Source organism: Pedobacter indicus (genome assembly GCF_003449035.1).
GTDB classification, from domain to species: domain Bacteria; phylum Bacteroidota; class Bacteroidia; order Sphingobacteriales; family Sphingobacteriaceae; genus Albibacterium; species Albibacterium indicum.
In genome coordinates this window covers 1,902,316-1,959,986 of sequence record NZ_QRGB01000001.1, presented here as the reverse complement: position 1 = coordinate 1,959,986, position 57,671 = coordinate 1,902,316, and the positions used below count along the sequence as shown (strand labels likewise).

Sequence of the window (57,671 nt, the reverse complement as noted above, 5' to 3'; positions counted from 1 at the left end):
CCAGAAGAAGATATTGATTTCCAAACCATCAATACTTACCCAAACTATTATTATGACGAGAACGGTCGCAATCGTGGAATTTCATCTTATAGCTCGTCGCAGACTTTTCGCCTATCATCGACAAACGTTGAAAAAATAAAGGAAACCTCAATCGATATCAGCTCCCTTGTACAGCAAGGGCTAGATTTCAGGGTCAACTCGCCTGAATATTACTATACAAAGATCGGTGAGATTAAAATTGAAATCCAAGCTGAGGCTGCAAAAGACGCCATGACCCGTGGTGAGCGAATTGCTGAAGCTACGGGAAGAAAATTAGGTGCTTTAAGAAGAGCGAGAATGGGTGTCATTCAGATCACACCGGAAAATTCCAATATGGTTTCCGATATGGGTATCAATGATGTGTCTTCCATCCGAAAAGAAATTACCGCGGTAGTGAATGCAGACTTCTCGATTGATTAAGCCCCAAAAAGATCATTCAGACTTTCAGCCATCGTGGGGTGTGTATAGATTTGATCTCTCAGCACTTCGTAGCGGACACCTGCATTCATCGCCAATTGGACGATATTGATAAGTTCATGGGCTTCCGCACAATGCAACATACAGCCTAGGATTTTTCCAGATTCCTTTTCCACGATCGCTTTCAAAAGCCCTTCTTTCTGTTGGAGGATCGCAGCCTTCGGAATATTAGCAGCAGGCAAACTAAAAACATCAAAATCCAGCCCCGCCTCCTTTGCCTCGCTTTCATTCATTCCCACACGAGCATAAGGCGGAGTAGTGAAGAGTGTCGTCGCAAAGTTCTTCCTCCTTTTCAAAGAATTGTAATAAGATTTATCGAGCTGGTTTTTAATGATCCTAAAATCATCAAGCGAAATGTATGTAAACTGTGGTCCGCCATTCACATCACCGATAGCCCAAATATTGTCTGCTGTGGTCCGCAATTGATTATCCACCACGATAAACCCTTTTTCATCCGTTTCAATTCCCGCCGCCTCCAGATTCAGTTTTTTCGTCACCGCTTCACGACCGGTCGCCATAAGCACCGCGTCGGCTTTCAGTGATTTTTCCTTGCCACCCTGACTGTAGGTCACCTCCACACGCTTTTTCTTGTCTACAAAGGCCTCCACCTTGGCTCCCAAAATCACTTCCAACCCCTTATCTTCCAAAACTTTTAGTACCGATTCGCGGACATCGGCATCTTCCTTTGGCAGCAAACGGTCGCCCCCATCTAGTATCACAACCTCCCGACTTCCAAATTTCAAAAACATATCAGCAAACTCCAACCCGATAAACCCGCCACCAACAATCACCAGGCGTTTCGGACGTTCAGCAACATTCATCAGGTTCGTACTCGTATAAACTCGCGGCCCGTCAACACCCTCTATCTTCGGCAACCGAGCTTTCGTTCCGGTATTAATAAAAATACGATCAGCGGAAACTGTCTTCTCCTCTCCTTTCCTAACTACTTTTAATTCATTTGCCGAAACAAAAGAAGCCACCCCGTCGATCACCGTTGCGTTCGCAGCATTAGCCAGCTTATCATAGTTTTTCTCTCGCAATGCGCCGACTAGCTTATCCTTCGTTTTCCGCGCCTTTCCAAAATTCATCCCTTTTTCAGCATTAACAATCAGCGACTTAGTTGGAATACAGGCCACATTGATACAAGTACCTCCATACATCTTCTTTGATTTTTCGATCACGGCCACTTCCTCGCCCTGACTCGCCAACCAAGATGCTAGGGTCTTCCCTCCTTTACCAAAACCAATAATTATATTTTTATAATGCTTCTTCATGTTTGATAGCTCTTTTGAGAAAATTGACTTAAAAAAATCTTCACGATCTTTAAAACCCAACAAAGATTAACTCAAAATGTTGAGCACAGCATGCCGATCAATTTTCTAGAGGCTCAAACTTCGCTGGGGTAGCCAAAAGGATAAACAGGGTAATCAGCGCAGCACTTAGCAAACCGATATAGACATAGTGAATCGCCTTATGAAAAGATTCCTGTAGGAAGGTCAGGGTTTCCGGTGCAGTTTGGGGCGACTGCAAAGCTTCAATAACACGATTCGTCTCCGGAAGAACCGTTGCCACTCCTTCTTGTGCTTTCTGAAACGCAAGCAGCAGCACCGAGTTGAACACCGCAGCAAACATAGCCGCACCTAGCGTCTGCCCGAAATATCTTGAAAACATACTGGCGCCCGTCACAACACCCCTCCGACTCCAGTCGACCGCCGACTGCACACCCACCAACAAAGGTGTCGAAATCAATCCAAAACCGGCCCCTAGCAATAACTGACTACCAACAAGCATCCATACAGGCCCAGGAAAAGGAAGGAATAAAAAGAGTGATATCCCTATGATAACCAGAAAAACACCCGTCAACGCCGTATTTCTAAAACCGATGGTCAAGTACAGTCTTCCGGAAAAACCGGAAAACAAAGGCCAGGTCAAACTCATACTCGCCAGAATAAAACCCGCGGCTATGGGACTAACGCCTGTGACGGACTGCGCGTAAACAGGCAGATACATACTCGGCGCCATCATCGTAATCCCCATTCCGACCAAGGCCAAGTTAGTACCCAGAAGAATTCTATTATTCCAGATCCACCGCGGCATAACGGGTTCCGGGTTGTTACTCTCTAGCCGAACCGTGATATAAATCAGCACAGCTGACAAGGCAAAAACAGCTAGGCTGTTCCATGAAAACCAAGGCCATGCCTGTCCACCTTGTAACAAACCATACATGAGCACCGCAGCACTGATCAGCATGAACGCGGCACCAGAGACCTTAATTCTGTGTAACACTTTCGGTTTTTGTTCATGCAAAAAGAGATAGATCAACACAATCGAAAGTGCCCCTAACGGCAAGTTGATCAAAAAAATCCAATGCCAGGAAAGATATTCTGCAAAAGCACCTCCCAAGGCGGGCCCCGCAATAGCCGATACACCCCACACGCTCGACAACCAACCCTGAATTTTCGCTCGTTCTTGCACGCTGTACAGATCTCCGGCCAATGTACTCACCGTCGCCATAATCGCCCCAGCTCCCAAAGCCTGGATACCTCGGAACAAAATCAATGTATACATATTCCAAGCCAGTGCGCACAAAGCTGAACCAGCCAAAAAGGTGCCGATCCCAAAAGTCAAAATCGGCTTACGGCCATACATATCCGCCAGCTTACCATACAGGGGAATTGTAATCGTCTGCACCAGCAGATAAACTGAAAAGACCCAACTAAACAAGGAAAAGCCACCCAGGTCGCCCACTATTTGCGGAATTGCTGTCGACACGATGGTATTATCCATCGCAGCCAGCATCATGGTAACCATCAATGCAGCCAGTATCCAACCTCGTTTAACCGGTGCTGTTTTTTGTACGGTGTCCTGATCAGGTGTTAATGTTTCTTCCAAATTCCTGCTATCACAAAGGGGTTAAATTCTTCGCAATTTAAATAAGAATCACTAGAAGACGAAGCATAGAATTTTATTCCCGCCGATAAAAGAAGTAAACCGCTTGAAATCGGGAACTCTTTAAAATCCTTTAATTCATACTCAAAAACGATGGGATCAGACCCGGCAGATTTAGGAAATCGGCCTGACGACCAGCGCTCCACCACCGTAGCGCTCTCAGAATCAACATCATAATAAATCAAAGCATAGGTCACTTCAAACTCCCTCGCTTCTTTCCATGCTCTATGTGCTGGGCCCGGTTTCTTATTCGTTGCCAAAGCGGGGATTTCCAGGTAGCATTTACCATCTGCTATCTCTGAAACCAGCTCATCCTGCATCAAAAGATGCCAATTTGATCGCTTCTCTACCGGCAGTAGATGACTGTCAGGTATCAGCGACCAATCTTCATCCTTATTTTCTGCTTGAAGAGCCTCCGGTCTCTCCATGAACAAACGAACCAGCGAACTGTATAAATCACGCGTCGTTTGATTCAATGCAAAATCTTTCATCTGCGCGTACAAGCGAGAAGCCGCTTTAGACGCTGCTGCAAAATTTGAATTCCTGGAAGTTAGCTTGAAGCCACCCTTTCGCGGACGCGGACGTGACTGTACGATTAGTTTACCGTTTACCTCCCGATAAACTACGTTGCCAACCTTCCCTATAAGTTTACCGTTTTTTAAAACCGCCATAAATATAAGATAAGTCAATCAACAACAGGCAAATATGTCCTTTAAGAACCATCTTTCCAAAAATTCTGATGGCTCTGGAAGGGATTTGCTTTACTTATTACCGTATTCTGACAGATATCAACGGGTAATCAACCCGTATATTTAATGAATTATACGGGTTCGCAACGGGAGCACTACGAGTTCACAACGGGTTGAATCAATAGAAGGTATTTCCGAGTTCTTTCTAATGTGATAACCAAAAGCATTGTTATTCATCCTGACAGTTGAGAAAAAAAGATTATATTAGAGCATGTAATCAGATGTAAATCAATCATTTCAATATGAAAAAGCTTTTCATCCTCCTGCTTTTCATTCCCTCTATCACTTTCGGCCAGCAATTTCTTTGGTCGACTGCCAAAGTCGGAAAACTGAAAAACTCCAAGCTGAATCTGGTTTCCCTCGACGCCGTTACCAGTAAAATGCTTGAGTACTATGAGTATTACAACTACTATTATGAATCTCAAAGTTTATCAGAAGATGGATTGCGAAAAATCTTAAAGATAGATTCTGAAGATGCATCAATGCTATATGATGGTTTTGATATCGTTTATGAGCCTTTCGCTGCAGCATTCAAAAGTAATTACGATAAGGGTTCTATCGTGGGTGTTTTGTTTAAGCAGCGAGGGAAAGTTGATCTAGTCATTTTTTCAAACCAAAAGAAAGCAGGTGCTATACCAACAAGGATTGCAGACATTGATAATTTTCAAAAATGGGTTTATACATTTTGGGGGTATCGAAAACCGTCTTCCCAATTTGAAGATCCTTTAGCTTCTCATTATGAAAAAGAAAGTGATAAACTAGAACAGATCCAACTAATCTTAGATGGTCGACATTTCGATGTTGCTCCGGAAATAGAAGATGACAGACAACAATCGGGTAAGGTGGCGGTTGAGATCCGCGTTAATCGTGACGGCAGAATTACATCGGCCAAAGCCGGTATTCGCGGTACAACTATTAGCAATCATGCTTTGCTAGAAGAATGTGAAGAGGCGGTATTAGCGGCTCGGTTGAACTCTTCGGATTATGCACCTTCTGTTCAAACGGGAGTGATTATTTTTAGTTTTAAGGCTGCGCCCTTATTAACTTGGAGAGAATAACATCGTAAGAAACAAAGTTTGACCCAGACATTATATAAATGCAAGGAATCTGAAAAATAATTCGCGATCTTTGCCCTATGGCGAAATCAAAAGTTGAAACCGTTTTCTTTGATATTGATGGTACTCTTCTCGGGCTAAAAAGCAAATCTGTACCCGACTCTACCATTGAAGCTTTATCGATATTGAAATCCAAAGGCACCCGCATTATTGTTTCTACGGGAAGATCTTATGAGCATGCTAAATTCTTAGCAGAACATGGATTCGACGGTTTTATCACGTTTAATGGGAGTTATTGTGTTGATTCAACTGGTGAGTCTTTTTTTCGGCATACCATTGATGTCAACGAAATTCAATCGCTGCATGATCACCTGACTGGTTTTGACAAATTTCCCGTTGGTGTGATGACCACCGAAGGATCCTTTATTAGCGATATTACAGATGATGTTTCGGCAATCTTCAAACTGCTGAAACTCGACGCTCCCCCGCCCCAGGATTTCTCACATGCGTTGAAAAGTGAGGTACTTCAACTGAACCTCTTTGTTGATGAAGATAAAGAGACACATATCCTGACCAATATTCTAAAAAACTGTGTAGCCAGTCGTTGGTGCCCGCAGTTTATCGACGTAAATGCAAAGGGTATCAGTAAGCAGATTGGTATGGAACAGTTCTTTAATCGTTACGGACTGTCTGCTGAAACCTCGATGGCTTTTGGTGATGGTGGAAACGACATCGAGATGCTAAAAACAGCGGGAATTGGTGTGGCAATGGGTAATGCCGGAGACAATGTAAAGTCTGTGGCAGATTTTGTAACCGGCACGACCGAAGAGGACGGAATCTGGAACGCATTGAAGCATTATGAATTGATTTAATCGCTTATAAAATAAGCTGACACTTCCTGCGTTTATATAAGGGAAAACGTAACTTTCTAATTCAAAAAAAATCATGAAAAAACTTTTACTTTCCCTTATTGGAGCATCCTGTATTATAGCTAGTGTAAATGCACAAGACGTTGAACCAACTTCAGCAGATACTACCTGGCAAATACATGGTGAGAACACATTTTTAATCAATCAAAGTTCATTCTCAAATTGGGCAGCAGGAGGTGAAAACTCCTTTGCAGCGAACCTCCTTTTCAATTACGACTTCAATTATAAAAAAGATAAATGGAGCTGGGATAATAAATTGATCGCCGGCTATGGACTAGCGAAATTGAAAGATCGTGACTGGCGGAAAAATGACGACCAGGTAAGTTTAAACAGTTTGCTTGGCTACCAGACTTCCGAAAAATGGATGTACACCTTTTTTGCAGATTTTAAGACTCAATTCACTGATGGGTATATTTACGACGACGCTGCCGGTACAAAGGAATTGATTTCAGGTGCTTTTGCTCCGGCTTTCTTGAGTTTCGGACCAGGTATGGCGTTTAAAGAATCCGACGATTTTCATTTCAACATATCACCGGCAGCGGCTCGTTTTATATTTGTCGGCGATGATTATCTTTCAAGCTTAGGTGCCTATGGAGTTGAGCCAGGTGAAAAATCTCGCTTTGAATTTGGTGCTTCCCTCAATGCATACTACAAAAGAGAGCTGGTTGAGAACGTAACGCTCGAGAATATATTGAAGCTTTATTCGAATTACTTAGAAGACCCTCAAAATGTGGATGTGGATTACACAGCAAACTTATTAATGAAAGTGAACGACTATATCACGGTTAATGCTGGTGTGCAATTGATTTATGACGATAACACCCTGCTACCTTTTGAAGAAGATGGTGTAAGCGGAACGCGACCAGCTTTGCAAGTTAAACAGATTTTAGGTGCTGGATTGACATACAAGTTCTAAAAGAACGAAAGAAATAAAACGGATGGGCTCTGCTAATAAAAGCAGGGCCTTTTCTGTTTCATGACAATTTTGAAACTCAAAATAGCGGTTTTCAGGGATTGTAAAAAATTACACCTTCCTATAATTTTGATAGTCCTAGTATCAGCTAAATATGGAAAATACGGAAATCAGAAATTATAACAATGCCAGTTTCGATAGATCGATCGACATTTTCCCTGAAGAAATCAGAAATAGTCAAACTGAACATCTCTTCCAACATCGTAATTCACGTGGTCGACTCCTCTATCTATTTGTGTTAGGTTTGACGTCGATTTTGCTCGCTTCTTTATTTCTGATTAAAGTTCCGACTACAGTTAAGGCAACTGACGGACGGGAGACAACGACCGAATATACACTGTTTCAATTATTGATAGGCAATCACATTGATGATTAATTGCAAACTACTCTTCAAAGCAAGGAATGGCAAAAATAAATGTTAAACAACATGATATCAGTGATTGCGGTGCTGCATGTATTACTTCGATAGCTGCACACTACAACCTTTTATTACCTATTGCCAAAATCAGACAGTATGCATCGATCGACAAAAAAGGAGCTAATATCAGTGGTTTAATTCGGGCTGCAGAAAAATTAGGATTTAATGCCAAGGGAGTGAAAGGCAATTTGAATAGTCTTGACAAAGTTCCGCTGCCGACTATCGCCCACTTGAAACTGGAGAATGGCTTACTTCATTATGTCGTAATTTATCGTGTAACAAAAATGCACGTCAAAATTATGGACCCCGCGGATGGCCATATGCATAAAGTATTGAAAACAGATTTTGAATCAACGTGGACAAAGGTCCTGTTGTTAATTATGCCGTCTGAAAGCTTCAAAAAAGGTTATCAAAAGGTCAGTATTTTACGTCGCCTTAGCTATCTGCTTAGACCTCACCGAAAAAATTTAGTGCAGGTATTATTCGGTTCACTTATTTACACGGTTTTAGGCTTATCCGTTTCTGTTTTTTTGCAGAAAGTGGTGGATGATGTAATTCCCAATGGGAATTTAAACCTACTTAACCTTATGGGCATGTTCATGGTTGCTATACTGGTCGTTCAGTACTATATCAATCATAAAAAAACCCTAATGACAATCGATATGGGTCAACAAATTGATGCGAGACTTATATTGGGTTACTATAAATATTTATTCCGCTTACCTCAATCTTTCTTCGATTCGATGCGTACCGGCGAGATTATTTCTCGTATCAACGATGCAACGAAAATACGCGTATTCATAAATGATGTCCTGATCTCCTTTGGTGTAAATGTTTTTATACTTATGGTTTCCTTCGCGCTTATGTTTACTTATTACTGGAAACTCGCTGTAATTATGCTTGTCGTTATCCCCGTCTATGTTAGCTTATATGCTATTTCGAACAAAGCTAATCGGCGAACTCAGCGACGATTAATGGAAGATGCAGCAGAATTAGAATCCCAGTTTGTAGAAAGTATAAGGTCTGCAGCAACCGTCAAGCGCTTTGGATTGGAAAAATATGTCAGCAAGAATACAGAAAGCAGGTTTATTAAGTTTCTTAACTCGATCTATAAGTCAGGCACCGTTGGTTTGTGGATCGGTAATTCTAACCAGATAATCGTGGGTTTGCAGATCGTCTCACTACTTTGGATTGGTGCTACCTTTGTTGTAAACGGGTATATTACAGTTGGTGAGCTACTTTCCTTCTACGCCATAATCGGTTATTTTTCTGGCCCTATTTCCAGTATCATTGGTATGAACAAAATTCTGCAGGATGCGATGATTGCGTCGGATAGGTTATTCGAAATCATGGACTTAGACCCCGAGGAAAGAAACAGAGAAAAGCCACAGCTGACTCCGGAAATGATAGGAAACATCAATTTTAAGAACGTTACTTTTGCTTATGGTTCTCAGCCACCAATATTTCAGAATCTGACCATCGAATTTCAAAAAGGTAAAATGACGGCGCTGGTCGGCGAAAGCGGCTCCGGGAAAACAACGATCCTGTCACTTGTCCAGCGAATCTACCCCGTTCAAGATGGTTCAATTTCCATCGGTGCTCAATCTATCGAATGTTTTTCAGTTGAAAGTCTTCGAAGAGTCATTAGTGTTGTTCCACAGCAAATCGATATTTTCGCTACATCTTTGCTGGAAAATATAAGTATAGGAGACCCTTCTCCCAATATAGATCGGGTAAAAAAGATCGGTCAACAATTGGGAATGGATAGCTTTATTGCGCGACTTGCCGATGGAATACATACCAAACTAGACGAAAATGGATTAAACCTTTCAGGGGGTCAACGGCAGCGCATCGCAATCGCCAGAGCCCTATATCGTGAGCCCTCAGTGCTCATTCTTGATGAAGCCACTTCCATGCTCGACAGTATCTCCGAACAATATATTCGCAATACATTAATTACATTTCTTGAAAAAGGTGGTACAATTATTCAAATAGCACATCGATTAAGTACGATTACACATGCAGATGAAATAATTGTTATGGACAATGGGTCCGTTATAGAGCAGGGAACCCATAGCAGCTTAAGCCAAAAGGATGGTGTCTATTATAATTTATGGCGTCGGCAAATGGATGGTTTCTTGGCACATCAATGTCCAGTTATGAACGGATAAGGTAATACAGGAGACCCTTTGTTTAAGCGCCTCTTGTATTACCTTATTAACATTAACGTGTCTGTGTTAGATAGTACAACATTTTTTCGCTTTCGTATGCTGGTCTAACTGAAAGCGTAACTGTACCATTCCCGTCGACGCTGCGCGTAGCAGTATAAAGTCCACCATCTGAGCCTTCGAAGGTCCAAGTGGTTGAAGACCCACCTAGCGTATTCGCACATTCTTCTGGAGTCAATGCTGTTAAGCCAGCTTCTGATAACATTTGATTAGTCATTTTACATAATTTAATTATTAAATACCTACTCTATAAGCTTTTCGGTTTCCGCTATTTTGTTTGATATAAAATTAGCAACTCGACCAAACTGAATCAATCCCTGAAAACCGCCATTTTACTCTTCATCATAATGATAAAGAACCACTTAAATAAAAAATCCCCAATTCAGGGGAGTTAAATTGTATTTTAAATTCCGTTATTTTGGAGGTATTAGCCGAAACCATTAGATATTTTCTTTGTACGCCGATGAACACAATAAGTATATATGTTACTGATGACCACCCGATGGTATTAGACGGGCTAAAAAACCTCCTAGAATCGGAAAAGGATTTCAGGCTTGATGGGTGCTTCCCCACAGGAAAAGACACGCTGAACGCATTGGAGAAAAAACTACCGGACGTATTGTTACTCGATATTAACCTGCCCGATTGCAACGGAGTTGATCTGAGTAGAGAAATAAAGAAAAACTACCCTAAGCTACTTATCATTATGTTGAGCATGCATAACGAACGGGCTATCATTGCCAGTGTTCTTAACAATAAAGTAAATGGCTACTTACTTAAACATTCAGCCGGCAGTGAAATTATACAAGGCATAAGATCTGTAATAAATGGTGAAACTTATCTTTGTAAGCAGTCACATCAGATATATTACGATAGTCGGCAAACTGGCCCGGATGTCATACCTTCAATAACAAAAAGGGAAAAAGATATCCTGTCGCTGATTGCGGAAGGCTATACTACCTCACAGATCGCAGATAAATTATTTATCAGTACACATACAGTGGAGTCACATCGAAAAAACCTTATGGACAAATTTTCGGCAAGTAGTATGCCCATGGTTATTAAGTTCGCAACAGGGTTTAGACTTATTTAACGATGGGCTTTGATAGTATGCTAATCTAAAAATCCTTAAAAGGCCCTCTTGGTTCAGCTTCCGCCATGCTTTTTTGCCAGTTGGCAAATTTACCTTTAACCATTTTTACGACGTCAGGTTGCGATTCTACTAGATTGTTTGTTTCGCTGATATCTTTGGAAAGATCAAAAAGATATTCACTGCTATCTCTCTTCATCCATTTCCAATGATCAACCCGGGCAGCCTGTTCACCTCGGAACTCCCAAAACATTTCGTCTCGTTCATTTTTTACTTTCCCCTTCAAAATATCAATCATATCGAAACCATCGTAAACAATTGAATCTGGCAGTGCGACACCCGCAGCGGAAAGAAGGGTCGGGAAAATTTCCATTGAGCTTAAAAAATCATTGTTAACCAACCCGGCATCGATTGTTCCAGGCCATTTTATAATGCAGGGCACTCGAATCCCTCCTTCAAAAAACTGTGCTTTTCTGCCTCGCAACGGTGAATTATCAGCAACGCCCGTTCCGCCGTTATCGGACAGAAAAATAACAATGGTGTTTTCTTCTAATCCTTTATCTTTTAAAAGTTGCAAAAGGTTTCCGATGGCGTCATCCATTTTCGATACAGCGGCCATATGTGACCGTTTCCTCTCCTCTGCCTTTGTTTTTCCCTTAGGATAAAGTGCCTGGAACTCTTCTGGTGCCTGCACCAAACCTCTCACGTCAGGATCTAAACTCGACGCGCCATGTGGCGCATTGAACGCCAGATAAAGGAAAAATGGCTTTCCACTATGTTTTTCGATGAAATCACGAGCTTTATTCTCAAAGAGATCAGTCGTATATGTTCCTTTATCTTCCGTAGTAGGTGTATTGCCATCAAGCATAGACGGGACCCCATAGCGTTCGTGTTTATAATAATCGATCCCGGTATTTGCAAAACCGTAAAACTCATCAAAGCCACGTTGTAAGGGCAAATATCTTTTTAATTGACCTAAATCCCATTTGCCAAAATACCCCGATACGTAGCCTGCTTCTTTTAAGGGTGTTGGAATATAAACCTCCCGTAAGTCAGTACCGAGAATCCGTTCAGGCGACACACTGTATTCATAATCTGTATAGTTATGACCATAATCGACCATGTTGTTCCTGAACAGTTCGAAAGTTCCATTCCGCTGAGGATATCTGCCTGTAAGCAGGCTACCCCTTGAAGGTGTGCAGCCAGATCCTGTGACATAAAAATTTGTCAAGCGAACCCCATCGTTTGCGAGTTGATCCAGATGAGGGGTTTTGATCACTTTATTACCATAGACGCCAATGTCGTTATACCCCTGATCGTCTGAAATGATGAGAATAATATTGGGCTTTGACTGGGCAAATGCACCCATAGACAAAAACAATGCGCCAAGCAAAAAATACAAATATTTCATAAGAGTTTAGGTTGGTTCGGAGTATGAATATATAGAAAAAAACAATCTATTTTCTGTAATTTAGAGAAATTATACTTTGAGATTCAAATGTTTTATTAAAAAAGATGATGATGAGAACGTCTATTTTTATCCTGTTAGTGCTGACTCTGTCCAACTTCACCAAAGCTCAAGAACGGCCTGTGCTGGATATTATGCTTTCGAATTATGAATACCCCAACGAGGTACATTTTCTCAACCTAGAGAGTCAAGGTCAAGATCTGAGGATGGCCTATATGGATGTTCATCCGCAGAAGGCTAATGGTAAAACAGTGACCTTGCTACACGGAAAAAACTTCAACGGAGCCTACTGGAAAACAACAATCGATGCATTGACGAAAGAGGGTTATCGGGTAATTGTGCCTGACCAGATTGGCTTTGGTAAATCATCAAAACCAGTGGGTTATCAATTTACTTTTCAACAGCTGGCAGAAAACACCAAAGCTGTATTAGATGAGTTGAACATTGACAATACCTTCCTGCTCGGCCATTCGATGGGCGGTATGTTGGCCACTCGTTTTGCATTAATGTATCCTGAAGTCGTAGAAAAATTGATACTGGAAAACCCAATTGGATTAGAAGACTGGAAGTTAGTAGCTCCGTATAACTCCATTGATGATAACTATCAGAAAGAGCTGGCTGCGACCTATGAATCGACACAGAAATATCAACTGGAGTTTTATTATGATAACCAATGGAAGCCAGCGTATGATGAATGGGTCTACCTACTGACAGGCTGGATTGAACACCCCGAGTATCCGACTGTGGCAATGAACAATGCGCAGACGTCTGATATGATCTTTACACAACCTGTGCTGTATGAGTTCGAGCATATCCAGGCACCCACCCTGCTGATTATCGGGACAAGAGACCGAACAGCTATCGGCAAAAATGATGTGAAAGACAAAGCAGTGAGAGACCAGATGGGTCAATATCAGATCCTCGGCAAAGAAACACAAAAGAAAATACCTGGTTCGCAGCTGGTGGAGCTTGATAACGTAGGCCACATGCCTCATATTGAAACTTTCGACAGGTTTATTGAACCTCTGAAAAAGTTCTTGAGGGAGTAGCTGGTGTCTTATTACTTTTAACCGTAGGCCATCGATGTTAATTTTCTATGAAATAATTAAAATTTTTAAGATTGGTTATTAATGTAAAGTATATTTACCAAATAAGCAGATACTTAGCCTTTAAAGTTTATTTTTTACATTCTATCATTGAAATAATAATATAATGGTAAATATTTATTCAAGAAGCAGGTTCTTAATGATCTTCAGCTTGCTGTTGTTCCTGTATGCGCCTAACGTGCTAGGAAGTGCCTTTGCTGTAGATAGCCAATCCAAGCTAGTAGGTGCTCATCCGAGTTATTTGCTAGACGTTGTTTCGACTGACACGTCCTACAGGTGCGATCAAAATGCACAGGTTGGTTTGGGCTATTCTTATCAATTAAAGTACGATGAAGCCTCAGAAACTGCCTATTATCTAACAAAGATTCAACATCTGGACCAGTCGGGAAATCTAATTAAATTACGGCTAGCTCACACGGTGAAGGAAGAAGGTGAAACCGTTAGGGAGTTCGCACAACGCACTGGAAGCAAACTCGCTTTCAACGCTTCAACACAAGCACATTTTAAAGATAATAAAATGAAAAAAGATATCCCTTCGACGGTTGCCGTAGTCGAGGGTAAGATAATCAATAATACGCCACGAATTAATCGATTTACATTAGGAATCAAAGATAATAACGAATTATTGGTGTTTGACCCAGGAACAACTGCAGAGACGATAATAGAGGCGGGTATTGAAAATGCACTTACAGGATTTGTTCCCTTAATTGTAAATTATGAACCGGTTTCAGATGAAATTCTGGAATTTGGCGAACACCTTAATGTAAAGCATCCCCGTCAGGTTATTGCTCAATTGGACAATCTGGATATTCTGTTTTTAACAACAGGAGGTAGAGGTTTTGGTGGGAAAGGGATGACTGGAAAGGAACTTATTCAGATCCTGAAAAAGTTGAATGTTAAGTTTGCGTATAACCTTGACGGCGGTGGAAGTACTTCATTAGTGGTAGACGGTGAGTTTATTAATTGGAAAATCGATAAGAATGGTACGGAAGAAAGAAAACGGCCGACCTTTCTGTATATTGAGTAGAGAGGATAGAATATCAGTGTAGTTGTCTGATAGAATATCTTTGCCGGTGTTTGTTTCAAACTCAACTAACTGTCGTCTTAGTAGTATGTCTGTGTTATCATAATAAACATATGACTTCAGCTTTATGTATGCTTGTTTTATGTCGTCTTTTTGTAAATTCCATTCGTATCTTTTGAGCTCTGTTCGGTCTTTCGTTGCATGGGTGCTAACGGTTTACGGCTTGGCGATGTGGCGGATTTTTAGCACAAAAGTTCAATAGAATTACTGCTGTTGAACTTTGCACAAATGTTTCATAGAAGCACTTCAGCCGCCATATTGCCAAACCGATGTTATGTGCCGTTTTGCTTCTTCAGAATTAATGTTCGCCTGTTAATTATTAATTTTTCTGCTCGTTTTTTCTTGTAAAATATTGTGAATATTATTGCTGTTAGAATAGTCAATCCTCTAAAAATATTTGCTTTCATATCGCCTAATGCAGAATTGTCCACCTGAAATAAATTCCAAGATAAATTCATTAAAGTATGTGTCAAAATTGGTATCCATAAGTTATAATTCCATTCAACGTATAGCCAAGCAAAAAAAATGGCTCCTGAAAAGGTAATCATAAAAATTCCAAGTAATTCACCTATGTCTTGGCTTTGATACAAATGTCCAAAAGCGAAAATTAACGCACTCAAAATTATGGATGGAATAAAGCCCAAATTAGTTCTTCGAAATAATTCTCCAAATAGAAACCCCCTAAAGTAAAGTTCTTCCACAAAGCCAGCAACAATAGTTCCTGCAATTAAATTTTCAATATCAATTTGTCGGTTAAATTTGAAAAATAATAGCCCGCCAATAAACATCGGTAAAGTGAACAATAAACTTGTCCATAATGCAGTCAAAATACCTGATGCAATTCCAAGGCTTTTAAAAATACTGGTCGTTTTGTCAATTAAAAATGTTCCAATAAAAATTGGAATTCCAATTATCAAATATGTTAGAATATAGCTAATCAATCTTTGTTTTGTTATTTTGTCAAGTGTTACCTTTATTGGCTCAAAATATAGAAATAGGATGTAGTAAGCAACAAAGCTCAGAAAAACCAGAAGAATTATTTTTAGCGTTTGATTTGATTTCATTTTTTAATTCTGTCGATTGCGGTTGTGTCATTTTAAAATGGCATATAACGGTCAAGTGTATGAGCAGTAGCGCGTTTTGTACGCTTACTGTTCAGTTTAGCACAAAGATAGCTAAAAGGCAAAAACTTTGGTTTTGGCACTTTCCCCGCTATTGCTTATACACATTGTTAGGTGCTGGCATTTTTACACGAATTTTATTGGATATTTCGTCTTTATCTGTCCTTTTGCAATCTTTTTAAGTTTGGATTCCATCAGCCTTCTGGTCAATGGTTTTAGATAGTCAAGATACAAAATTCCTTCTGTGTGGTCGTATTCGTGCTGTATCATTCTTGCGGTCGTTCCGCTAAATGTCTTTGTTTGAAAGTCAAAATCTTTGTTGTAATATTCTATACTAATCGTCCAAGGTCTTTTTACTTTTTGCGATAAATTTGGGATACTTAAACAGCCTTCTTCGTCTTCCCAAAGCTCTGCGGAACGTTCAATGATTTTTGCGTTGATAAAAGTTTCCATTATTCCTTTGTCGTCTTTGTCAAAATAGATTTCCCTGTCCGCTTCGTCAAGATTTTCAAAAGTTGTTTTACTGTCCACTACAAAAAGTCTTATCGGAAGTCCGATTTGTGGCGAAGCCAATCCGCAACCATTGGCGTTTTTCATTGTTTCCCACATATCGGCTATTAGCTTGTCCAACTCGGGATAATTCTTTTCGATGTCGTTGCACTTTTGTTTTAAAATGCTGTGTCCGTATACTAAAATAGGTCGTTTCATTCCTTTGCTTTTTATCGCAAAGTTCCAAAGAATGAACAAGGTTGGCAATGAACCTATGTTAAGTAATCTGTCTGCGAATACGGCTCAAGCCCTGTGGCGTTATTCCGATGTAGGAAGCCACGTATTTTAGCGGAATGAATTTTAAAATGTCGGGCTGTTCGCTGAACAGTCTTAAATAACGCTCTTTCGCATTGTATTTAAGCAAGGACAGTTCACGTTTGCTTTTAGCCAAAAACAATTTTTCGGAAGCGAAGCGTCCTAAATAATTCCCAACTTTGGTCTGGGCATACACTTTTTGCAAATCGTCAAAGGAAATTTGCCAAACAACGGTTTCCGTCAATGCCTGTAATTCGTATTCGGACGGTGTTTGCGTGAGAAAAGAGTCGTAAGCACAGGTAAATTCTTTGTCGAAACTGAAATTAAAAGTCAGTTCGTTTTCATCATCGGGAATGTAAAACCGAACGATGCCCGTTTCAACGAATGAAAGGTAATTTTCCGTTTCGCCCTGCCGTGTGATGATTTGGTTTTTGGCAAACACCTTTCTGTCAAAATGTGAAGCTATAAATTCCCATTCCGATTCTTGTAGCTTTACGATTCTTTCATAGTATTCTCTTATGTGTCCCATTTTTGACGGTTTTTGTCCTGCTTGCACCTAACGTCCCGCGGCTTTGCGAGGGCGGGGCTTTTCAGCACTCACTTTCTTGCGAAGAACGGACGTACAAATGTAGTAAAAACTTTCTTACGGAGCCGTTTCCCCCCGCTCTTGCAAAACCGATGTTGGCGGTTCGTTGTTATTTCTTCAGTTGTTCGTCAATATATTTTTCCAATGTTGTAGGAAGTTTTATTGTGTCGTTTGGTCGTTCGGGAATGGTTTTATTATCAATAACGGCTTGTGTCATATCGGAAAGATTGTTTGCCGTATTTTCAGTAAAGCCGACAGATATAAGCGTTTCTTTCCACTTGTCTTGCGGTATGGATTGAACAGTTACATTTTTGTTGAGCAATTTTGAAAATGTATTTGCCACATCAAGCGAGCTGTATTTTTGCCCTGTTAATTCATAAATTCTTTTCGATAACGTGTCGGTCATTATTTTGGCAATAAATTTTGCCAAGTCAATAGGCGAGTTCATTTCTATTTTCAAATCTTCGGGGAAAAAGGTTGGCAATACTCCATATTGTTCAACGGGTTCCAAATATCCTAACCAATTACTAAAATAATAGGACGGTCTGATATATACTTTTTCTATTTCCAAATCGTCTAATGTTTGCTCTAAAATTCTCGACATTAAAACATTACCTGTATTGCCGTCAATGTGTGAACCCACACAAGATAAGGCGACAACTTTTTTAATTCCTGTTGCCTGAATGGCTTTTTTGTAATTCTCAACAATTCGTTTGGTGTCTTCAATTATATCGTTTGACGTTGGGTTTTCGGGTGTCAAAACAAAAACAGTTGTTCCACCTTTAAACGCTTCTGTAAGTTGCTCCAAATTAAATAAGTCTGCGGTTCGGGTTTCAATAGCTTTGTCCGAAAGTTTGTCGGGATTTCTCACGACTGCCCTTACAGGAAAGCCGTTGTTTTTTAGTTCACTGATAAGATTTGAGCCTACTTGTCCTGTTGCTCCTACAATTATGTTCATACGTTGTATTTTTTAGTTATTGATACAGCAAAACTAAAATGGGGTTGCGACAACAGTATGTCAGGGGTAGGCAAAGAAATCAATAATACTGTTCAAAATATTCTTGTAATGTTATTTCGTGTGGTATAAACTTTTCGGTAAGCACTTCTGATTTTTTAATTCTGTCAAGGCGGAAAAATCTAAATTCATTGCGTAAACGACACCACGCCAACAACAACCAATTTTCCTGTGTGCTTAATATGGCAAATGGTTCAACGGTTCTGTTTGTTGTTTTATTGGCTTCGTTGGTGTAGGTTATTTCTGTTAAATGATAATTGGTCAATGCAAACTGCAAAGCGGATAAATGACCGCTTGTCCTTTCGTTATCTGCATTTTGTATAATTTGTACTCTTTCAGAAAGTAAATTGGCTTTGTCCTTTACGCTGTGTTTTAATACGGTTTTGATTTTGGCAATAGCTTCTGAATAGGCTTTTATAAATGAAGTGTCTTTGTTTTTCAGTATTAGTTGTTCTGCCGTAATCAACGCATTGGCTTCACTTTCTGTAAACGTAACGGGTGGAAGTCGGTAATGTTCCATTAGCGTATAGCCTTTTCCGTCTTCGGTTACAATCGGAACGCCTGCCTGTTCCAATGTTCTTATGTCCCTGTATATTGTTCTTACGCTTACTGAAAATTTGTCGGCAAGTTCCGTAGCTGTCAAAATTCGTTTGGTCTGCAACTGTGTTAGTATTGCAGTCAGTCGTGAAATTCGTTTTGTTTCGGTGTCATACATTATTCAATTTTTTCAGGTACGGTCGTCCGCTACAATGACTGCCAACAACACAATTAGCGAAATTGAATTTCGCTAAACCACCTCTATATCCGTATTGCGTGATGTGCATCTATAAAATTAGTAATATTTTTGTTAATCAGAATGATAACTGTTTTATAATTCATGGATAGCGAAATAAAAACTTAGTTTCTTCGTTATTAAAAGTATGGATAGCGAAGCAGTTATACTGGTGATGACTGAGCGTATGGCTTCGCAACGCTATTCGCCGAACACTATTAAAGCGTACAAATAATATGTTCAGGTTTTCCTACAAGCAATGTCGGATCATACCAGTTTGAAGAGAATACCAGTGTCCGAAATTGAAGAATTTATCAATCGTATGGTTAGGGACAATAAGATCAGTGTTTCCTATCAGCGCTCGTTGGTAGGAGCAATAAAGAAGCTTTACGAATTAAATCTGGGCGAAAAATTAAAATTGGATTAGCTCTATCCTAAGAGTAATTTTTCCAGCTTACCGAAGTTCTTCTCTAAGAATGAGATCAAACGTGTGTTCGACGCTACAGATAATCTCAAACATAAGGCACTGCTCATGACTGTCTATAGCTGTGTCCTAACCAAGCCCTTTAGGCGTTTTCCAAAGCTTTTATATCAAATTTTTTCATTCTACTGTAAACCTCCATTACATTTTCAGCTTTATTGGGGTCGCTTAAGAGCTTCGGTAAAATGGTTGGCACAATCTGCCAAGAAACCCCAAATTTATCTGTTAGCCAGCCACATCTACCCTCACTCCCTCCGTCGGAAGTCAATTTGCTCCAATAGTGATCAATATCCTCTTGCGTTTCGCAATCTACTACAAATGAAACGGCTTCATTAAACTTAAATTCGGGTCCTCCATTTAAGCCCATGAACTTTTTTCCGTTTAATTCGAAAGTGACAACCATTTGATTGTCTGTTATGATTTTAGAGTTTTTAAAAACTGAGCAATAGAATTGTGCTGCCTCTTGCGCCTGCCCGTCAAACCACAGACAGGGATAGATTTGATTTTCCATTTTTAATTGTTTTTTATTAATTATGAATGCTAAGACGAAAATAGAGAGTTAGCTAAGCGAAAAATAGAACAATTCCGACAAAATGATTCTTACCTGGAATATTTAAAGTTTAGGTAATCTTTTGGGGTGATGTTAGTAAACTCTTTAAACGAGCGGATAAAATGACTTTGATCCGCATATCCGTTTTTAAATGCGATATCCGACAGCTTTTCGAATTTTCGATGTTGAAGTTGTTTAAAAGCTGTGTTAAATTGACTAATCCGCCGGAATTTATCGGGTGAAATACCAACATGATTCCTGAACATCCTTTGAAATGTTCTTTCAGTCAGGTAAAGCTCATTTTGAACTTTTTGCAATGTTTCCTCCCGATAATTTCCAGAAAGTTTAGAAGTAGCAAAATTGATAAGTTTATTTTCTGCTTTTACCTTCCATAATAAACTAAAAACGTAATCGTCAAGCAAATTTATCATTTGGTCTGTTGAACTGCTGTTTAATAACTGTTCTTGCAAGCACGCTACTTTTGACGATTTTAACAAATCGAGCTCGATTGGATTGTCCGTCAATTCTTTCGGAGACAAACCAAACAATGAAGCTAGTGAATAAGGTTTAAAGTAATAAGCTATCAGAGTAAAACTCTCACTAATCGTTAATTTTTCGGGACGCACAGTCTGCCCAAACAAGGTTAAATAGTTGGACTTATCCTTAATTTTCCCTTTGCTGGTCTGAAATAAGAGCGTTGGAGATCCGTTAGGATACAACGGCAATACAAATGGTTTTGTAACCTGAAAGTTCTCAATAACAAGAATGTTCTGTACGTATTCAGAAATCTTCTTCGCTGGTATGGGGTTTATTATTCTCAAGCTCATTTTGTTTGTATATTTCTAACTTACTAATAAAACAAATAAATTATGAAAAGGATAACAAAAAAATAGGGACGACTGTTTCTTTTCTAGATTTGTCCCCACAGGTTAACCAGGAGAGGTCAAAAGGTCAAAAACAGATACGGGGTATTGAAAAAGGCTTTATAGTAAAGGATGATATCGAAATGGGATACTTGAACACAATTCCTCTCTGGCAATTCGGTTTGACTAATTGAGGTTTAAACTTACATTTGAGTAATGAACATAAAAAACAGCACCGAACAAGACATACCTAAAATATCTTTTCCTTTAAATCCCTTTGTTTTATATTATTAAATCCTGAAACAATTTCAAAATCGACTATACCTAAAACCAGTTCTTCCTCAACAGTGATGACTTCTACTTTCCAGATTCCGTTCTTAACATTGTTTTTGTAAGTATACCCTCGATAGCCGCCTGTTCTACCCCCTTTAATTTCATAAGCAATATCTTCTACAATTTCCCATTTTTCAGTAGCAGGGTTTAACCATTTCCAACGATGTGCAATAGCTTTTTCCAGATTTGTGGGAGCAAATATCGAGGTGAAAACATAAACATTTTCATTCGGACGATGAGTAAATTTCAATCGATGATCTCTCCAGAAGATATACCAGTCATCCGCTTCGTATATAACTTTATACTTATTGTTGCTAACCTCTACTTGGTGAGCAACAATACCCTCTTCTAATGCTAAGGGTACGGGAGGGATGAGTTTAAAAAAGTAAAAGAAATTAAATGTTGTATAAAGTATCAAGATCATACTGATCATTTTTCCCAAATGAATCTCTTTGCGAGTGCTCGGACTCATCAGATAGATAAAAATCAATAAGCAGATGATATAAGCTAAACTCGTAAATCCAGAGATCAGAAAGATTTCTTGATTCATCTGTCTTATAAAAACAGGGATTATAAAACTGAAGAATGTAAAGCTTAAAAAATAGAGTACACTAAATTGCAAATATTTATTTGAAATTCGTTTTTTTAATAACTCGTTTGCGAATAGTATAAAGACTAAAATTATAAAAAATGAAGCTGTTTTAGATAGAGAAACACTCCGCGAAAAATAAATGACGTAAGCGCTTGAAAGTGCTCCAAAAGAAAACTGTATGGCTAAAGGAAGATAAATTTCAAATCTTTCGATAAAAGTGTTTTTCCACTTTCCATCATCAGCCAAATTAAAGATATAGATATTAATTGTAAGAAAGATCATGTGTAAGCAAAGAATAGAAAGATCATATACTCGATCTATTCTGCCTAAGGTCATGGTGTCAAATATAAATCCCCCCATGAAGAACAGTACAGGCAAATACTTTTCATGTTTTCTAACATATTTTCGAAATGCACTGTTTCTAAATCGTACTAATGTTCTTTTCATTACTCTTTACAGCATGTTCTCGACGATAAATAAAAGAGGGTTTCACTTTTATGTAAAACCCTCTTTTTAAATGTGACCCCGGAGAGGCTCGAACTCTCGACCCACTGATTAAGAGTCATAAATATTTAAGATTATTTTACCCTATGTTTCCTTTATTTATGCTGTAAATCAGCCAAATAAGGACTTTATATCTTTATAATGCCGTATGTTTTCTTTATCTTTAAACGCACAATGTTCGTCAAATGTTCGTCGAACCAGATCGTTATCACATATGAGCACGATAAAGTTTACATTAAAGAGTGCACCCAATGCAGACGGGAAACACTCCATTGTCATTCAGCTAATCAAAGATAGGAAAAACACAACTATTTCTTTAGGCAAGTCTGTAAAACTCGATGATTGGTCATTCGATACTCAACGGGTTAAAAGCCAAAACAAGCAGCATAAAGCTTTAAATAAATTTATTACTAAATATCAAGAACTACTGGACGACTATGTTGATGACTTAGATTTACGTGGGGTTGAATATTCAGTAAGTGATATGGTTAGAATAGTAAGATCAAGCTCTAGTAAAAAATTGTCTTTGTCCTACACAGACTATCAACAAAAGATTATCGACAACAATAAGGATACCGCACAAAGCTCCACCAACGTGTTCTTCAGAGACTCATTAAGTTCGATAAAGAAATGCTTTGGAAAGGAAGATATTGATTTTCACGAGATCACCACGGCATTTTTATTTAAGTACGAGGCATTTATGAAGTCGAACGGCAACTCAGATGCCACAATAGGGATACGTATGAGAACTTTAAGATCCGTCATAAATAAAGCTATAGATAGTGGACTCATTCCTGAAAACTACTATCCGTTTAAGAAATATAAAATCAAAAGTGGTAGGGTTGGAAATCACAAAGAGATATTGACAGCCGACGAAATAGAGAAATTAAAACAGTACAAAAGTGACTTTCCTGATATTGAGTTTGCGAAGGATATATTTCTGTTCAGCTATTTTTCACGAGGAATTAATTTTATCGATCTAATCCAGTTGAAGGCAAGTAATATGTCTGGACAGTCGTTTACCTACACCCGATCGAAGACTAAAGCGGTCGTAACGTTCAAGTTGAATAAAAGATCAGCAGAAATTTTAAGAAAATACCAAAACCCGAATCCTCGTTCACCTTTCATTTTTGATCTGTTAAGAACAGCGAACCCGAAGAAGAATACAGTTGATAATTTTAAGAAAAAGAAACTTAAAGAAGTCAACCGCAATTTGAAGATCATTATGGCTGACCTCGAAATAGATAAAAATATTACCTACTACTGTGCACGTCATTCATTTGCCACTCAGCTTAAGTTTAATAACATCTCTATCGAGATCATCCGTGAGGCCTTAGGCCACAAGGATATCAAATCGACCATGTCTTATTTACAAACACTTCCGAGTAATCAACTGGATAAGATAATTGAGGATGTGATTAAGTAAGGTATAATTTCGGATTATTCAAGTGGTATAGGGTAGCCACACACGTTGTTTGTGATAGATGGAATAGTGAGGATACCATACGCTATTTCTCAAACTTCCCATCTTTAGAAATATCTAAAAGATAAAAACCATTCTACTTGAAAAAAGATGATTGTTTATATCTTAGCAAAAACAAAAAAGTATGACAACTAAAGGCCAAGCTGACATTTTAATTGAAATCGTTCAATATTTCGAAACATACATCTTTGAAAACCATATACACTCGTCTATAACAGTTAATTCTAAACTGAAGAATTACAAAATTAATCCTATCGTAGTAAAATATTTATCGAAGGTGCTGGAAAATGACTATACACCTCAAGGCGTTGCAAAGGCCCTATTTTATCCTAGGGTTCTAGGCACTTCAATTAATACTATTTTTGGTACTAGAATTCAAAATATGTTTGTAGAGCTTCAGATTGCTGAGGGTTCCCTTATCAAGGGAATGGACATCGAGTTCATAGACAAAACTGACAATAGACGGAAATGGTGTCAATTGAAATCTGGGCCGAATACTATTAACTCGGAAGATGTAAAACCACTCATTGCTAAATTTACAAAAACCATTCACTTAGCACGAACAAACAAGGCGCTTAGCAATATAAATAATAATGATTTCATTGTGGGTGTTCTTTATGGGGACGTTGATGAATTAAGTATGCATTATAAGGTCATTGATAAAACGCACCCAGTTTTTATTGGAAAAGATTTTTGGCATCGGCTGACTGGATTTCCAAATTTTTATAGCGGCCTGGTAAAAAGCTTGCACGAATTAATCGACAATCTAGATACTCAGGATTTGATCAATGAAGGGGTGGAGCAACTAACTAAGGAAATAGAAGTATCCCCTCTCTTCGATTTTAAAGCACCATAATATTTGTTCAAAAATGCAATAATAGAAAAACCCAATTCTTTTCCTAAATTAACAGGCACCGCATTCCCAATTTGCTTATATTGTTGAGTTAATGCTCCCGAAAACTTCCATTCATCTGGAAAAGTTTGTATGCGCGCATACTCACGCACAGTAAAAGGACGGGTTTCGTCTGGATGACAGCGTTCCGTTTGTTTCTGAGCAGGGCTACACGTTAACGTTAAACACGGTTCATCCCATCCAATTCTTCTAGCCATTCCTGTTTTACCTCCTCCTAAATAGAAGCTTCCTCCCATAAAATCCTTTTGGATCTGCAATGGCAGATCTCTCCAATACCCTTTTGGGGGCACTAAATCCAGAACATCAGCTTTGCTTTTAGGGTATTTAGCTCCGTCAGATTTTGGAACGTCACATTTATACAAATCTCCTTTTTTTAATGCGTCTTGGAGAGTGAATATCTTTTTATATGGTTTAGGATATTCATATTTTATGTGAATATCTTTTCGAACTCCAACCAAAATCAAACGCTCCCTTTTTTGTGGAACTTTAAAATTAACAGCTTTTAAAACTTGTACTGGCATCACGTCGTATCCTATTTCATCTAGAATCGAAATCATACCTTGTAATGTTTTACCGTTTTCATGACTTAATAACCCACGAACATTTTCTCCTATACATATTGGCGGATTAACTTCTTTAACCACTCGAGCAAACTCGTAAAATAAAGTGCCGCGAGCGTCTGCTAATCCCAGTTTTTTTCCAGCATAGCTGAAAGCTTGACACGGGAATCCCCCAGTAACTACATCAACTTGGTTTTTATATTCAGTGAACTCGAAATTTTTTATGTCGCCTTCGAGAACTTCCCAATGAGGTCTGTTTTGCCTTAGTGTCTGACATGCATGTTTATCAATTTCATTTAAAGCCGCACATTTTAGTCCCGCTTGCTCCAAGCCGATCGCTAGTCCCCCCGCTCCCGCAAAGAGCTCTAGAACCTTATATTCTTGCATAGGTTCGACGTAGTTGTCGGTATCATCTTCATCTATGTTGATAAATTCCGAAAACAATGTCTCCACTTGGTGGCGTTTGTAAACTCTATAATTGCTCATAGGCTCACGAAAAGCAACTAGTTTACCTTCTCTGTCCCAGCGACGGAGTGTTTCTTTATTTTTACCAAGCAATTCAGCTGCTTCGGACAGTGTTAAATATTTTCCCATAACCATGTTACAAAACCTTATACAATGGTTACAAACTAACAATAAATAAATTGAATTTACAAGATTTTAGTGAATAAAATGTCTGCAATGTAGACGTTCTTAAAATTCGAATTGAAAATCAGACACTTGCGGCATTTAACGAAGCCAATAAAACCAAATATAAAAATAGATTTATTAAGACAACAAATTCTCATAGTTAAAATACAAGATCTTCTTAAGCTTAACAACCATATTAAGGCTGAGTCTTTCGAATTTTCTACATGTACATGAAACTTATAATAACACTTCTTAGCGCAATTTTTATATCCATTGGTGTTGCACTTGCCGTTGTCTGACAATCCAGAGCGAGGTTTAATTTATGTCGCAATTACATGACATCAATATTAAAAAAAGAAGGGGCTGAATATAAGTCGAACTTACATGGTGAACATATCATTTTTTAAAAACATTTCCAAATCGGTCTTCTCGTTGCATTATCTTATATTCGGCAATCATTTTAATCATACGCTTGCCATGGTCATCTGCATATCGACGTGATAAATCTGCATGAGTATCGAATGCATACTTATAGACATCTTTAATTATTACTTCAACCATTTCGTATACAGGAAAAATTTCGGAAAATGTAACATCGGGTGTTTCGACAAAACCGATATCCGTGTGAGCAAATAGTTTATTCCTCAGAGTTCTAATTAATCCAATTGCTTTTTTGTTCTTCTCTAAACTATCTTGCCACAAACAAACCATTGCTGGAGAAATGTTATGCCCCCTATAGTTGTTATTCTTTATTTTGTTAATCAATTTTGATATACATAGGTCATCATTCGGCGATCCACTAACAATTTTATGGAAATCAATTATACAGATTCGCCAAAGTGATCCCGCGATGTTGCGGAGATAGATTGATCCTTTTATACAATTAAACTCTTCTTCCGTTTCTGGATTATTAAGGTACTTCGTACATTCAAAATTGTAACGTGATCTCTCAAGAGTCTCCCATATACCCCATATATTTTCTCGTAAAGTCATCACAGCTCATTTTCTTCCTGATATTCATGATCTTCATAATACTCAAGTGGCTCGTTTGATCTCTGAGGTATGATATAACGTTTTAGCTCAACGCTAATAGCTTCTATTCTTTTTTCAAAAAACTTTGTATAATCGTCATCCCAGATGCCGAAGGTTTCGAGATCATTGATCATATGTGTTTCCATCGTTTCATTTAAGAACTCATTTTGTGTCTGGAATACCTTCATATAATCAGATGGAGCCTTTGCTCTGATCTTATTTTTGTTCAAAAAGTCATCCACTATGGTGATGTTAGCAATATGATTGACCTGGGAACTTTCCCATTGGGGTTGATTCTTGCGCATATAACTCTTTGGAAAAAAATGGTGATAATTCTTAGATGTTGCAATCTTCAACCAACTATTATCGATATTCACATCTAAATGGTTGTCAAAGGATTTAGGTCTATGTTTGGCATATAAACATAGAATAGCTTTTATAAATGATCTACCTGTTGCAAAATACCCTTTTTCTTTTATGAAGTCAGACGAGTAATCAACCGACCACTCATATCTTGGATGTTCTTCATTCAAGATTTTATCAATTTTATCGATATCTTGGACTAGTTTACTTTCAACAGAAGAGGAATATCTAAATCCTATCGAAACCCGCCAGAAAAAGTCTATCAATAATTTTAATTTCTCTCCCGTTGGATTATTCGGATGGTGATGAAAAAAGTAAGCAAACGGCACTATTAATGTATTGTAAGGCAATAACTTCGAAACGGGTATACCATAGCTCCTAAAAAACTCAACTGCGCTCTTTATAGCTTTAACTGCATCATCCCATTTATCGATGAATTCCTTTTTATCTAATCGGAGAATTACTTTTCTTTTACATTCTTTTGAAATCAAAAGAGAAATAAACTGAAGCATATTAGCGGACGAAATAGTATTATATTTAGCAGGTTCTAAGGCTTCCAGTAATTCTTGAAATTTATCATATAAATCGAAATTACGGCTTGGATCGTAAGTTTTAGCTACCATTATCTCAAACAATGATAGATCTTTCCCTCCCACATTCAGTCTGGTAAACACCTCTGTAGCTATATCTATTTCCGCATCTTTCAAATCGATACCTTTAAACTGATATGCTTGTATTATCCCTTTATACCTGTCAATATTTTCATGAAATTCCTCTGGGTAATAATTGTAGATTTCTAGTGCTTTTTTGAACAGCAAGTCAGTAAGTTTGATAACTGAGTTCTCTTCTTTCCCGATTATGTCTATAATTGCAATTGATTCATCATCATTGGCGGTTAAGTCGATATATATATTCGAATAGTCTTCCTTTTTCCCGTTTTCTCTCTCGATAATTTCACCTTTCAGTGCTGCGAACAGGGATGTGATTCGTTGCTGACCGTCTAAGACATAATTGACAAACTCTCCTTCTTTTGGGTCTGGCAAATGAATATTCCCGACATTTCTTACGGATCGTAACCGTTCGTTGGTTCTCCAATATATAAAAGTACCTATGGGGTACCCTTTTAGAATACTATCTATTAATCTTGCAGAAAGACCCAAATCCCAAACAAATTGACGTTGGAATTGAGGAATCTTAATCTGACCTGTTTCAATTTCATTTAATAAAGTACTATACTTTTTATCACCATCTTCAATGGTAGCCATATTATGTTTTTTTAATCGGTTTATAAATGTTTATTGTAGGCAAAAGATAACCCTTAATTTTATCTTATAAAATATCCTTCTGTTTTAATTTCGAGGAATCGTATATCACGTATATAAATTCAATATCTTCAATACCACTCTGAATGTGAAACGCTTTTATTTTAGGGGTTTCAAATTCCCAGTTCAGGCTCTCACCTTCCATCTTGAAATCATCGCCATATTTATTTATGCGGTTAATTTTTGTATGTTCCCATAGCTTTAGATAAGAATCTTCTTTCTTAACATCAAATGGAATAAATGAATACATACCATTGGTAAATCTTCCATTTTCGAACAGATAGGAAATTTCACGATTTGAATTATTTAAGGTGATAGTTTGCGACAAGGAATTGATATTTAAATCCAAGGGACTATACCAAAAATCCTCGGATTTAGGTGTGACAAGTTCCTCGGATCTTACCACCTCCTTTTCTGCCATTCCCCATTTACTAGTCCTAAATTGACCATAGCACCACGGAAACGTCACGCATAAGATCAATGTCAACAAAGGTTTCATAGCACTGTTCGTTGTTTAAGTAGTATCTGCCAATAAAAATAACAATTATCAATAGTTTACCAAAAGGATCGTTTTGGCAAACCATAAGTTATCTTTATTTTTGATAGACATAAACAGCACTAAATAACCATGAGCCTTTGTCGTGATTTTATTCATACTGCCTTTAAAGTAAATTAATATGGCTAAAAAAGTACAATACAGCAAACCTTTAAAGTTCTATTGGAAGCAGCTCTATGGAACACAAAAGAAATTTACTCCAGAGTTTACAGATGAACAAATATATTATGTACTTAAGAAAAACCTCTTATCAAATCCATTGGGTTTTGATGAAACTTCAGCGTCTCGAAGTTTGATAATTCAGGGTTTAGATTTATGGCGAGATGATAATAAAGGTGAGCTTTTACATATTTTCTTTTTAGATAAAGAATTAAGAAACTTTCTTCAAATAACTCCATTATCGGATTTGGATGGTATTAAAAAATTCCTGCTCGCAAAGGGGCAAAATAAAGAGGTGTTTCATTTTTATTCAAATGAAAAAAAACAAACCTTAATGTTCAGATTTGCTCTACATTTGCCCTATGAAGCTGATGGATATGCATTTTCTTTAAGTATTGAAAGTGATGGCAGTCTGGAACTATACTATTCTTTAGGTGAAAATGGTGGCCGTATGTCTGATAAATTCTATGCAGATGTATTAAAAAAAGATGATGAAATTTCAAATACGCATTCCAATATGTTTCGGCTTGCGATTAATACAATTGCGTATATGAATTGTTTCCCCGATTGTGTTGCTGATGGTGTTCCTAAAGATCTATTTGAAAAAAGCGTTGGTAAGACGAATAAAAACATTACATTTCAGCTATCAGAACAAGTAAAGGATATTAACAACTCGTCAACATCTAAAATCCCGCATTTTAGAAAAGGGCATTTTAGATTACTTCAATCAGATTATTTCTCCAAGAAAAAAGGGCAGCTTGTTTTCGTAAGTGAAACAATGGTTAAAGGAAAAGCTAAAACTGTTTCGATGTCTCCGAAAACTGACGAATTTATGAATAAAGCCTATAAAGGACATTAAAGGGTTGCCCCTTATAATATCCCTTCATCGCCAAACGAAAAATAATCATGGTTATTGTAAACCGTCCTTACATCCCAAATATTTCCAGGCGAAACAGCAGAAAACAAGGAAACCGTAGTTTACAATGTGGTTTACATCTACCAAATAGTTACAGGCAAGCGTGGAAAAAACTCAAAAAATTTACAAAAAACACTTTTGACAGTAATTTAAATAAAAAAACAGTTTAAGTTTTTAAAAAATTAGACATCTGATGCGGTATAACATCCCCAAACACCTTAGAGGTCTCACAACCGAGGAATTAAAAACCTTTCGAAAAAAATTTGGTTTCAATCAAATAGACGCTATTAAAAAAAATGCGTGGTATAGGATGTTGCTCGATATTTTGAAAGAACCTATGCTGCTTTTGCTTATTGCGGTAACAGTTATTTATATAATAGTTGGCAATTATTCCGAAGCTATTTTTATGTTGGGCGCTATTATTGTCGTTTCTGGAATTTCATTCTATCAAGACAATCGCAGTAAAAAAGCACTGGAAGCGTTGAAAAAATTGAACGAACCGTTAAGTACTGTTATCAGAGATTCAATCGTGATGCAAATTCCCACAAACGAAATTGCCGTTGGCGATTTGTGCATTGTTGAAGAAGGAAAAATGATTAGTGCTGATGGCGAAATTGTGCACAGCAATGATTTTTCAGTTAATGAAGCCTCACTAACAGGTGAAAGTTTTTCAGTATTTAAAAGTCAAGAAACCGAAGATAGAAAAGTATATAGCGGAACGCTGGTAGTATCTGGTTTGGCCATCTTTAATGTAGAGAAAATTGGAGCAGAAACCAAACTAGGGAAAATCAGTCAATCAATTCAAGATATCAAAGAAGTTCATTCGCCGCTGCAAATTCAGATTACCAAATTTGTAAAGGGAATGGCGATTATTGGTGTTATCGTGTTTCTGATGGTTTGGGGATTTAGCTACTGGAAATCAGGTAATATCATAGAAAGTTTACTCGCTGGATTAACCTTGGCCATGTCTGTGCTTCCAGAAGAAATCCCTGTAGCCTTTACTACTTTTATGGCTTTAGGTGCCTGGAAATTAATGAGTGAAGGTGTGATAATTAAACGTAGTAGTGTGGTCGAAACATTGGGCAGTACTACAGTGATCTGTACGGACAAAACGGGAACTATTACTGAAAATTCCATGCGACTGAAACTTTTATTTGATTACAAATCAAACAAGGTTTTTGAGGATACGCAATTCAATACACCTGAGCTTTCAGAGCTTATTCGTTTCGCTATGTGGAGTAGTGAACCCATTCCGTTTGATCCCATGGAAAAAACACTGCATCAAATTTATGAGCAAACACAATCCAATGATGAGCGGAAGAATTTTCAAATGATACACGAATATCCATTAGAAGGGAAACCTCCAATGATGACGCATCTTTTTGAAAATAGTTTAGGTGAAAGAATTATTGCAGCCAAAGGTGCGCCCGAAGCCATTCTTGCCGTTTCTATTCTTTCTGATAGCGAGAAGGACAATTTACGACAACATATCATCAATTTCGGAGCGCAAGGGTACCGAGTACTGGGCGTGGCTAAATGTAATTTTGAAGGCAATCACTTTCCTGAAAAACAACAAGATTTTTCTTTTGACTTTTTAGGATTTACCGTTTTCTACGATCCACCGAAAGAAAACATTCAAGAGGTATTTAAAAAGATATATGCTGCAGGCATCAAGGTAAAAGTAATTACGGGAGACAATGCGGATACGACAAAGGCTATTGCGCATCAAGCAGGAATTATAAACGAAACACCAGCGGTAAACGGAACGGAAATCGTTCATCACACAGAAACAGAATTGATGGAACTATCTAAAAACACCACACTGTTTACCAGAATGTTTCCTGAGGCAAAATTGGCAATGGTAAACGCTCTTAAAAAGAACGAGGAAGTTGTTGCAATGCTGGGGGATGGTGTAAATGATGCACCTGCTTTAAAAGCAGCTCATATTGGCGTAGCGATGGGAAACAAAGGAACAGAAATTGCAAAAGCAGCGGCAGCATTGGTTATAGCAAATGATGATTTAGACAAATTGATTACTGGAATAGCGGCAGGAAGAAGAATTTATACCAATCTCAAAAAAGCCATACAGTATATTATATCCATTCATATCCCAATTATTCTAACGGTTTCATTACCCTTGTTTTTGGGTTGGGTATATCCGCATATTTTCACACCGGTACATGTTATTTTCTTGGAGCTAATCATGGGGCCAACCTGTTCTATTGTCTATGAAAATGAGCCGATGGAAAAAAATACAATGCTAGAGAAACCACGTAAAATGACCGAAACATTCTTAAGTTGGAAAGAATTAAGCATTAGTATTATTCAGGGATTGGTCATTACCGCAGGCGTTCTATCTGCATATCAGTATGCCGTACAAAACGGAAGTAACGAAGCAACTACACGCTCAATAGTTTTCACAACCTTAGTATTTGCAAATGTGTTTTTGAGTATGGTAAATCGCTCATTCATTTACAGTATGTTTGATAGTTTTAAAAATAAAAATAAATTGTTCCCCATAATCCTTGGAGCATCTTTGGTTTTACTTATCGCAATACTCTATATTCCACCATTCGCTTCTTTCTTTCAAGTAAGTAGTATAAATTTCCAGGAATTTGTAATCTCAATTTTTATTGCTGCCGTATCGGTGATGTGGGTTGAAGTGTATAAATGGATTAAACGCTTGAAAATAAATAGATAGTTTACGAAAACGCCAGCCTGTAACATGCGTTTGGCTCAATGGCGGGTGACGTGGTTAATTGAACATTCTACCACGCATCAACTTTTGTGGTATATTGACAGTTTTGTGCTCCGAAATCCGCCACTGCGCCAAGCGCCAAACCGTTTACTGCGGTAATTTCGACATTATTATATACTTGATTTCGTTATTGAAACTGGGCTCCGTTAAAGCAAGGCTTTCCTCAGACTGGGATGTGCTATTAAGTTTTTCTAATTCTTATCATACGGGAGGAAGTAAATCGTCATAGGTACACTCAAGCACCTTAGCAAGTTTAACGAGCATATTAAGGTTATATTTCGCTCGATCTTTTGAACTCTCTACGTGACCGATATAGCCAGTCGAGACATCTAAAAGATGTGCCAATTGAGCTTGGGAGATACCTTTTTCTACTCTGAGCTCTTTTACGCGCTCTATCAAATAAATATCGACATCGGATGCATGAGGCTTTTTGACCATGCACGCAATTAAGATAAGATTAAAATCAAAAACACCGCTACGTGTATCAGTAAAAATCTGTATATTAGTACATATCATAAACGTTAAAGCTGTTTACAAATGAACCGTCCCAAATGTTATCTTGCACTAAAGCCTATCATAAATCAAACATTGTTTGATCGCACAAACGTCGACGATTATTTCAAAAATGAGGAGAAACTAATATTTAGCAACCTATTCGTTGGTTGTCATGCGCAGTTTCTAGACGACCCCACTGAAGATCAACACGAGTTGCTGTTAATGACTCTTGTTGAATATTGTCAGGAAGCCGATTCTTCTGTAAGGAAAGATATTGTTGATGTAATTATGGACAACGATACAATCGTCCAAAACATCGTATTTATGTCTGCTTTGAATGGAGAGAAACATTTAGATATGAACCAATGTTTTGAGGAGTTTATTTTGGAGCTAAAAGCGTTTCTTGATGGTGGAGATCTAACTCCAAAAATGGGCCATTTCTTTCTGATGCACTTCCGAAATTTTGAAGACATAAAACCAAGCGACTATGTTAACTATGAACTAAACAAAACAGAGTATAACAAACTGATTTCCCAATACTTATCTAGGCAAACTAATTTTAAATTCACTTAACATTTCAGAACTCTCCTTCAATTGTATTTTATACATTCATATAAATATACCATTATGCATTTTTATATGAATATATAATCGTATAAATATATATTCATATAAAAATAGTTCGTTTCAATTGAAGGAAAAGGCAGACTTGTCTGTATACCTGCTTTGTACAATAGATCTCCGAGAAATAATAAAGGTGGGAAAGATTATTAGATCAATAAAAGATTCGGCTGTGGCACATTGAATATATTACAATTAACGCCTTCTTCTCCATTTACGCTTCCGCTTCCTTTCTTCCTCTTCGTCGTCTACATCAGATACGGGATAAGAATTGCTGCTAATACTGCGGCTAGAGGAACTATAACTGTCAGAAAACTGATAATGATCAGCGTTTTCATTTTTCTGTATTCCATTTGTGCTTTCACGAGCTCCTGAATAACGGGGCTCAGATCGACTTTCTGTTCCTTTTCTGGAAGCCCCTCCATCGTTTGGTGAAGAGCTACTTGATTTTTCATGGTGGCTTCTTGAAGTTTGACCAGCTCCACCATCCATTTTTTCACCTCTTTGATCTCGTTCAAGCAAACTTCTAAATTTTTCTCTTGTTGCACGGTTTGCTTCGCTAGCTCTCGTACGGTCTCGGCTTTGTTCATAATTTATTTTAGATTTTAAATTTCCCCATTTAAATTGATTACCTAATTTCTTACCCTTACAGATAAAGCCATTTTCTGAGATATAGGTTATACCTGATATGTGCCCTGTGGTTTCAGACTGGTTTAAAAGAAGGTACACACCGTTTTGACTGCATTCTTTTATAAAATCATCCAATGATGTTGACTCGTCTAATGCAAGTTTTACCTTCTCCTGTAGTAACATACGTTCAGATACTCGTCCAGTTCGTTCGATCATTTCCAGCTCATTCTTGGTAGGTGCTCTGTCCAAAGCTTCCTTTGAAGAAGGAACTACTTCCAGTCCATACTTATGTTCAAGTTGACGACACAGCTTTTCACTTCGTTGGAAGTTGTGAGAATCACTAACAAGACGGGCTCTCCCGTTATCGGGGTCGATCGCCAAACGGTGCAATAAGAGGTGTACATGAATATGACGGTGATCGTCCCCATCATTATGCTTGTACAGCAAGAATAAATGATCATCTGTAAAGCCCATACCCTTTTTATAATCATCGGCTATAGCTATCAGAGTATCATCGTCAATCTTATCTTTTTCAGAAAAACTAAGGGCAACATGATAACCATCGTTCTTTACACGGGTATTAAGACTATTGATCAACTTTACCTCTTCCAGAATTTCATCTTTCTCGGTGCCTAAAAAGTTATGCGCTAGCAATTCAGCTCTTTTACTTTTATCTGGTAACCGAAGTTTCTCGTCATTATAATTTAGTGCGGAGACAAAACTGTGAACCTTTTGGATTGCAATCATGATATCTTTCTTCTAATGGTCTCGAGAACCATATTTAGCTCATGACCTAGGTTCCTGTCAACCTCCGTAATCTTCTTTTGGTGAACAGCCTTCACATACTGATTGTAATTCGAAGCGAGCTTCCGCAATTGATAGTAAGTCTGAACATCCAACAATGGAACTGCCGCTCCCGGAACTTTTCCGTTGCTTAAAAGCTTCCTAAAGATATCAGGTGCATGCTGATTTGTCAGGCTGATGATCCGATCCAGCTTCTGTTTTTCTTTTGAGTTCAAACGGATCTTTATTTCATGAATCCGTTTCTGTTCTGTGGGTAATTTTCTGCTTTTCATAACTAAACGAAGTGCGGTTTTATTAATGCGTCGAGGTTGACGGCAAGCGGAGTGAGGGACTCACTCCATGGCTTGCCCATTCCAGCTTACTATGTATTCTAAGCATGAAAGAGCTAAGGGCTATCCTCTTTAAATTTTTCGGGTATGATTATTATGTTCATCTCTCGTTTTACACGAAGTTGCGTATTTGGTTATCCATAGGGCACTACAGGCATTTCTCCTCAAGACTATCTTTGGAGAAATAAATAAAGGTATTTCTAGATCGAAGTTACACTCACATAAATTGCTGTATAACAGCTTATTGTAATTAAAAGGGAAGGAATACCAACTTTTAGAACATCGTGGTCTGTGCAAAAGGGGAAGGAATACCAACTTTCGGGAAGGAATTTGATTAATTTCAATTCGATGATTTTTTTTCAAACAAAAAAGGGCAAGTTTCCCCTTAATATGCCTTAATTTATCTCTCGATTCTCTCATTTTCTAAAGTCTAAATTCATTTGATAAAATATTGTTATAATCAGTTGATTATTGTAGGGCAATTTTATAGCAGTATAACCTACTGAATAGCAGCACATAGAAGCTATCAAGCATTTAAAAAAGGGGAAGGAATACCAACTTTTAGGGGAAGGAATACCAACTTGTGGGGAAGGAATACCAACTTTTAAGGGGAAGGAATACCAACTATTTTTCTCGGTGGGGAAAGAATACCAACTATTTTTCATAATTCTTGACCTCATTGTTTAAAGACGTGATTATATATTCTTTTGGTGACCTGATTTCAGGACTACTATTGATCTTGTCTGCCAACTCCAAAACTTTGAGGTTGATATCTCGATATCTCATATGGGCAAACACGTCCGCTATTTTATTTAAATCAATATCCTTGAATTGATATGCGTTTATCAGCATAAGTTTGATTGACTCCACTTTAGTTTGATGGGATTCAAGGTGCCGTTTGGTCAGCAGCTTAAAATTCAATCCAACGGTCTTGGCTCCTTCTTTCTTATAGAAATCAGGATCTTCAATATCAAACCATACATCGCCAATAGCAAGTAGTGCCTTATAGGCTGGTCTAATGATATGTTTGTTAAAATCTGAAAATCGAGCGTATTTTGAGCCGATATTCAGCATCAGGTACAGATCATCGATGCTCTTGTATATAACATCTCGATTCCTCCAGAGGCATAATAAAAAATAAAGCTTTATGACATGAACATTTGTCAACTTTCGGACGACATTGGGAGAGAACCTACTATAGAATATCGGATCATTTTTGTGATTGCGCCGAAACGTTAAAAATAGCTTGGCAACCTCTGGGTGAATATAAATTCTGGCAGTTGACTTCCAGTTGGGAATAAGTGGCATATCGACTGTAAATAGGCTTCCTGTGACAACCCGCCCTTTCCCATTTTCAGAATAAGTAATTTCGCATTCTATCTTAGACATCTCAGCTAGAGACCTTTTTGCACGTCTATAGTCGCTCGCGTGGGTCGATATTTTCCGTAGCGGTATCGATAAGACAACAGTCTGCTGGCTTAAGAAACTCTGGATTGCCAACTGCCCTCCTTCAAAGCTCTTTTTTGTCTCCTTTTCAAGCAGCTCGATGATCGTAGCGTAGATACGCCATTGATAGACCGTAAACTGAGCTACAACCTCAAGGATTCGGTTAGGCGTCGGGATTAAATTTAGATCCACCTGAGACTTTTCTAACTTCGCAGACATAGTTGCTTTATCTTTTGCCCCGTTTCAGGAAATTGAGAATATCGTTTTCAGTTTCGGAGTCCGGATCTTCCTTAATTGAATTTCCCATTAAATATTCATCAAGGTCTCGTTTCAGAAAGTATTTTGATTTCATCCCCTTCTTTTTGATAAATTTTAATTTACCATGATGGGTAAGCTGATTAAGGTAGTTTGGAGTCAGACCGATATAATCGGCTGCTTCTGGCTGCGTTAAGATTGGTTTAGATGCTGTGGATAATTTAAGAAAATGTTTTTGATAAAACTCTTCTTGCGCCTGACTTAAGCAGTCAATTTTAGAGCTTAAGTTTTCAATTAGTTTACGTGTTGATTCGTCCATATCGTTTTTGTTTTTTTGTTCGACATGGAGCAATAATACGGAGGTAAAGAGTTGACTTAAAAGATGTAAACGGGATTTACATCTTAAAATAAAGCATTATGCATACAAAAGAAACGTTTGCTTTATTTTATTTTATTTTTTTTAAGGTTGTAAAATTCATTTACAAATCATCCGAGCTATTTCTACCTAAACAAATCATTGCGAGCGAAAGTTCGTTCAATACCATCTGACATTTTAATCACAAAATTATCGTTTATGAAACGATAAAAGTCAGACTTCGTATAATGCATATGTGAGTTGATTCTATGTTCATTAATTGGCTCTTCAAAAAAATTAAAATCAAATATCTCCTTGAAAAATTCACGTAAGATTTCCTTCTTGACGTTATTTTCGCTTGGTGCGTTGACTTCAAAAACTATTTTTAGATCATCTGATTTCCTAAACTCTTTTTTGTTTGATTCAACGTCGTCGTTATACCTTAATCTCCCGTTTTCCAGTAAATGCATTAGAAGTATTTTAGAACGGTCATTCAGTCGGAAATATGTATACTTTTTGAGGATGTTGTCCAGCTCACTTTTTTCTATTTTTTTTATTATTAAAGAGAGAAAGGGGTCTGCTTCTCGATTGTTTTTTTCATTAACTATGTTTTCCACATCGTCTTCGGCTAACAGCTCGTTATCATTCAATCCTTTCTTATAAATCTTTCTAATCAACTGAATGAGTGATTCTGGTTGGTGGGCTCTGCCTATCTTGTAAAGGACGAACATAACAACAAGGACTAGCGAGGTTAAGGCGATATCTCTTATGAATGTCAACCTGCTTTGTTCTTCATCAGGCAACACCACCGTCATTAAATAAAACAACCCTAGCGTTATCACAGATATGACAATCGATATACGGGAAGAATTTTTATTATGCCCCTTAAGATATCGCAACTTTCCAGTTTGAACAGCAGGTACGACCCTTGGCAGTTGTGAGTATATGATACTCAGCAATTGATAAACTATAAAATACACAGCGATAAGAGGAGCTAATATCTTATAATAAAATGTGAGGAGAATGCTAACTACTTCAAAAAAAACAAAGAAGAACGTCATAATTCAAGTCCGATTTGGACCTAAAAATAAAGAAAAATAAAGAAAAAATAAATTTTGGTTTATAATATGAGGGGTAATATGTTCGTCGAATGTTCGTCGAGCGAAAAAAAATCAGGCAGAAATTTTATGCAACTGCCTGATTTTCAATGTGACCCCGGAGAGGCTCGAACTCTCGACCCACTGATTAAGAGTCAGTTGCTCTACCAACTGAGCTACGGAGTCATGTTTTGTGCAGACAAAATTAAAAATTATCTGCACAAAACATGGTAGAAATTTTAGATTCACTTATTTTTTCTGGATAGTTTTGATAAGCTCTAGCACAGTTTCGGTGCGTTCTTTTAGTAAATCGTATTTCTTTTCTTTGATGACATCATTACTGATAAGCTGACTCCCCATACCTACTGCACATACACCAGCATCAAACCAGCCACGTATATTTTCCTCAGTTAGGTTTACACCTCCGGTAGGCATAAATTTCTGTCCGGCAAACAGGCTTTTGATCGATTTTAAAAACTCTACACCCAGAATATTGGCAGGGAATATCTTAATGATATCGGCATCATGCCCCTGCGCAATGCTGATTTCGGTAGGTGTCATACATCCAGGTATCCAAAGCAGGTCTGCGTTATGGGCTGCTCGGCCTACTTCGGGGTTGATGGTCGGGGCAACAATAAAGTCAGCACCGGCACCGATAAAGTTATCGGCTTCCCTCGCCGTTTTGATGGTACCAATTCCGAGTTGCAGATCAGGCATACTTTTCAGTGCCTCTTTCTTTAGGCTTTTGAAATTCCTAAGGGCTTCTTCTCCTCGGTTGGTATATTCGATGACCTTCACGCCTGCTGAATAAACAGTCTGTGCGATCTCTATGGTATCTTTCTCACTTGGAGTAAAAAATAAAGGTAAAGTCCCTTGCTCTAAAATTTGATTAATAACTGTTGTTCTTTTGCTCATTGTTTATAAAATAAGTTTTATTTATCTAAGTCTACTACTTTCATTTTGGGCACTAAAGCTTTCATCAGGATCCACGCAAAAAGATAAGCAAATGCACACACGGCAAACATAATCGTGTAGCCCATATGAATATTGTTAAGGCTTTCGTAATGGTCAAATAAAGCACCTGCCGATTTACTGAATAAGGCACTGCCAATACCACCTAACATACCACCGATCCCGGTCACGGAACCAACGCTTTTGGTAGGGAACAGATCTGACGCGATGGTAAACAAATTTGCCGACCAAGCTTGATGTGCGGATGCGCCAATACCGATCAGTACAATAGCCCACCAATAGCTGTACTCACCTAATGGTTGGGCGCCTAAAACAACCAAAGGAATAAAGGCGATAATGAGCATGGCTTTCATACGCCCTTCATATGCGTTATAACCTTTATTAATAAAATGGGTTGGGAACCATCCGCCACCGATACTCCCGATCATTGTCAGCGCATATAGGACAGCGAGGGGGATCATCATGTCGGTGGTCGACATGCCGTATTCAGAGTGAAGAATGGATGGCAACCAAAATAAAAAGAACCACCACACCCCATCAGTTATAAGCTTACCGACAGCGAAAACCCAGGTTTGCCGGTAGGTTAACAATTTGGCCCACATCCTACGCTTGACAACGATATTCTCAGCGGTTTTGGCTTCGCCGTCTGCTGGTACAACCGGATCATCGCTTCGGATATAGTCATACTCTTCCGTGGAAAGCCGTTTTTGCTTTTCTGGTGTTTCATAGAACATAAACCAGAGGATTAACCAAAGGAATCCAGCTAAACCGACTGCTATAAAGGTACTCTGCCATCCCCACATGTGCGCCATGATGGGTACAGTCAATGGTGCCAGAATAGCACCAATAGTTGTTCCGGAATTGAAGATTCCCGTAGCGAAAGAGCGTTCTTTTTTTGGAAAATATTCTGCGGTTGCTTTTACGGCTGCTGGAAAGTTACCTGCTTCACCGACACCTAGTAACCCACGGACAACAATGAAGCCCATCACGGAAACGGACACTCCGCTAATCCCAAAAGCAGTTAAAACTGATACTACACCTTCCCCAATTGGAAGAGCATAGGCATGGAGCGCGGCAGCGACTGACCATAGAATTAATGCCAACGCATAGCCCCATTTGGTTCCCAGTTTATCGATAACCCGACCTGCAAATACCATGGATATGGCGTAAGCGAATTGAAAAACAGCTGTAATGTTGGCATAATCGGTGTTTGACCAACCAAACTCTTCTTCTAAGATGGGATGTAAAAGGCTGAGAACCTGCCGATCTAAGTAGTTGATGGTAGTTGCGATGAATAATAAAGCACAGATTGTCCATCTATACTTGCCTATTGGTTTGGAAGAATTCATAAATTTAGTTTAATGGTCGTGATTGATGGTTCTACTTTTATAAGTTAATCATAGTTGGTTCCATCCAAAATATTCTTTTGCATTGTTAAAACATATATTTTCAATCGTTGACCCGATCAAGTTGATGTCATTCGGGAGTTCACCATTCTCTATCTCACTTCCAAATAAATCACAAAGAATCCGGCGGAAATATTCATGTCTGGGGAAAGATAAAAAGCTTCTTGAGTCGGTCAGCATTCCAACAAACCGGCTAATAAGCCCCATATTGGACAGTGTATTGATTTGACGGATCATGCCGTCTTTCTGATCCATAAACCACCAGGCCGAGCCGTACTGTATTTTACCAGCAACCGAGCCGTCGTTAAAGTTTCCGGTCATGGTAGCGAACAGTTCATTATCGCGCGGATTAAGGTTATAGAGAATGGTCTTCGCTAACTTGTGGTTATTTTCGAGCTTATTGAGGAATTTTGACAGGTTTCTGCCTTGCTCAAAATCACCCATGGAATCCCATCCAGTATCGGGTCCAAGCTCAGCTAATTTCCTGCTATTATTATTACGCAGCGCCCCTAAATGATATTGTTGCACCCAGTTTTTCTCTGCATCCCACTCTGCAAACTGAACCAACATCGCTGATTTAAACTTGCTGCTCTCCTCTTCGGTTATTTGACTGCTAATGAGCGCCCGGTCAAATATTTGCCTAATTTCATCATCAGTATAATCATCGGCATGAATGTGCCCTAGTCCATGATCCGAAACAGAACAGCCCATTTCTGCAAAATAATCATGTCTGGTTTTCAATGCATCTAGAAAGTCGGCATAACTCGTAATGGATCGATCAGAAACAGTTTCTAACTTTTGCAGGTACTCTAAAAATTTCTCATTGTTATCCAGGTTCATCGCTGCATCTGGCCGAAAAGCTGGCAAGACAGGTATCTCAAACCCATCATCCTTGATCTTTTGATGATGGTTCAGCGAATCGACCGGATCATCAGTTGTGCAAACCATGCGGACATCCATTTTCTTTAATAAAGACCGAACGCTAAACTCTGGAGACTGCAATTTCTCTGAACATTCATCATAAATTCGGTCTGCGCTTTCAGCATTGAGAAGCTCCGATATTCCAAAATATCGTTGCAACTCGAGATGTGTCCAATGATACAAAGGATTTCGCAAGGTATAGGGAACAGTCTCGGCCCATTTTCTAAATTTTTCACGATCGGATTGCGCTCCGGTGACGTAACTCTCTTCTATACCATTTGCTCTTAACGCTCGCCATTTATAATGGTCCCCGTTCAACCAAGCTTGCGTTATGTTTTCGAATTGAGTATTCTCGGCTATTTGTTCCGGTGGCAAATGGCAATGATAATCAATGATCGGCATCTTCGCTGCGTACTCATGATAGAGCTTTTCTGAAGTCTTGGTTGTTAAGAGGAAATTTTCGTCGAGAAATGTTTTCATTGTATGGGCCAAATGGTATGGATTAACGGTGTGACTGATTTAATTGCTTGATAACCGCTTTCGGATCTTCGTTTTCTAAATCGTTAATGAACTGTTTTACTGCATCAGCAAAACCGGGAACTGATTGGAGTCGGGTTAAACCTAACTCTTCTTCCGCCAATACAAGATCAACGAGCTGCTCGGTCGAGTTTTCTTCCCATAACTGCGAAATACGCGGAGCATGAGCGTCCTGTGTATTCGTTTGTTTTTTCAGTAACAATAGATAAGCTGCAAAGCCTAAGGCCATGCATTGCGGTACTGCACCTTTTCTTTTCGTATAGGCTTCAATCAATGGTACATTACGCAGTTCCATTTTCGAAGTATAGTTTAAGCTGATGCTCTGCCATTGATGGTTAAGAAAAGGATTGCTGAAACGGTCAACCACACTCTTTGCGAAATCTTTAGCTTCATCTTCTTGAATTACTGAACCAACAATTGATGGGACTATTTCCTCGTTTAAGAGTGTATTCATATACTTCAGAAAATCAGCATCTTGCATGGCTTCTTTCACGGTAGTGAAACCACTTAATATGGCCAAGGCGCAAGAGAATGTATGGCTACCATTTAATAACCTAAGTTTAAGTTCCTTAAATTTTGTGATATCCGGTGTTATGACAACACCTTTGTCAACTTCTGCAAAAGACAGTATTTCCTTTACTTTCGGACTGTCCGTTTCAATTGCCCATAACCGAAAAGGTTCTGCCATAATCGCCAAATCATCAACATACCCGGCCTGCTCATCAGCTTGCTTTTGAGCCTCAGCTGAAAGTTTACCTGGAACGATGCGATCTACCAATGTATTGCAGAAGTAGTTTTCTTCATCCAGCCACTGAATGAAGGCAGAACCGAGTTTATTAATCTCCGCTAACTGAGTAACGATGCCTTTCAACACCTTTCCGTTTTCGCTAATCAGTTCTGTCGGAAGTATAACCAACCCCTTCCCTTTCGGATTGTCTTTATAGTGCTGAAATCGGCTCCATAAAAGTGACACTAGCTTTCCCGGGTACGATACCGGAGGGTGAGCCTGTAAATCGTCATCTTCTTTTAATTCAATACCTACCTCTGTGGTATTTGAAATAATGACTTGCAGGTCTTCAGATAAAGCGACTTTCTGTATTTCAGACCATTCATCGCTGGCTGTAAGCACGCGACTAACCGCAGAAACCAGTTCTGTAGTTTGGACTTCTTTACCGTCCTCTATTCCTTTGATATGAATAGTATATAAGTTATCTTGATCAGCAAACTCGTTGGCGTTACCCCGGCTGGTTGATTTAACAACAACGATATTACCATTAAAAACACCCTTTGAATTGGCCTTATTAATAAAGTAATCTGGTAATGCTCGGAGTAACACACCAGTTCCGAATTGTAATACTTTTTCTGGTCTATCTTGTTCGTTTCCTTCTAATAAGGAACGGTTGAGTCTTGTCATGTTAATTTAAGTTTCTAGGTGCGTAATCGAATCAGTAAAGTGAGAAAATTGATTTATTGATTTCTAAATTTATATTATTTTTTCATTTATATCAAAATTTGATACAAATTGATACAAATTTGAAATCTTAATAGAAAAAACAGACACAAAAAGGTTGGGAAACAGACACAAAAGGCCTGGCATGACACAAAGAAAACCTCTTCGAAAACCTCTTCGCTATCGCTGGCTAAAAAAGCAAAGAGAGACTATCCATTAACCAAAACAAAGCTTGGCTACTAAATAGTCTTTAAAAGAAACAAATCAACAGAAGAAATAAGAGTTAGAAGCGAATTTTAAAATATTTTCTACTCGGAATGATGCTATGCATAACCACCTGTAAATCTTTCCGGATTTCTTCTGCTGATGGTATATTGCTTTCTGCTTGATTTCTTAATTTATTTACGCGAGCCATAAAACCCTCTTCAGTTAATTGCTTAACAGAAACAAGCCCAGACTCTGCCATCTCATGAATTTTCGATAAGACCGATGGATCGTGAATTTCTAATTGTAATACTTTCATTTTGGTATTAATGGTTAAATAAAACTGTAAAACACTTGTTTTTTGAAAAAGTTTTAAAATTTCAATCTAAATACATTACGAAACGAACCAGCTCCGCGCCACACAACAGCGCCATTTTTAACATTTTAATAAGAATCCTGTCAAATTTGACTTAATAATTAGCAAATTAACAAAACCTTGGCTAATTTTGCCGGCGATTTGATAGTTCATTTATTAACGCAATCATTAATGCAACACTTATTATGAGAAGAAGTTTTGTTGTTTTGTCCGCCATCTCAATTTTGGCTGTCTCGATCGCTGCTTATTGGTGGCCCTCGGTACTTTGGACTTTTGTCATTATTTTACCTTTGGTAGCATTAGGGATCATTGACATGGTTCAACCTAAAAGAGCGATGCGCAGAAACTATCCTGTTGCAGGGAGGCTTCGCTATGTTATGGAAAGTCTGCGACCAAAGATTTATCAATATTTTATTGAAAGTGACACGAATGGGCGACCCTTTAATCGCTTGGATCGAAGCGTGATCTATCAGCGTGCAAAAAAAGAAATTGATACCGTAGCGTTTGGAACGCAACTTAATGTGTATGATAATAACTATGAATGGCTTAGCCACAGTCTGACGGCACTTGACAATTCAACGATCAAGGAGCTGCCGAGAGTCTTAATCGGCGGGGACGAATGTAGACAACCTTACTCAGCAAGTCTTTTTAATATATCTGCTATGAGCTATGGTTCGTTAAGTAAGAATGCGATCTTGGCTCTCAACGAAGGAGCGCGGATAGGGCGCTTTGCTCATAACACCGGCGAGGGGGGCGTAAGTGACTATCACCTTCAGGGTGGTGGTGATTTGATCTGGCAGATCGGAACGGGTTATTTTGGTTGTCGCTATCCGGATGGTAACTTCAATCCAGAATTGTTTTCAGAAAAAGCAGCAATACCAAACGTGAAGATGATTGAGGTGAAGCTATCGCAAGGAGCAAAACCCGGTCATGGTGGTTTACTCCCCGCCGCAAAAGTAAATGAAGAGATCGCGCGGATTCGTTCGGTAGAAGTGGGTAAGGATGTGGCATCGCCACCTAGTCATAAGGCTTTTTCTAATCCGATTGAGCTCATGAAGTTCATTAAGCAGTTGCGAATCCTTTCGGAAGGAAAACCGGTAGGGTTTAAAATGTGTATTGGTCAAAAACATGAATTTATCGCCATCTGTAAAGCGATGTTAGAGACGAATATCTATCCTGACTTTATTACAATCGATGGTGGTGAAGGTGGAACGGGGGCTGCTCCTTTAGAGTTTTCTAACTCCGTGGGGATGCCTTTGCGCGATGCGCTTGCTTTCGTCTATGACTCATTGACTGGGTTCAACCTTAAGAAACACATTAAAATAATTGCGGCCGGAAAGGTTACAACTGGCTTTGATATCGTAAAAAATATTGCTTTGGGTGCTGATCTGTGTTACAGTGCGCGAGGTATGATGATGGCATTAGGCTGTATTCAGGCTTTGGAATGCAATAAAAATACTTGTCCAGTAGGCATTGCAACCCAAGATCCTAGACTGACAAAAGGTTTGGTGGTTGGCGTTAAAAAGATCCGAGTGGCAAATTACCACTATGAAACTGTGAAGAGTGCGTGTGATCTGATGGGTGCTGCGGGAATCTCTGATCCTGAGACTTTGCACCGTGCCCATATTAACCGACGGGTTTCGCCAAAAGAAGTACAAAGTTATCTGGATACCTATCCTTATATGGCTTCTGGAAGCTTACTAAAAATGCCTTATCCGCCAGCCTATAAAACACTGATGGAAATTACTTCGGCTCAAAGCTTCGCTCCCAGATTTGACCAAATCAATATTTCTGAGTTCGCATGGGCTGCAAAACCGACAGGGCATGACCTGTCTCTTCAAAATCCCTCTTTAAATTAGGGTTTTCATAACTCATACATAAGCAAAAACGGATCGTCATAATTGGCAATCCGTTTTTGCTTGTACTTACTCTCTTGTGCTTACTCTACCTGGAAGCGGTACACTCTCCGACCCAGTGAACCGTTTTCATCCAGCCCCTCTACCACCACTCGATAGGTTCCTTTATCATCTGCCGTGAAATATTCAAACTCTGCCTGCCCGTTCTGATCTGTCAACAACATGGGGTTCCAATGGATGGTTGTGCGAAGGTCTTGGGACTGCATGGATGTACGCGGACCACTGTATTTGGGAACATAAAACTGTCGTTCCTCAGCGAACCCTTTCGGATTAAATGTTAACATATTGGACGGTGGAAACAGTTCTTTGATCTGTTGAGCTGTCAATTTTTCTGTTTTGACTTCCTTCATATTAACAACCACTACCCCCATCGTATTAGAACGCTGATTAATACCCGTTAATCCATCATCTTTAAAAATTTCGATGGATTCAACCATGGTTGGCTCTACACCGTATAAGTACGTTACATCTACCGGCATTCCATTGACATAAATTTCAACCGGCACCCTTCCGCCACTATTATATACGGTTGATAAATACAACATATTATCTACGTAAGTCAAACCCATCATTCCTGAAACACAGTTCAGCAAGTTATTACAACCTCCTAGGTTTGAACCCTGAATCGTATAATCCGGCTGCATACTAAGACCAGTCAGGGCCGCGTGGTCTCGGTGACTGGGTTTTCTGGCTTGTCTCCCCTCGATCGCAACTTCACGCAATAAGAAGCCCGTACTATTCATCATCCGGTTATTTTTCAAATAGGTTTGCAAAGCGCTATCGATATTTAACAATTCATCGGCTTCATTTATATTCTGAACAATGGAAGGGAAAGGCTCCCCATCGACCATGATCATCAGATTCTCGGAGTTTAAATTGTTTCGTGCATTGACAACAACTTGTAGCGAATCTTCGAACGCAAGATTAGTAAACTCAAACCGTCCCTGATCATCTGTTGTACCATCTTTATAGAAAGATTTTTCCGGAATTTGCAGAAGAAGACGGCCATTGGCAAGAGGCAAACCATCAGCACGGCGGATCGTCCCTGAAACAGCCAGGCTTTGCTCTGGAAACATGGTAATATTGGGCATCTTATCTAACACAATATCGCTGTACTTATACTTACGGTAGCCTTGAGTCATGAGCAGCAAATCCAAATCATCCAGTTTCTTCTCATTAACATCATGAAAATAATAGTTTGGCTTTTCAATATAGCCTTGAACTTCCGAACTCAATAAAATACTGCTCCAGATTGTGGTCTCTTTATCCTCATTAACTGGCACTTTAGTTTCATCGATAACAGAAACTGAAAAATTACCCAAGCTGGAATCCTGTGCTGTGTTTCCGATATCAAGCTTCATTTTAACAGCCTCACGCGGACCATAAGACTGTTTATCTGAAGTCAATTGCATGTTAAGTGTATCGGGGCGATGCACAAAGACCAACCTTTCGGCGAGTGTTTGTCCAGTAGATGCCAGTACACTTAATTGTACAATTCCCGTCGGGAAATTCATCTTGGGGATGGTCGAAGTGAATTCTGTATTGCGTATACCACTTTGGGCCGCGTAATAAACTATACCTCCATTTCGACCGACAACATAAAAGCCCTTGTTCTGATGCTTTGCAAGAAAAGCAGGGTTTATCTTAATCGATATTTTTAGATTTTCGGGATCTTTACCATTAACGCTCAGGCCAACTCCTTCAGCCTCAACCTTCGGTAAATTATACGTAGCACTGCTACCATCGGGGAAATTAAGTTTAGCGAAGTAAGTTTCTCCGAGCTTTGGAGTCATGCTAAATTTACCCATCCCAACATGTTGCGATTCAACCTGCGCGATACTGGTGCCTTTTGAATCAACAATTTCTCCACTTGCAGAAACACCTAAACCGTCTGTTTGTATAGCCTTGAAAGCGACAACTGTCGGAATCCCATCTACCAGATCCCCTCCTTCCGGAAAAAACTGGACATCTTTTTTCGGTGCAGCTTTTTCGAGAGGGAATGTCGTTTCGACGGTTCGGTTATCTAATTCGATATTTGTAACCAATTTACCTCTACTTAGGTCGACATCCGATGAGCTATTAAATTCAACAGCTAATACGCCTTGGGCATTGGTAGTTCCTCTTCCCCGCCCCGCCCGATCAAAGTCGATCAGTGCTTCCCAATTCACCCGCTTGTTGACCAAGGGCATATTCTGCTCATCCCGGAACTCGAGTGTCGCTTTGATCTTAACCGATTTATCGCTTCTGTCGCTATTGAAATTCACATGGGTAATGACATCCTTATTAATCGAATTACCCACAGGCAATGTTTTGTGAAAGAAATAGGATTCATTGAAGTTCAACATCCATTTTGTATAAGCCCGGATACGGTAGTTACCCTGCTTGTAGGTGAGATTATTTAACGGTATACTTCCATGCGCCGTACTATTTATTGCCGGCAGTTTGATACTTTCCATCAATGAATCCTTTTCACTAATAACATCAACATACACGATTTTACTTAAAGGTGATGGAATATGCTGAACCGACGTAACGTATGCTTTAAACCAAATGGTATCCCCCACGGCATAATAGGGTTTATCGAAATGCAGGTAGACTTTTTCTGAGGGAATATTCGTGATAAATTCGTTGTTTTTTTCAACAAGTGCTTTTACTGCAATACTGTCTGTTAAAACAACCGGCTTCTCTTCTTCTACCTTTTGAGGTTCCCCTAGTTTTTTACCAACGGGGATTTTGTCCAACTGAGCAGAGGCAGTATGATTAAACAAACAAAATGAGACGATTAAAAATGTTAAAAACTTAAGGTATTTCATCTAAGGCAATTTAAAATTCAGACTCACGGTAAGCTTTTGGAGACATCCCCGTGTGCCTTTTAAAATATTTCCCAAAAAAAGACTGATCACTAAAATTTAGATTATCAGCAATTTCGCCAATACTTAACTGCGATCGGCTCAATAAAAATTTTGCCTCCAATATAACAAGATCATTTATAATTTCACTAGCATTTTTCCCAGAATATTCTTTTACGATCTCACTGAGATACTTAGCAGATACGTTCAACTGATCTGCATATTTCTTTACAGTGCGGACTTCCCTAAACTGCTCACGAGCTAAATTACCAAATGCGATGATCAGCCTTTCCTGGCGAGTAAAGTTCATCCGGATCATCTTGGAGTACTGCTGCGACATAGCAGCTAGTTCATAAAGAAAGATAAAAAAATTATGAATCAATATCTCTTTGCCAAAAGGGTGTATCGCATACTTCGCAGTGTGTTCAACCAGGCGCTGTATCAATTGGTTGATTAATTTTGTATCTTCTTTCTCAATATTCCAAATAGGGGAAAAACGGCTGGAAAAAAAAGAAAATATAGCTGTTGCATCTTCAGGCATACCGATTTCGGACATAAAATCAATTGTAAAGCTCACACCAGACAACGTGCATGATTTCTTGATAGACGACATACTCATAATCGTATTTGGCGACATCAGTACGAGGGTGTTCTCCTTTATATTATAATCTTGCATATTCAGATTGATCCGAGCCTCACCACCTGTTACAATAAAAATAGACATTCGCTCTGAGCGACGACTCTCTATCCGTTGTTTCAACCATTCATCGTTTGCTTTGATTTCATGGTTTTGAATAACGACAAAACCATCCATTACGGTATGTATAAATTTATATCGATCGTGACTCAGATCGGCAAGTTGTCGGACCTGATCGACTTTTTGCTTTTCCCCTTCCATTGACATGTTTTTACTTTATTTGTTCTAAATTGCAATTATATCCAATATTGACCATAAAAGACCTATTCATCTTATACTTTCAGTCATTGCCTGTTGACTGAGTTCGTTCGTTTGGTGACAAATGTCATCTAAAAATCAATTAAACATTAAATCTTAAAAATTCCATACAAAACAAGACAATATATTCGTTATAACTTACGCACTTCAAAATTTACATTATTTTTTTAAACAAAAACGAACTAGATTCTTCTTAACTTCACATGTAGAGAACAAGCCTAATACTGAAATGTCATGAGAATATAATTTTGACCAAAATACGACATTTTGACCAAAACAACCGATCAAGAAGCCTTTCTTAATAGCTCACTTCTATCGTTCTTTGCGGATGTTTTAATAAAAAAACGGATTTAGTGAATCAATCCTGAATTCTATGCACATTAATATCAAATCTAACATACGGAAATGAAAATTTTAAAACCTGGTTTAGTCTTGTTAGTTATAATCTTTCTGATTACACCCACAGGACTAAAAGCACAATCTGTCGAAAGAAGTACCCTACAACGTGCTACCCTGCCGCAACTTGTAGAATACGCGCTGCAGAACCAACCCAAAATAAAACAGGCGTTGCTTGATGAGGAGATCGGTGAACGGGATATCAACTCAGCTCTGTCTGGTTGGTTACCTCAAATTAACGCTAATGCCAACTTCAACCATAACCTGAAACAGGCGGTTAGCCCCCTAACCATGGGTGGTGAAACCACCTATATTACCATGGGAACAAAGAATTCGTCTGGCATAACAGTGCAAGCTGATCAACAACTCTTAAATGCGGGTTTGATACAGGCAACAAAGTCAGCCAAATATTTTCCGGAACAGCATGAATTAAATACGGAAAACCAAAGCATCAATACCATCGTTGAAGTTAGTAAAGCTTACTATGACATTCTGACAAGTCAAGAACAACTACAAATTATTATTGAAAATATCGCGCGGTTGGAAAAACAATTTCAAGATGCAAAAGCTCAATTCGACGTGGGTTTGGTGGACAAAACAGATTATCAGCGAGCACAGATAAGCCTCAGTAATTCCAAAGCCGACAAAAAACGCACTGAGGAGCTACTAATCTACAAATACGCGTTTCTAAAATCAGTTATCGGATATAACCCCGATGCGGACCTGACACTTTCTTTTGATGGCCAGGAAATGGAACGCAATGTATTACTGGACACCACAGAAGTACTAAACTACCAAAACCGGGTAGAATATAGACAACTATTGACAAGCAAGCAGCTTCAGGAAATAAACACAAACTACAATAAGTTACAATTTATGCCAAGTCTATCGGGCTTCATTAACTATGGCTGGGCTTATAATCATGATGAGTTCAGCGAATTGTATAGTCGATCTTTCCCTAGTTCCGTTGTAGGTCTACGCTTAAGTATCCCAATTTTCTCTGGAACAAAACGCATTCAGGAGATAAAAAAATCACAGCTCTTGGAAGAACGTATTGACTTGGATATCGAAAACACAAAAAACCAGATTAATAGCCAATATGAACTAGCGATGGCATCCTATAAAGCGAACTTAAATGATTGGAGAGTCGCCGCTGAAAATGTAGAATTATCGGAAGACGTTTATAATACGATTAAACTACAATACGATGAAGGCATTAAAACATATCTCGACCTGATGACTTCAGAGACGGATCTGCGCACAGCACAATTAAATTACTTAAACACATTATACAGTCTGCTTTCTGCTAAACTTGACGTACAACAAGCATTAGGCACAGTTTCACTAAACCAATAAAAGATAAAAATGAACTCGAATATCATAAAAACAGGAATTATAGCTTTAGGTGCCGCATTGATCACATCATGTGGAAATTCACAACAAGGTGGTGGACAACAAGCAGCGCCACCTCCGATGCCTGTAACAACTTACACTGTAGAGAAAGCAGCAGTAACCGTTCCGGACAACTACCCGGGCGTGGTTGTTCCTTTACAAGAGGTTGAACTGCGCGGTGAGGTTGGTGGATATATTACTGGAATCTTTGTAAAAGATGGTCAAAAGGTAAGCAAAGGACAACGGCTGTATGAAATAGACCGAACGAACTACCAAGCTGCATTCAATTCAGCAAAAGCTAATTTAGAAGTTGCAAAAGCCAATTTAGCGAGAACAGAAAAAGATGCTGAACGCTATACAAACCTCGCCAAAAAAGAAGCGATTGCACAGCAACGTGTCGACTATGCTTTAACAGATTTGGCGAATGCCAAATCACAGGTCGCGGCAGCACAGGCAAGTCTGACTTCAGCCGAAGCTAATTATCGGAAATCTGTTATTGTTTCGCCTTTAAACGGAACTATCGGTATTTCACAGGTCAAATTAGGCGCATTGGTAACACCGGGATCTACACTATTGAATACCGTTTCAACGAATGATCCGATTGCTGTCGATATTGCCGTAAACCAACGTGATTTATCTCGTTTCATGGAAATGCAGAAAAATCCGTCGACTACGGTAAGTGACTCAATTTTTAGTATTGAGCAAAATGGCAACCGATACTCGATGAACGGAAAAATTGAAGCAATTGACCGAGCTGTAGATCCAAGCACGGGTACCATTACCGTTCGAATCAGTTTCCCTAATCCGAACGGAACGTTGGTTGCTGGTATGACCTGTAATGTCACTGTTCTTAACAAAAGCCCAGAGCCGCAGCTGGTGATTCCTCATAAAGCGGTATCTGAGCAACTTGGAAAATATTCAGTATATGTAGTTGGAGACAGTAGCAAAGTAAATCAACAAATAGTAGAAGTTGGTTCTGAAGTTGGAGGAATGATCGTCATCAAAGGAGGATTACAAGAAGGTGATGTAATCGTTTCTGATGGAATCATGAAGCTCCGCCCCGGTGCAGTCGTTCAGCCTGCGAAAGCAACTGACAGCACCACAACCACAACACCCAACAATTAATTTCTATTAATAATTAGTAAAATATTATGATCTCAGAAATATTTATAAAACGACCGGCCATGGCCATCGTTATATCAATACTGATTGTATTGGTGGGCACCATTGTCCTAACGGGGTTGCCGATCAGTCAATATCCAACCATTGCCCCTCCTACTGTTACTGTATCCTCGAATTACACAGGTGCTGATGCTCAAACAGTGGAACAAACAGTAACTACTCCCATTGAAAGCCAAATCAACGGTACCCCTGGCATGAAATACATGACCTCGTCTAGTACTGCCGACGGCCGTTCAACCATTACCGTAACTTTTGAAGTAGGAACTGACATTGATATCGCGGCATTGGATGTACAAAACCGGGTTGCCATAGCGGAACCGGCATTACCAGAACCTGTAAGGCGACTTGGGGTTGTTACCAAAAAGGCCAATTCTGATATGCTAATGGTTATGGGTCTAATTTCTCCTAACGGCACATACGACCAGCAGTTTTTGGCAAACTATGTCAACTTATACGTGAAAGACGAGATGATGCGTGTCGATGGAGTTGGTGACGTAATGGCTTTCGGTCAACCTTTCAGTATGCGTATTTGGATGGATGCCGGCAAAATGGCTTCTATGGGAATTACCCCCGCAGAAATAACCGCGGCGATCCAGGAACAAAACAACCGCATGCCGGGTGGTAGCGTGGGTGGCCCACCTCAACAACAAGGACAAACTTTTGAATACTCCGTTATTCTAGACGGCGACCTATCAACCGAAGAGGAATTTAGAAATATCATCGTAAAAACCAATCTGGACGGCTCGCCCGTTTATTTGAAAGATGTTGCAAGGGTTGAATTGGGCCAGTTTGCCTATAATATCAGTGCGAAGCTGAATGACGACCCCGCTGCCATGATGGGGATTATGCAGACTCCAGGAGGTAACGCGGTGCAAACAGCCGAAGGTATTTACGACGCACTGGACCGATTGGAACAATCGTTTCCGGACGACATAGAATACGTAATCGGTTATGAAACTGTATCCATCGTTAATGAGTCGATCAGCTCTGTATTACACACCCTTATCGAAGCGATTATTCTCGTAACTGTAGTCGTATTCGTCTTTCTACAAAGCTGGAGGGCGACTCTGATTCCGGTACTCGCTATTCCCGTTTCCATTATTGGTACTTTTGTCTTTTTCTCCTTATTAGGGTTCTCGATTAACGTACTGACAATGTTTGGTTTTGTATTAGCGATCGGTATTGTAGTGGATGATGCGATCGTCGTCGTCGAGGCCGTGCAGCATTATATTGATCAGGGCTCCTCACCGAAAGAAGCAACCATGAAAGCAATGAAGGATATTACCGCACCAGTAATTGCGATCGCGTTAATCCTTGCTTCTGTATTTATTCCAGTCGGATTTATCCCTGGTATGGTTGGGCAACTTTATCAGCAATTTGCCATCACGATAGCGATTTCAGTACTAATTTCAGCTTTCGTAGCTCTCTCTTTAACACCAGCTCTTTGTGCGATGTTGCTCAGACCGAGTAAACTGAACAAAGAAGCTAAGGGCTTAAATCGTTGGTTCTACCGTTTTAATGTTTGGTTTGAAAAAGTAACGCGTAACTACTCTGATAACGTTAAATGGTGTTTGAAAAAAACACCACTTGTTTTAATCCTGTTGGTATGCGTTTACGTCGCAACTATCGGCTTGTTCTCTGCTAAACCATCAGGGTTCATTCCTACAGAAGATGCGGGTGTATTTATTATGGGCGCGTCTTTACCAGAAGGTTCTTCGACTGCCAGGACACAAGAATTTGTAGATCGGGTATCACAAACTGTCCGCGAGAAAAATCCAGAAATATCTGGCGTTACAGCCATTACCGGTATCAACATCTTAAATAGTGCATTTAAATCAAACTCGGCAACCTTCTTTGTTCAGCTCAAACCTTGGGGTGAACGTGATCGTGGCGTTGCTGAGGTTTTGGCAAGCGTCTCGCAAGAATTCGCACTGGATCAGGAAGGTATGCTTATGGCTGTACAACCTCCTCCAATTCCGGGACTCGGTATTAGCGGTGGGTTTACCTTGCAATTACAAGAACAGCAAACAGGTGATATCAAAGACTTCGAAGCGATAGCCGGTCAGTTCATCGGCGCTTCAAATCAGCGTCCGGAAATTGGAATGGCTTATACACTTTTCAATTCCAGAACACCGAATTACAAAGTCACAGTAGACCGAGATCAAGTGAAAAGAATGGGCGTCTCAGTCGGCTCCGTATACAGTACCATCGCCAATAACTTTGGTAGCGGATATGTAAACGACTTTACACGATTTGGACGCAACTTCCGTGTGGTAACTCAAGCTGACACAGCTTACAGATCCAACATCGAAGCATTAAACAACTTATATGTTAATAATATTCAGGGAACCCCTGTCCCGTTGAGCACCATGGTATCTTATCATAAGGAAGAAAGCCCATCGGTTATTAATCACTTCAACCTTTTCCGTTCAATTGAAGTAGGTGGTAGTGCTGCGCCGGGTGCTAGTAGTGGGGACGCGTTGACAGCTTTGGAAGAAACAGCCGCTCAGACATTACCTAGTGGCTATATGTACAGTTTTTCTGGTTTAAGTCAGCAGGAGAAGGAATCTGGCGATGCAACAACAACAATTTTTGCATTGATCATCGTCGTTGTATTCTTGCTTCTGGTAGCATTATATGAGAGCTGGTCAGTTCCGTTCTCAATCTTACTAAGCGTACCTCTGGGCATGTTCGGTGCAATTTTTGCTCTTACTTTCCTTCCACATCTGGACAATAACATCTACGCGCAGGTCGGGTTTATCACACTCATAGGTTTAGCGGCGAAGAATGCGATTCTAATCGTTGAATTTGCAAAAGAACGTGTAGATATGGGCATGGAACTGATTGCGGCAACATTAGAAGCGGTACGGCTAAGGTTACGTCCGATTATCATGACATCCCTCGCATTTATCTTAGGGGTACTACCTTTGATTTTTTCAGCCGGCGCCAGTGCTGTTTCACGGCAAACGATCGGCTGGACTGTTGCTTCGGGAATGACCATCGCTACTTTGTTTGCTATCTTTGTTGTACCTGTACTATTTGTATTCATTACCAGAATAGCTTATGGTAAAAAGAAATTAGCAGAGCTTCAGGCTAACTATAACCCTGAAGACCATAAAGATAAATTACATTAAATTAAAAAGGGAGGCGTATGAAAACATTAATCGCAGCTACAGATTTTTCCAAGGAAGCAGACAATGCAGTCGAGTATGCATGTTTTGCTGCAGCTACCCTGGGTACGGATGTGGTACTTTTCAACGCTTATCACATTCCTTTACATGTGTCGAACGCTCGGCTCTCCGCGAAAGTCTTCAAGGAACTGATGGACAACAACAAGTTATTATTGGAGAAAAAAGCGGCCGAATTATCTAAAAAATATTCGATCAAGGTCGATTATGAAACCCGCTTTTCGCAGCTCGATGAAGAGATTGAAAGCATATTCTTAAAGTATGATGCACAAATGGTCATCATGGGTACAGCGCCCGATTCGTTGGGACAGGAGCTGTTTGGCAATACAACGACAACGTTAATCATGCAACATGACCTGCCTGTATTGGCCGTTCCACCAAATGTTAAGTTTAAAGCTGTTCGAAAAATCCTCTTCGCAGTCGACTTTCTACGTGGAATCAATGTTCGTATTTTAGAGAATGTTAGAGAGTATGCGCGAGCTGCAGCAGCAGAGGTTGAGGTATTTCATGTGCAAAGAAAACTAAAAGCGATTGATGAAGAGCACCGGAAAACGACTACAAAGGAAATCGATTCAAGCTTGGGCGATGTCCCACACTACTACAAAAGTATTGAATCAGACAAGGTTATCGAGGCAATCAAAAATGAGGCGAAACGTATGGAAGCTGATCTTTTAATTATGGTTCCACAACGTTATGGTTTTTGGGAATCGATCATCCATCGGAGCAAAACAAGAATCATGGCTTCACAAACTGAAATCCCCTTATTATCGATACCTGTCAATAAGGCTAAAAGACCTTAATCTCTACCAACTGATAATCAGATCAATAGCAAAAGAAACCCTTTCCAGTAACTAGGAAAGGGTTTCTTTTGCTAAATAAAGAGAAATGTCATGGGAATTTCAGATTCACTAAAATAAGACATTTTGACCAATCATACCGGTTTCTTGACCTTGTGAAATCTTCTAATTAGACTGACTTTTGTATCAACACAACGGGACTCAACGGAGTCTCAATTGA

General features: G+C 39.1%; 50 protein-coding genes and 1 tRNA gene (1 of these 51 running past the window's edge). 20 read left to right on the top strand and 31 right to left on the bottom strand.

From position 1 onward, the window contains the following. Positions 1-459: the 3' portion of an SIMPL domain-containing protein gene (locus D3P12_RS08860; protein ID WP_118194727.1), read on the top strand. The gene continues 267 nt to the left of window position 1, outside the view; 459 of the gene's 726 nt are visible here — the last part of the coding sequence; its start codon lies off the left edge, out of view; its stop codon occupies positions 457-459. On the opposite strand, the gene D3P12_RS08855 is transcribed toward D3P12_RS08860, so the two are convergent. The 3 genes from D3P12_RS08855 to D3P12_RS08845 form a co-directional block, all read right to left on the bottom strand. Continuing rightward, positions 456-1,790, bottom strand: a complete 1,335-nt coding sequence (locus D3P12_RS08855; RefSeq protein WP_118197041.1) for an FAD-dependent oxidoreductase — start codon at positions 1,788-1,790, stop codon at positions 456-458. The genes D3P12_RS08860 and D3P12_RS08855 overlap by 4 nt on opposite strands. A gap of 97 nt (positions 1,791-1,887) precedes the next feature. Further along, the gene (locus D3P12_RS08850) at positions 1,888-3,408 is read right to left on the bottom strand and encodes an MDR family MFS transporter (RefSeq protein ID WP_205941078.1); all 1,521 of its coding nucleotides are present in this window, start codon (positions 3,406-3,408) and stop codon (positions 1,888-1,890) included. After that, positions 3,393-4,136 (bottom strand): hypothetical protein, encoded by a 744-nt coding sequence (locus tag D3P12_RS08845; protein ID WP_118194725.1) that lies wholly within the window; start codon positions 4,134-4,136, stop codon positions 3,393-3,395. Before D3P12_RS08845 ends, D3P12_RS08850 begins: the two co-directional genes overlap by 16 nt. Before the next feature lie 320 nt (positions 4,137-4,456). On the opposite strand from D3P12_RS08845, the gene D3P12_RS08840 reads away from it, so the two are divergent. From D3P12_RS08840 to D3P12_RS08820, 5 genes are all read left to right on the top strand, one after another. Beyond that, on the top strand, positions 4,457-5,272 hold the full coding sequence (locus D3P12_RS08840) for an energy transducer TonB (RefSeq protein WP_118194723.1): 816 nt from the start codon (positions 4,457-4,459) through the stop codon (positions 5,270-5,272). A gap of 77 nt (positions 5,273-5,349) precedes the next feature. Further along, a complete protein-coding gene (locus tag D3P12_RS08835; RefSeq protein WP_118194721.1) occupies positions 5,350-6,141 on the top strand; it encodes a Cof-type HAD-IIB family hydrolase in 792 nt (263 codons plus the stop codon). Between the two features lie 73 nt (positions 6,142-6,214). Beyond that, positions 6,215-7,114 carry a DUF3078 domain-containing protein gene (locus tag D3P12_RS08830; protein ID WP_118194719.1) on the top strand — a complete coding sequence of 300 codons (900 nt, stop codon included), beginning with the start codon at positions 6,215-6,217 and terminating at the stop codon, positions 7,112-7,114. Positions 7,115-7,265: 151 nt separating this feature from the next. Further along, entirely contained in the window at positions 7,266-7,547 is a 282-nt protein-coding gene (locus D3P12_RS08825; protein WP_118194717.1) for a hypothetical protein, read from the top strand. 26 nt (positions 7,548-7,573) lie between these two features. Then, a complete protein-coding gene (locus D3P12_RS08820; protein ID WP_118194715.1) occupies positions 7,574-9,760 on the top strand; it encodes a peptidase domain-containing ABC transporter in 2,187 nt (728 codons plus the stop codon). 52 nt (positions 9,761-9,812) lie between these two features. Here D3P12_RS08820 and D3P12_RS08815 read toward each other — a convergent pair whose 3' ends face one another. Next, positions 9,813-10,034 carry a hypothetical protein gene (locus D3P12_RS08815; RefSeq protein WP_157970303.1) on the bottom strand — a complete coding sequence of 74 codons (222 nt, stop codon included), beginning with the start codon at positions 10,032-10,034 and terminating at the stop codon, positions 9,813-9,815. Positions 10,035-10,235: 201 nt separating this feature from the next. Here D3P12_RS08815 and D3P12_RS08810 point away from each other — a divergent pair, with 201 nt between their 5' ends. Further along, entirely contained in the window at positions 10,236-10,910 is a 675-nt protein-coding gene (locus tag D3P12_RS08810; RefSeq protein WP_205941077.1) for a response regulator, read from the top strand. Between the two features lie 25 nt (positions 10,911-10,935). Here D3P12_RS08810 and D3P12_RS08805 read toward each other — a convergent pair whose 3' ends face one another. After that, positions 10,936-12,318, bottom strand: coding sequence for a sulfatase family protein (locus D3P12_RS08805; protein WP_118194709.1), 1,383 nt, complete (start codon positions 12,316-12,318; stop codon positions 10,936-10,938). Positions 12,319-12,428: 110 nt separating this feature from the next. Between D3P12_RS08805 and D3P12_RS08800 the strand changes: the two genes are divergently transcribed. Continuing rightward, positions 12,429-13,424 carry an alpha/beta fold hydrolase gene (locus tag D3P12_RS08800; RefSeq protein WP_118197039.1) on the top strand — a complete coding sequence of 332 codons (996 nt, stop codon included), beginning with the start codon at positions 12,429-12,431 and terminating at the stop codon, positions 13,422-13,424. A gap of 163 nt (positions 13,425-13,587) precedes the next feature. Continuing rightward, positions 13,588-14,508 carry a phosphodiester glycosidase family protein gene (locus D3P12_RS08795; RefSeq protein WP_118194707.1) on the top strand — a complete coding sequence of 307 codons (921 nt, stop codon included), beginning with the start codon at positions 13,588-13,590 and terminating at the stop codon, positions 14,506-14,508. 329 nt (positions 14,509-14,837) lie between these two features. Here D3P12_RS08795 and D3P12_RS08790 read toward each other — a convergent pair whose 3' ends face one another. The 5 genes from D3P12_RS08790 to D3P12_RS08770 all read right to left on the bottom strand — a co-directional run bounded on the left by D3P12_RS08790 (position 14,838) and on the right by D3P12_RS08770 (position 18,806). Next, positions 14,838-15,629 (bottom strand): CPBP family intramembrane glutamic endopeptidase, encoded by a 792-nt coding sequence (locus D3P12_RS08790; RefSeq protein WP_118194705.1) that lies wholly within the window; start codon positions 15,627-15,629, stop codon positions 14,838-14,840. Positions 15,630-15,812: 183 nt separating this feature from the next. Then, entirely contained in the window at positions 15,813-16,394 is a 582-nt protein-coding gene (gene def, locus D3P12_RS08785) for a peptide deformylase (protein WP_094257088.1), read from the bottom strand. A gap of 58 nt (positions 16,395-16,452) precedes the next feature. After that, positions 16,453-17,019: a Crp/Fnr family transcriptional regulator gene (locus D3P12_RS08780; protein WP_073583490.1), complete on the bottom strand. Its 567-nt coding sequence runs from the start codon at positions 17,017-17,019 to the stop codon at positions 16,453-16,455. A gap of 166 nt (positions 17,020-17,185) precedes the next feature. Next, the gene (locus tag D3P12_RS08775; RefSeq protein WP_118194703.1) at positions 17,186-18,034 is read right to left on the bottom strand and encodes an NmrA family NAD(P)-binding protein; all 849 of its coding nucleotides are present in this window, start codon (positions 18,032-18,034) and stop codon (positions 17,186-17,188) included. 79 nt (positions 18,035-18,113) lie between these two features. After that, positions 18,114-18,806, bottom strand: coding sequence for a helix-turn-helix transcriptional regulator (locus D3P12_RS08770; protein ID WP_118194701.1), 693 nt, complete (start codon positions 18,804-18,806; stop codon positions 18,114-18,116). 316 nt (positions 18,807-19,122) lie between these two features. Between D3P12_RS08770 and D3P12_RS15445 the strand changes: the two genes are divergently transcribed. Next, entirely contained in the window at positions 19,123-19,290 is a 168-nt protein-coding gene (locus D3P12_RS15445) for a hypothetical protein (protein WP_165438731.1), read from the top strand. A gap of 139 nt (positions 19,291-19,429) precedes the next feature. Here D3P12_RS15445 and D3P12_RS08765 read toward each other — a convergent pair whose 3' ends face one another. From D3P12_RS08765 to D3P12_RS15475, 3 genes are all read right to left on the bottom strand, one after another. Continuing rightward, positions 19,430-19,855 carry a VOC family protein gene (locus D3P12_RS08765; RefSeq protein ID WP_118194699.1) on the bottom strand — a complete coding sequence of 142 codons (426 nt, stop codon included), beginning with the start codon at positions 19,853-19,855 and terminating at the stop codon, positions 19,430-19,432. A gap of 89 nt (positions 19,856-19,944) precedes the next feature. Beyond that, positions 19,945-20,721, bottom strand: coding sequence for a helix-turn-helix transcriptional regulator (locus D3P12_RS08760; RefSeq protein WP_118194697.1), 777 nt, complete (start codon positions 20,719-20,721; stop codon positions 19,945-19,947). Positions 20,722-21,007: 286 nt separating this feature from the next. Then, complete coding sequence (locus D3P12_RS15475; protein WP_205941076.1) at positions 21,008-21,640, bottom strand: DUF2914 domain-containing protein; 633 nt, start codon at positions 21,638-21,640, stop codon at positions 21,008-21,010. Positions 21,641-22,400: 760 nt separating this feature from the next. Here D3P12_RS15475 and D3P12_RS08745 point away from each other — a divergent pair. Together D3P12_RS08745 and D3P12_RS08740 are read left to right on the top strand one after the other, a co-directional pair. Beyond that, the gene (locus tag D3P12_RS08745) at positions 22,401-23,612 is read left to right on the top strand and encodes a site-specific integrase (protein ID WP_165438730.1); all 1,212 of its coding nucleotides are present in this window, start codon (positions 22,401-22,403) and stop codon (positions 23,610-23,612) included. Positions 23,613-23,793: 181 nt separating this feature from the next. Beyond that, the gene (locus D3P12_RS08740) at positions 23,794-24,525 is read left to right on the top strand and encodes a PmeII family type II restriction endonuclease (protein ID WP_118194689.1); all 732 of its coding nucleotides are present in this window, start codon (positions 23,794-23,796) and stop codon (positions 24,523-24,525) included. Here the strand turns inward: D3P12_RS08740 and dcm are convergent. From dcm to D3P12_RS08720, 4 genes are all read right to left on the bottom strand, one after another. After that, positions 24,444-25,742 (bottom strand): DNA (cytosine-5-)-methyltransferase, encoded by a 1,299-nt coding sequence (dcm, locus tag D3P12_RS08735; RefSeq protein WP_165438729.1) that lies wholly within the window; start codon positions 25,740-25,742, stop codon positions 24,444-24,446. The two genes, D3P12_RS08740 and dcm, sit on opposite strands and share 82 nt — an antisense overlap. Positions 25,743-26,168: 426 nt before the next feature. Beyond that, positions 26,169-26,765 carry an AbiU2 domain-containing protein gene (locus D3P12_RS08730; protein WP_118194687.1) on the bottom strand — a complete coding sequence of 199 codons (597 nt, stop codon included), beginning with the start codon at positions 26,763-26,765 and terminating at the stop codon, positions 26,169-26,171. Continuing rightward, on the bottom strand, positions 26,765-28,432 hold the full coding sequence (locus D3P12_RS08725) for a DUF262 domain-containing protein (RefSeq protein ID WP_118194685.1): 1,668 nt from the start codon (positions 28,430-28,432) through the stop codon (positions 26,765-26,767). Before D3P12_RS08725 ends, D3P12_RS08730 begins: the two co-directional genes overlap by 1 nt. A 64-nt stretch (positions 28,433-28,496) precedes the next feature. Beyond that, a complete protein-coding gene (locus tag D3P12_RS08720; RefSeq protein ID WP_157970302.1) occupies positions 28,497-28,988 on the bottom strand; it encodes a hypothetical protein in 492 nt (163 codons plus the stop codon). Between the two features lie 178 nt (positions 28,989-29,166). Between D3P12_RS08720 and D3P12_RS08715 the strand changes: the two genes are divergently transcribed. After that, positions 29,167-30,063, top strand: a complete 897-nt coding sequence (locus tag D3P12_RS08715; protein WP_118194681.1) for a hypothetical protein — start codon at positions 29,167-29,169, stop codon at positions 30,061-30,063. A 250-nt stretch (positions 30,064-30,313) separates the two neighbouring features. Beyond that, positions 30,314-32,821, top strand: a complete 2,508-nt coding sequence (locus D3P12_RS08710; protein ID WP_118194679.1) for a cation-translocating P-type ATPase — start codon at positions 30,314-30,316, stop codon at positions 32,819-32,821. Between the two features lie 258 nt (positions 32,822-33,079). On the opposite strand, the gene D3P12_RS08705 is transcribed toward D3P12_RS08710, so the two are convergent. Beyond that, complete coding sequence (locus tag D3P12_RS08705) at positions 33,080-33,394, bottom strand: helix-turn-helix domain-containing protein (RefSeq protein WP_245977419.1); 315 nt, start codon at positions 33,392-33,394, stop codon at positions 33,080-33,082. Positions 33,395-33,415: 21 nt separating this feature from the next. Here D3P12_RS08705 and D3P12_RS08700 point away from each other — a divergent pair, with 21 nt between their 5' ends. Then, a complete protein-coding gene (locus tag D3P12_RS08700; RefSeq protein ID WP_118194677.1) occupies positions 33,416-33,946 on the top strand; it encodes a hypothetical protein in 531 nt (176 codons plus the stop codon). A gap of 243 nt (positions 33,947-34,189) precedes the next feature. Here the strand turns inward: D3P12_RS08700 and D3P12_RS08695 are convergent, their stop codons facing one another. The 11 genes from D3P12_RS08695 to D3P12_RS08645 all read right to left on the bottom strand — a co-directional run bounded on the left by D3P12_RS08695 (position 34,190) and on the right by D3P12_RS08645 (position 44,719). Beyond that, complete coding sequence (locus tag D3P12_RS08695; RefSeq protein WP_118194675.1) at positions 34,190-35,371, bottom strand: relaxase/mobilization nuclease domain-containing protein; 1,182 nt, start codon at positions 35,369-35,371, stop codon at positions 34,190-34,192. Beyond that, a complete protein-coding gene (locus tag D3P12_RS08690; protein ID WP_118194673.1) occupies positions 35,368-35,700 on the bottom strand; it encodes a hypothetical protein in 333 nt (110 codons plus the stop codon). The genes D3P12_RS08695 and D3P12_RS08690 overlap by 4 nt, the downstream gene beginning before the upstream one ends. Positions 35,701-36,411: 711 nt before the next feature. Beyond that, positions 36,412-37,422: a replication initiation protein gene (locus D3P12_RS08685; RefSeq protein ID WP_118194671.1), complete on the bottom strand. Its 1,011-nt coding sequence runs from the start codon at positions 37,420-37,422 to the stop codon at positions 36,412-36,414. A 7-nt stretch (positions 37,423-37,429) separates the two neighbouring features. Next, positions 37,430-37,777, bottom strand: a complete 348-nt coding sequence (locus D3P12_RS08680) for a helix-turn-helix domain-containing protein (RefSeq protein ID WP_157970301.1) — start codon at positions 37,775-37,777, stop codon at positions 37,430-37,432. Positions 37,778-37,959: 182 nt separating this feature from the next. Next, positions 37,960-38,874, bottom strand: coding sequence for a hypothetical protein (locus tag D3P12_RS08675; protein ID WP_118194667.1), 915 nt, complete (start codon positions 38,872-38,874; stop codon positions 37,960-37,962). A 149-nt stretch (positions 38,875-39,023) separates the two neighbouring features. Further along, a tRNA-Lys gene (locus D3P12_RS08670) sits at positions 39,024-39,096 on the bottom strand. Between the two features lie 63 nt (positions 39,097-39,159). Then, the gene (locus tag D3P12_RS08665; RefSeq protein ID WP_118194665.1) at positions 39,160-39,825 is read right to left on the bottom strand and encodes a bifunctional 4-hydroxy-2-oxoglutarate aldolase/2-dehydro-3-deoxy-phosphogluconate aldolase; all 666 of its coding nucleotides are present in this window, start codon (positions 39,823-39,825) and stop codon (positions 39,160-39,162) included. A 17-nt stretch (positions 39,826-39,842) separates the two neighbouring features. After that, positions 39,843-41,231 carry an MFS transporter gene (locus tag D3P12_RS08660; RefSeq protein ID WP_118194663.1) on the bottom strand — a complete coding sequence of 463 codons (1,389 nt, stop codon included), beginning with the start codon at positions 41,229-41,231 and terminating at the stop codon, positions 39,843-39,845. A 48-nt stretch (positions 41,232-41,279) separates the two neighbouring features. Then, positions 41,280-42,689 carry a glucuronate isomerase gene (uxaC, locus tag D3P12_RS08655; RefSeq protein WP_118194661.1) on the bottom strand — a complete coding sequence of 470 codons (1,410 nt, stop codon included), beginning with the start codon at positions 42,687-42,689 and terminating at the stop codon, positions 41,280-41,282. Positions 42,690-42,711: 22 nt separating this feature from the next. Beyond that, the gene (locus tag D3P12_RS08650) at positions 42,712-44,160 is read right to left on the bottom strand and encodes a tagaturonate reductase (protein WP_118194659.1); all 1,449 of its coding nucleotides are present in this window, start codon (positions 44,158-44,160) and stop codon (positions 42,712-42,714) included. A gap of 319 nt (positions 44,161-44,479) precedes the next feature. Further along, entirely contained in the window at positions 44,480-44,719 is a 240-nt protein-coding gene (locus D3P12_RS08645) for a hypothetical protein (protein WP_118194657.1), read from the bottom strand. Between the two features lie 242 nt (positions 44,720-44,961). Here D3P12_RS08645 and D3P12_RS08640 point away from each other — a divergent pair, with 242 nt between their 5' ends. Further along, positions 44,962-46,635, top strand: coding sequence for an FMN-binding glutamate synthase family protein (locus D3P12_RS08640; protein ID WP_118194655.1), 1,674 nt, complete (start codon positions 44,962-44,964; stop codon positions 46,633-46,635). A gap of 80 nt (positions 46,636-46,715) precedes the next feature. Here D3P12_RS08640 and D3P12_RS08635 read toward each other — a convergent pair whose 3' ends face one another. Both D3P12_RS08635 and D3P12_RS08630 read right to left on the bottom strand, forming a co-directional pair. Beyond that, positions 46,716-49,505, bottom strand: coding sequence for a carboxypeptidase-like regulatory domain-containing protein (locus tag D3P12_RS08635; RefSeq protein ID WP_118194653.1), 2,790 nt, complete (start codon positions 49,503-49,505; stop codon positions 46,716-46,718). Positions 49,506-49,515: 10 nt separating this feature from the next. Then, positions 49,516-50,439, bottom strand: a complete 924-nt coding sequence (locus tag D3P12_RS08630) for a helix-turn-helix domain-containing protein (RefSeq protein WP_205941075.1) — start codon at positions 50,437-50,439, stop codon at positions 49,516-49,518. Between the two features lie 462 nt (positions 50,440-50,901). Here D3P12_RS08630 and D3P12_RS08625 point away from each other — a divergent pair, with 462 nt between their 5' ends. Genes D3P12_RS08625 through D3P12_RS08610 form a run of 4 tightly spaced genes read left to right on the top strand, consistent with a single transcriptional unit; the run spans position 50,902 to position 57,454 of the window. Then, entirely contained in the window at positions 50,902-52,248 is a 1,347-nt protein-coding gene (locus D3P12_RS08625; protein WP_118194651.1) for a TolC family protein, read from the top strand. 9 nt (positions 52,249-52,257) lie between these two features. Further along, positions 52,258-53,409, top strand: a complete 1,152-nt coding sequence (locus D3P12_RS08620) for an efflux RND transporter periplasmic adaptor subunit (protein WP_118194649.1) — start codon at positions 52,258-52,260, stop codon at positions 53,407-53,409. A gap of 26 nt (positions 53,410-53,435) precedes the next feature. Next, positions 53,436-56,600, top strand: coding sequence for an efflux RND transporter permease subunit (locus D3P12_RS08615; protein ID WP_118194647.1), 3,165 nt, complete (start codon positions 53,436-53,438; stop codon positions 56,598-56,600). Positions 56,601-56,617: 17 nt separating this feature from the next. Next, positions 56,618-57,454, top strand: coding sequence for a universal stress protein (locus tag D3P12_RS08610; protein WP_118194645.1), 837 nt, complete (start codon positions 56,618-56,620; stop codon positions 57,452-57,454). Positions 57,455-57,671: the final 217 nt, after the last annotated feature.

What these genes read in the sequence shown, in the direction of transcription:
- D3P12_RS08855 (WP_118197041.1), bottom strand. Translation starts at nt 1,790, where the DNA reads ATGAAGAAGCATTATAAAAATATAATTATTGGTTTTGGTAAAGGAGGG.
- D3P12_RS08845 (WP_118194725.1), bottom strand. Translation starts at nt 4,136, where the DNA reads ATGGCGGTTTTAAAAAACGGTAAACTTATAGGGAAGGTTGGCAACGTA.
- D3P12_RS08840 (WP_118194723.1), top strand. Translation starts at nt 4,457, where the DNA reads ATGAAAAAGCTTTTCATCCTCCTGCTTTTCATTCCCTCTATCACTTTC.
- D3P12_RS08835 (WP_118194721.1), top strand. Translation starts at nt 5,350, where the DNA reads ATGGCGAAATCAAAAGTTGAAACCGTTTTCTTTGATATTGATGGTACT.
- D3P12_RS08830 (WP_118194719.1), top strand. Translation starts at nt 6,215, where the DNA reads ATGAAAAAACTTTTACTTTCCCTTATTGGAGCATCCTGTATTATAGCT.
- D3P12_RS08825 (WP_118194717.1), top strand. Translation starts at nt 7,266, where the DNA reads ATGGAAAATACGGAAATCAGAAATTATAACAATGCCAGTTTCGATAGA.
- D3P12_RS08820 (WP_118194715.1), top strand. Translation starts at nt 7,574, where the DNA reads ATGGCAAAAATAAATGTTAAACAACATGATATCAGTGATTGCGGTGCT.
- D3P12_RS08815 (WP_157970303.1), bottom strand. Translation starts at nt 10,034, where the DNA reads ATGACTAATCAAATGTTATCAGAAGCTGGCTTAACAGCATTGACTCCA.
- D3P12_RS08805 (WP_118194709.1), bottom strand. Translation starts at nt 12,318, where the DNA reads ATGAAATATTTGTATTTTTTGCTTGGCGCATTGTTTTTGTCTATGGGT.
- D3P12_RS08800 (WP_118197039.1), top strand. Translation starts at nt 12,429, where the DNA reads ATGAGAACGTCTATTTTTATCCTGTTAGTGCTGACTCTGTCCAACTTC.
- D3P12_RS08795 (WP_118194707.1), top strand. Translation starts at nt 13,588, where the DNA reads ATGGTAAATATTTATTCAAGAAGCAGGTTCTTAATGATCTTCAGCTTG.
- D3P12_RS08790 (WP_118194705.1), bottom strand. Translation starts at nt 15,629, where the DNA reads ATGAAATCAAATCAAACGCTAAAAATAATTCTTCTGGTTTTTCTGAGC.
- def (WP_094257088.1), bottom strand. Translation starts at nt 16,394, where the DNA reads ATGAAACGACCTATTTTAGTATACGGACACAGCATTTTAAAACAAAAG.
- D3P12_RS08780 (WP_073583490.1), bottom strand. Translation starts at nt 17,019, where the DNA reads ATGGGACACATAAGAGAATACTATGAAAGAATCGTAAAGCTACAAGAA.
- D3P12_RS08775 (WP_118194703.1), bottom strand. Translation starts at nt 18,034, where the DNA reads ATGAACATAATTGTAGGAGCAACAGGACAAGTAGGCTCAAATCTTATC.
- D3P12_RS08770 (WP_118194701.1), bottom strand. Translation starts at nt 18,806, where the DNA reads ATGTATGACACCGAAACAAAACGAATTTCACGACTGACTGCAATACTA.
- D3P12_RS15445 (WP_165438731.1), top strand. Translation starts at nt 19,123, where the DNA reads ATGTCGGATCATACCAGTTTGAAGAGAATACCAGTGTCCGAAATTGAA.
- D3P12_RS08765 (WP_118194699.1), bottom strand. Translation starts at nt 19,855, where the DNA reads ATGGAAAATCAAATCTATCCCTGTCTGTGGTTTGACGGGCAGGCGCAA.
- D3P12_RS08760 (WP_118194697.1), bottom strand. Translation starts at nt 20,721, where the DNA reads ATGAGCTTGAGAATAATAAACCCCATACCAGCGAAGAAGATTTCTGAA.
- D3P12_RS15475 (WP_205941076.1), bottom strand. Translation starts at nt 21,640, where the DNA reads ATGAATCAAGAAATCTTTCTGATCTCTGGATTTACGAGTTTAGCTTAT.
- D3P12_RS08745 (WP_165438730.1), top strand. Translation starts at nt 22,401, where the DNA reads ATGAGCACGATAAAGTTTACATTAAAGAGTGCACCCAATGCAGACGGG.
- D3P12_RS08740 (WP_118194689.1), top strand. Translation starts at nt 23,794, where the DNA reads ATGACAACTAAAGGCCAAGCTGACATTTTAATTGAAATCGTTCAATAT.
- dcm (WP_165438729.1), bottom strand. Translation starts at nt 25,742, where the DNA reads ATGGTTATGGGAAAATATTTAACACTGTCCGAAGCAGCTGAATTGCTT.
- D3P12_RS08730 (WP_118194687.1), bottom strand. Translation starts at nt 26,765, where the DNA reads ATGACTTTACGAGAAAATATATGGGGTATATGGGAGACTCTTGAGAGA.
- D3P12_RS08725 (WP_118194685.1), bottom strand. Translation starts at nt 28,432, where the DNA reads ATGGCTACCATTGAAGATGGTGATAAAAAGTATAGTACTTTATTAAAT.
- D3P12_RS08720 (WP_157970302.1), bottom strand. Translation starts at nt 28,988, where the DNA reads ATGAAACCTTTGTTGACATTGATCTTATGCGTGACGTTTCCGTGGTGC.
- D3P12_RS08715 (WP_118194681.1), top strand. Translation starts at nt 29,167, where the DNA reads ATGGCTAAAAAAGTACAATACAGCAAACCTTTAAAGTTCTATTGGAAG.
- D3P12_RS08710 (WP_118194679.1), top strand. Translation starts at nt 30,314, where the DNA reads ATGCGGTATAACATCCCCAAACACCTTAGAGGTCTCACAACCGAGGAA.
- D3P12_RS08705 (WP_245977419.1), bottom strand. Translation starts at nt 33,394, where the DNA reads ATGATATGTACTAATATACAGATTTTTACTGATACACGTAGCGGTGTT.
- D3P12_RS08700 (WP_118194677.1), top strand. Translation starts at nt 33,416, where the DNA reads ATGAACCGTCCCAAATGTTATCTTGCACTAAAGCCTATCATAAATCAA.
- D3P12_RS08695 (WP_118194675.1), bottom strand. Translation starts at nt 35,371, where the DNA reads ATGATTGCAATCCAAAAGGTTCACAGTTTTGTCTCCGCACTAAATTAT.
- D3P12_RS08690 (WP_118194673.1), bottom strand. Translation starts at nt 35,700, where the DNA reads ATGAAAAGCAGAAAATTACCCACAGAACAGAAACGGATTCATGAAATA.
- D3P12_RS08685 (WP_118194671.1), bottom strand. Translation starts at nt 37,422, where the DNA reads ATGTCTGCGAAGTTAGAAAAGTCTCAGGTGGATCTAAATTTAATCCCG.
- D3P12_RS08680 (WP_157970301.1), bottom strand. Translation starts at nt 37,777, where the DNA reads ATGGACGAATCAACACGTAAACTAATTGAAAACTTAAGCTCTAAAATT.
- D3P12_RS08675 (WP_118194667.1), bottom strand. Translation starts at nt 38,874, where the DNA reads ATGACGTTCTTCTTTGTTTTTTTTGAAGTAGTTAGCATTCTCCTCACA.
- D3P12_RS08665 (WP_118194665.1), bottom strand. Translation starts at nt 39,825, where the DNA reads ATGAGCAAAAGAACAACAGTTATTAATCAAATTTTAGAGCAAGGGACT.
- D3P12_RS08660 (WP_118194663.1), bottom strand. Translation starts at nt 41,231, where the DNA reads ATGAATTCTTCCAAACCAATAGGCAAGTATAGATGGACAATCTGTGCT.
- uxaC (WP_118194661.1), bottom strand. Translation starts at nt 42,689, where the DNA reads ATGAAAACATTTCTCGACGAAAATTTCCTCTTAACAACCAAGACTTCA.
- D3P12_RS08650 (WP_118194659.1), bottom strand. Translation starts at nt 44,160, where the DNA reads ATGACAAGACTCAACCGTTCCTTATTAGAAGGAAACGAACAAGATAGA.
- D3P12_RS08645 (WP_118194657.1), bottom strand. Translation starts at nt 44,719, where the DNA reads ATGAAAGTATTACAATTAGAAATTCACGATCCATCGGTCTTATCGAAA.
- D3P12_RS08640 (WP_118194655.1), top strand. Translation starts at nt 44,962, where the DNA reads ATGAGAAGAAGTTTTGTTGTTTTGTCCGCCATCTCAATTTTGGCTGTC.
- D3P12_RS08635 (WP_118194653.1), bottom strand. Translation starts at nt 49,505, where the DNA reads ATGAAATACCTTAAGTTTTTAACATTTTTAATCGTCTCATTTTGTTTG.
- D3P12_RS08630 (WP_205941075.1), bottom strand. Translation starts at nt 50,439, where the DNA reads ATGGAAGGGGAAAAGCAAAAAGTCGATCAGGTCCGACAACTTGCCGAT.
- D3P12_RS08625 (WP_118194651.1), top strand. Translation starts at nt 50,902, where the DNA reads ATGAAAATTTTAAAACCTGGTTTAGTCTTGTTAGTTATAATCTTTCTG.
- D3P12_RS08620 (WP_118194649.1), top strand. Translation starts at nt 52,258, where the DNA reads ATGAACTCGAATATCATAAAAACAGGAATTATAGCTTTAGGTGCCGCA.
- D3P12_RS08615 (WP_118194647.1), top strand. Translation starts at nt 53,436, where the DNA reads ATGATCTCAGAAATATTTATAAAACGACCGGCCATGGCCATCGTTATA.
- D3P12_RS08610 (WP_118194645.1), top strand. Translation starts at nt 56,618, where the DNA reads ATGAAAACATTAATCGCAGCTACAGATTTTTCCAAGGAAGCAGACAAT.